Raw genomic sequence first — 55,552 nt, forward strand, 5'->3', positions numbered from 1 at the left:
GGTCCGCCAGGACGATCCCCAGGACCACCAGGGCGAGCCCGAGCACGAGCAGCGCCAGCCACGCCTCACGCACGCCCTTCGTCAGCTCCGCGTCCGGCACGAACACCCTGATCACGGCCGTGCCACCGGGCGACTGCGTGGAGGCGAGCACTTCCCTGCCGCCGGAGGCCACGGCGGTGACGCTGCGTCCTGTGGCGGCCAGTCGTACCGCGTCGGTGCGGGGCGCGGGGGCGCCCACCGTGCGCCCGTCCGGCAGGAACACCGTCACGGGCCGTGACACCTGCTCCACGGCCAGGGCCAGATCAGGCGTGCCCACCGCCAGCGCCACGGACTCGGCGGCAGCGGTCGCCCTGCTCATCGCGCCGTTCTCGGCCACGGCCCGGATGAGCAGCGCCATCGGCACCAGCAGGGCGATCAGGACCAGGGACGTCGTCGCCGCCACCAGCAGCGCCAGCCACCGCCTCATGACGGCGCGACCAGCTTGACGCCGACGCCCCGCACCGTGTGCAGATAGCGCGGCTCCGCGGCCGTCTCACCGAGCTTCCTGCGCAGCCATGACAGGTGCACGTCCACGGTCTTGTCCGCGCCCCCGTACGGCAGCTGCCACACCTCCGTGAGCAGCTCCCGCTTGGTCACCACTTCACCGGGCCGCGCAACGAGATAGTGCAGCACGTCGAACTCACGCGGCGTCAGATCCAGCTCGGCCCCGTCGAGCGTGGCGGTACGCGCCCTCGGGTCCACCCGCAGCGCCCCCACGGCCAGCGGCTCGGGGACCGATCCACCGGCCCGCCGCAGCACGGCCCGGATGCGCGCGTCGAGCTGCGCCGCGCTGTACGGCTTGACCACGTAGTCGTCCGCCCCCGCGTCCAGCACCGGCACCATCTCCGCGTCCCCGTCGCGGGCGGTCGCCACGATGACCGGCACCCGGCTGACGGCCCGCAACATCCGCAGCAGCTCCACCCCGTCGAGGTCCGGCAGCCCCAGATCCAGCACGATCAGGTCAGGACGGTCCTGCACGGCCAGCCGGAGCCCGTCCAGCGCCGCCGGTGACGAGGCCACGGCATGCCCGAGCTCCCGCAGCCCGCGGCTGAGCGCCGTACGGATCGCCACGTCGTCCTCGATGAGCAGGATGTCAGCCATATACAAGAACGTAGACGCTTGATGAGCATGCCTTGGGCACCCTTAGCGTCGCCTTAACCTGGCCTTAGCCGCACATGGGGGAAGGTGAAGGCGATGAAGAGACTCGTGCTGGCCTGGGCCGCCACCGCCGTCGCCGCCACCGGCGCGGCCGTGGGCGTGCTCGCCCTCCTCGGCACCGGCCTCACCGGCGACTCCGGCCGCGTCCTCAGCCAGGCGGAGGTCCGTGCGGCCCTGAACACCGCCACGCAGCGCACCATGTCTCCGCCGAGCAGCCCGGCCACCGCCGCACCGTCGACCACATCGCAGGGCAAGCTGATCCGCAGCCTCGGCGGCACGGTGATCGCCTCCTGCGAGGGCGGCCTGGCGACGCTGCGCTCGTGGAGCCCGGCCCAGAACTACTCGGTGGACACCGTCGAGCCGGGCCCGGCTCGCGAGGCCAAGGTGGAGTTCGAGCCGGACAAGGGCGAAGACATCGAGCTCAGGATCGTCTGCGTCGCCTCCCAGCCCACGGCACGCCAGGAGTCCTGACCCGCGCTAGGTGAGCAGCACCCCGCCGTCCACCGGCAGCGTCACCCCGGTGATGTACGAGGCCGCGTCGCTCGCCAGGAAGATCGCCGCGGCGACCAGCTCGGTGGCGTCACCCGGCCGCTTCATCACGGTCCTGGACTCCACGATCTGCTCCACGAAGCCGGCTTTGAACTGCTCGCTCATCTCCGAGGGGAAGAACCCCGGCTCCAGGCAGTTGACCCTGATGCCGCGCCGCCCGGTCCACTGCTGCGCGAGGTCCCGCGTGAGCCCGATGATCGCCGCCTTGGACGCGCTGTAGGCGGCCTGCGGCAGCCCGAGCGTGGTCTCGCCGAGCACGCTGCCGATGTTCACGATCGACGAGCCGGGGCGCATCACCCGCGCGCACGCCTGGGCCATCCAGTACGTGCCGAGCAGGTTGACGTCGATGACCTGCCGGAACTCCTCGGGCGTCTCGCGCAGCGCGGGCACGGCGGTGCCGATGCCGGCGTTGTTGATCAGCACGTCGACCGCGCCCATGGACTCGACCGCGGCGGCCACCAGCGCCTCGCAGTCTTCGGGCCGCGACACGTCGGTCTGCACGGCCAGGCACCGGCGGCCGGTCTCCTCGACCAGCCGCTGCGTCTCCTCGAGCCGGTCGGCGCGCCTGGCGCCGATCACGACGTCGGCGCCCGCCTCGGCCAGGCCGCGGGCGAAGGCGACCCCCAGCCCCGCGGACGCGCCGGTGACGATGGCCACCTTGCCGCCGAGACCGAACCGCTCCAGCACGTCACATCCCGCCTTCCACGTCACTCACGGCCGACGTTCCCACCGGACCGGGTCTGATGCATGCGCCGCGCACCACACCTGCGCCCGTCCCAGCCGCACCACACCCCGCCGCCGCTGAAGGACGCCGCGGCGCGGACACTGCATGCTGTGTGTCCACGCCGCACGTCCACGAACGCGTCCCGTGTCCGGGATGGTCGTCGCGCGCAGGCGACACCCCTCCGGCCACAGGACGCGGGGCGGTCACGTGGCGCGTCACGCGGCGCGGCGCACAGCCGGTCACGCGAGGCATCACGCGTCACGGGCACGCGGCGCGGCACGCGTCAGAGGCCGTATTCCTTGACGATCCGCTCGTGCCGCTCGACCTCGACGTCGATCTCGCGGGCCAGGTCGAGCCAGGCCAGCGGGTGCACCCACCGCTCGGTGGCGTCGTCGAGCAGCGCGTCCACCTCGGAGGCCGACACGTCCGGCGGCACCGCGACCCAGCCGAAGACGCCGGGCAGCGACTCGCCGCTGGTCGGGTGGGTGACGGTGTAGTTTTCGTCGCTGTAGACCCACATCGGCCAGCCGCGCTCGGCCATGACCTCGGTGAACTCCGCCCAGTCCTCCTCGCTCGGCGCGGCGCCGTCGAAGAAGTAGCTGGTGTAGCCGCCGGGGCGCAGGATGCGCACCGCGGCGAACGGCGGCACGAAGTTCTGCTGCTCCTGGGGGTCGTCCGGCACCGGCTCCAGCAGCTGCGGGTCGAAGACCACCAGGTCGCCGGCGTTGTAGTCCATGCCGCGCGGCTGCGGCAGGGCCAGCCTGGCGGAGGCGGGGCCGGTGCGGATCGACAGGACCTGGCGCTGGCCGCCGTCCGGCGCGGGGAGGATGAGCCTGATGAGGCCCATCTCCTCCTCGATCGGGCCCTCCTTGGACTTGATCGGCATGCCGATCTTGGCGGCGCCCTTGCGTACGGTGTCCCAGTCCTCCGCCGAGGTGGCCATGACGATCATGCGCCAGACGTCCTCGTCGCCGAGCTCGTCGAGGACCTCGAGCAGCACCTGGGCGGCCCTGGCGTTCTCGTCGACCTGCTGGGCGGCGCCGGACAGCAGGCGGCGGGCGTCGAGCCCGGCCCCGGCGGCGACGGCGTGCTCGGCCGCGTCGAGGGCCTCCGGCCAGCGCTCGCGCGCGCTGTGCAGCCGGGCCAGCGCGAGGTGCTGCGCGTCGTGCGGCAGCATGGCGGCCATCTGCTCCAGCCGCTCGTCCTGGCGGGCCTCGACGAGCAGCGTGGTGAGGTAGGCCACGTCGTCGGGGTCGGCGGTGGCGATGTCGCCGGTGTCGACCAGCAGCTTCCAGTAGATGTCGGCGCCGGTGGCGGGGAAGCCGAGGAAGCCGAGCGTCGTGGTGTGGCGGCGGGTGGCCTCGAGGTCCTCGCCGGACAGCGGCGCCAGCCAGCCCACCCACTTCTCCGGGTCGGCGTTGAAGCCGTCGGCCGCGTCGAAGAGGCCGACCATCTCGCTGAGCGGCCCGGGAGCCTCGGGCTCGGTGGCGGCTTCGGCGGCGGCCCGCAGCGCGGCGACCCGCTCGGCGACGCCCTCGCTCTCGCGGAGCTCCGCGGCGCCGGACTCGGCCAGGTCGGCGAGGAGCCTGGCCTGCCACACGCCCTGCCTGGCGACGGCCAGGTCGCCCGCCACCAGGGCGAGCTCGACGCGGGCGCGGTAGCCGCCCATCATGCCGAAGTAGTCCATCCACTGGCGCAGCACGCGGCCGAGCTGCCAGGTGTTGGCGATCTGGGCGGAGCTCGCCAGCTTGGCGACGGCCTGCGACCACTCGACGAACACGCGCGGGTGCTCGCCCACCACGTCGAGGTCGGGCAGCGCGTCCACGGCCTCGGTGGTGCGGCCGAGCGTGGCGAGGATCAGGGCCCGCCGCACGCCGTCGCGGTGGGGCTTGGCCACCGGGTCGTCGGCGTTGAACTCGGCCGCGGCCTGCAGCGCGTTGAGCGCGTCCTCGGCGCGGCCCGCGGCGAGCAGCGCGCGGGCGCTCTCGGCGCCGAGCTCCCAGCTGGCCTCGCGTCCCGCGACCCGCAGCCGCTCGACGGCGGACTCGGCGTAGCTCACGGCCTCGCCCGGCTGGCCCGCGTCGATGAGCGCGGCGACGTACTGCGTGACGAGCCCGGTGAAGGCGGGCTTCTCCGGGCTCAGGCCCTCGATCCACGTGCCCAGCGTCTCGAGGCGCTCGCTCGCGTAGCCGGGGCCGTCGGTGTTGGCCCACGCGATGGCCAGCGCCTCGACCGCCGCCGGGACGGCCGGGCACTCGCGGACGTCTTCGCGCTGGGCGAACGCCAGGAGCTGCTGCGCGTCGTCCACCGCGACCGCGCCCTGCGCCCGGTCACCGATGCGGCCGATCAGGTGCCAGTAGCGGGCGTAGAACTCGAGCCACGGCAGCTCGAGGGCCTCCGCCTGCTGCGCTATGGCCGGGGCCATGACGTCGAGCTGCGGGTATCGGCCCTCATAGGCCTGTGCGGGAAGGTCTCCCAGCGCCATGGCGAGGCCAACGTTGCCCGCCTCGGAAAGCTGCTGCTGGGTGTCGCCGACCCAGGCCCAGATGTCCACGTCCATGGGCAGTCAGTCTGCCAGGTCAACGAGCGTGCCCAAAACGCAGAAGCCCGATCAGCTCGTCCGTTTCGCTGTCGTCGAGCACGGAGAACGCCGGCGCCATCAGGTCGTCGGTCGTCTCCTCCACCGCCGCCCGCCGCGCGACGACGTCCGGACCGGGCGTGGCGTACGGCTCCGGCCATTGGAAGAACTTTGCCACCATCTCCCCCGTGGCCTCCCCGAACGGGGTCCCGTCATGGCCGGCCGCGAGCGTGGCCTCCAGCGGGTGCAGCCCTGCCGCGATCACCGCGTTGGCGTGCAGGCCGCCGCGCAGCTCGCGTACGACGTGCATGAGCTGCACGGCCCGCGCGGGCGGATCGTCGGGCAGCGGCACGGCCCGCCACCCGGCGAACAGCGGGGCGCCGACGGAGGAGGCCCGCTCGACGACCGGCTGGAGCAGCTCGGCGATCCTGGCGCAGCCGTCGTAGCCGCCGAGCTTGCGCCGGCCCCAGTCCCTGCAGATCTCGGCGTACAGCTCGACGGCCTGCTCGGTGGCGAGTTTGCGGCCGCCGTTCCAGCTCTCCTCGACGTGCCCCGTTGGGAAGAACACGGCGACGGAGGTGACGACGTCGGCGTCGCACTCGCCGAGCACGCCGCAGCGGCCTCTGAAGTAGAGCTCGCGGGCGCCGAGCCCGTACTCCTCGCAGACGGCCTTGGCCTCCCTGGAGATCATGAATCCGCCGCCGAGCCGGCCGATCGGCGCCTTGACCTGGGCCGCCGTGGTGCGCGGGTCCGCCATGGTCCACCCCTCAGTTCGCGAAGTGGACCCAGCATCCCTCAGGAGAACATCATTCTGCAAGCATCAGCTCGCCGCTGGCCACGATGACCGCGGGTCCGGAAAGGTAGCTCGTCTCCTCTTCGAGGATGACGGTCACCGTGCCGCCGGGCACCTCGATCGTCCAGGTGCCGGTGGTGTCGCCGGACAGGGCCGCGGCGGCGACGGCCGTGGCCACCGTGCCGGTGCCGCAGGAGCGCGTCTCGCCGCAGCCGCGCTCGTAGACGCGCATGACCGCGCGGCTGGTGCCGACAGGGTTGAACAGCTCGATGTTGACCCCGTTGGGGAAAACGCCGGGGTCGAAGCCGGGCTGGTGGGTGAGGTCGAGCTGGACGACGGGGTCGCCGATGGCGCAGGCGAGGTGGGGGTTGCCCATGCTGATGTGCAGCCCCGGGTATTCGTGGCCGCCGACCGTCGCCACGCTCTCGCCGAGCACGACGGGCTTGCCCATGTCGACGGTGATGTCGCCGTTCGGCTCCGCGCGGACCTTGCGCACGCCGCCCCTGGTGGCCACCGCGAACTCGCCGGACTGCTCCAGCCCCGAGTCGATCAGGTAGCGGGCGAACACGCGCATGCCGTTGCCGCACATCTCGGCCATGCTGCCGTCGGCGTTGCGGTAGTCCATGAACCACTCGGCCACGGCGGCGTGCTCGCTCACCTCATGGCTCTCCTTTGTGCGCGTCACCACGAGCACGCCGTCCGCCCCTATGCCCGCCCTTCTGTCGCAGATCTTGGCGACGAGCGCGGCTGTCACGCCCGCCTCTCCGCCAGGGTCGGGAAGGATGACGAAATCGTTCTCGGTGCCGTGCCCCTTGAAAAACCGCATCTTTCAAGTTTATCCGAAAGGGTGTGCGGAGATCAGGGCGAGGGATCGCTCGAGCAGGTCAGGGGCGTCGTACGGCAGCCAGCGCACCCTGGGATCGCGACGGAACCACGACTCCTGGCGGCGGGCGAAGCGCCTGGTGGCCCTGACGGTCTCCTCGATCGCCTGCTCCTCGCTCCACTCCCCCTCCAGGAAGCGGATGACCTGGGCGTACCCCAGGGCGCGGCTCGCCGTGCGGCCCTCGGCCAGGCCCTGCCCCAGCAGGTCGCGCACCTCGTCGACCAGCCCCGCCTGCCACATGCGCTCGACCCTGACCGCGATGCGCTCGTCCAGCTCCGGCCTGGGCACGTCGAGGCCGATCTGCACGCTCGGGTAGACGGCGTCGTAGCCGGGCATGGTGGCCGAGAACGGGCGGCCGGTGTGCTCGATCACCTCCAGCGCGCGGACGATGCGGCGGCCGTTGCTCGGCAGGATGGCCGCCGCGGCCGCCGGGTCCTGCTCGCGCAGGCGCTCGTAGAGCGGGGCGGGGCCGCGCTCGGCCAGCTCGCCCTCCAGCCTGGCCCTGATCTCGGGGTCGGTGCCGGGGAACTCCAGCTCGTCGATGGCCGCGCGCACGTACAGGCCGCTGCCGCCGACCAGCACGGCCACCTCGACGGAGTCGATGACCGCCCTGGCCAGCTTCTGGTACTCGGCCACGCTGGCCGTGACCGTGACGTCCCAGATGTCCAGCAGGTGGTGGGGGACGCCGCGCTGCTCGGCCGGGGTGAGCTTGGCCGTGCCGATGTCCATGCCCCGGTAGAGCTGCATGGAGTCGGCGTTGACGCACTCGCCGCCCAGCCGCAGCGCGATGTCCACGGCGAGGTCGGACTTCCCTGCCGCGGTGGGACCTACGACGGCGATGACTGGCTGCTGGCTCACACCGACAAGTTTGCTAGAGGTCGAGGAGTGTCGGTTGCAGATATCCCTCATGGGTGAGCAGCCAGCGCTTGGTCTCCACGCCCTCGCCGCCGCTGAACCCGCCGAGTCCGTTGCCCGCGATCACCCGGTGGCAGGGCACGATGATCGGGATGGGGTTGGATCCCATGATCGAGCCGATGCCTCGGGCGGGCACGCTGGAGCCGCTGCGCGCGGCCAGCTCGCCGTAGGTGACGGCGGTGCCGTACGGGACCTGGTGCAGGGCCTGCAGCACCCGCAGCCGCGAGCCGGACATCAGCCGCCAGTCCACCGGCGTCTCGAAGGTCTTCAGCTCGCCCGCGAAATAAGCGTTCAACTCGGCGACCGCGAAGGCCGTACGATCCGAATCATGGACTTCAGCCAGTCCGAGGCGGTCGGACAGCCGCGGAGGGGATCCCCAGCCCGACGCGACGAGACCGACCTCGGTGACGGCCAGCACGAACGGCCCGACCGGCGTCGGCACCTCGGCGAACGCGACTGTGGTCATCATGTCCTCACGTGAGTTGGTGGTGCTGGGCACCTCCAGCGCGGTCCCTACCCGACACCGTAACCACAACGGCTACCTTCTGCGCTGGGACGGACAAGGCTACCTTTTCGACCCCGGAGAGGGCACCCAGCGGCAGATGCTGCACGCCGGCGTGAGCGCGCACGACGTCCACTGGATCTGCCTGACGCACTTCCACGGCGACCACTGCCTGGGGGTGCCGGGGATCGTGCAGCGCATCGCCCGCGACAGGGTCAGGCATCCGGTGCGCGCGCTCTTCCCCGCCTCCGGCGAGACGTACTGGCGCAGGCTCCGCCACGCCGCCGCGTTCGCCGACACCTCGGTGATCTCCGAGCACCCGCTCTCCGGCGACCTGGCCTCCGTCGGCTCGCTGACCGCGCGGCGCCTGTCCCATCCCGTCGAGTCGTACGGTTACCGCGTCCAGGAGCCGCACGGCCGCCGCATGCTGCCCGACAGGCTGGCCGCCCACGGCATCCGCGGCCCCGAGGTCGGCGAGCTCCAGCGCACCGGCTCCGTACGCGGGATCACGCTCGACCAGTGCAGCGAGCCCAGGCCGGGGCAGAGCGTGGCGTTCGTCATGGACACGCGGCTCTGTGACACGGTGTTCGAGCTGGCCTCGGGGGTGGACCTGCTGGTGATCGAGTGCACGTTCCTGTCGTCGGAGAGCGCGCTGGCCAAGGAGTACGGGCATCTGACGGCCTTCGAGGCGGGTCTGGTGGCGGCCGACGCGGGAGCGCGCAGGCTGGTGCTGACCCACTTCTCCGAGCGGTACGGGTTCGCCGACGAGCCCGCCTTCGTGGCGGAGGTACGGCGGCACTACGACGGGGAGGTCGTGCTCGCCCGCGACCTGATGAAGATCCCCGTGCCTCGGCGTCAGGTCCACAGACCGGCGAAGTAGCCCACACCGTAGGGGGCCGTCTCCATCAGCAGGCGGCCCTCGTACTCACGGCCGCCCGCCGCGCCGGCCAGCACCTGGAGGGCGGCCCGCCCGCTCACCCACAGCCGGTCGGCCTCCGCGGGGTCGAGCGCGGCGAGGGCTCCGGTGTCGGCGTGGGCGATGGCGTGCGCGATCAGGTCGTTGTACGGTTTCGCGGCCTCGTCGTACTTGCCCGGCGCCCGCGGGCTGAGGCAGGCGGAGCCGTCGGCCATGACCAGCAGCGCCACCCTTTCCGCGATTTCTCCTATTTTTTCACCAAATTTCCGGCATTCCTCGCTTGTCGCGTCGAGCGCGACGGAACGGAAGTCGCCTGGGGCCTGATCGCCGAGCAGCCGGCGGCCGACGGTCAAGGAGAGCGGGAGCACGGGCTCGCCCTGGCCGACCGTGACGTCGATCCCCCACGGGCGCAGGGTGCCCGCCGCCTGGCCGCCGTACGTACTCGTGCTCTCCGCCCCGCCCACCACCATCAGCACGTCGGGACGGGCCTCACGGAGCGCGGCGATCGCGGCGTGGCAGGCCGCGCGGAGGTCGTCCAGCTGGAGCACGAGGAGCGGGGTGGGCGGGCAGACGGCCGCGGCGACAAGCACGAGGGCAAGCGTACGTGGCCTGCGGGTCAGTACGGGCTGCGGCCTTGCCTGACCTTCCCGAACAGGCTCTCGGCGTAGGTGTGAGCGGCCCGGTGCAGCCCGTCCCCGAAGCTGATCCTGGCCACCCCCAGCTCGGCCAGCCGCCCGAACGACGGGACCCCGGGCCTGGACAGGATGTTGACGGGCCCGCCCAGCTCGCTCACCAGCGCGCCGATCTCGTCCTCGTCCCCCAGCCCGATCGGGTAGACGCAGTCGGCACCGGCCTCCAGATACCGCCGCCCGCGCTCCACCGCCTCCTCGCGGAAGGGCCGGCCGCGGAGGTAGACGTCGACTCTCGCGTTGATCACCAGCCCTCGGCCCGCCGCGGCCCGCATCTCCGCCAGGAAGTCGGCCTGTTCGCCCGGGTCCACCAGCGCGCCGGCGGTGGAGTCCTCGATGTTGCAGCCCACGGCTCCGGTGGCGGCCAGGCGTTCGACCAGCTCCGCCGGCTTGAGACCGTAACCGCGCTCGATGTCGGCGGTGACGGGCACGTCCACGACCCTGACGATGCGGGCGATCGCCGCCATCATCTCGCCGACCGGCGTCCCCTCGCCGTCCTCGTAGCCCAGCACGTGCGCCACGGCGGCGCTCCCGGTGGCGACGGCCGGGAACCCGGCTTCCCGCACGGCGCGGGCGGAGGCGGCGTCCCAGACATTGGGCAGGATCACCGGGCTTCCTGGCACGTGCAGTGCGCGTAGGAGATCGGCTCTGTCAGTCGTCATGCTGCGACCCTACGGAGTGCGGCGGCTCCCGCCGTAGGTCCAGTAGCACCGATAAACGCCAAGCCACTTCCCCGGGAGGCGACCCGTGTCGTGGGCGGCTCGTCAGCGCTCAGCAGCCGCTCTTGGCGCACTGGCCGCCCACCTCGCCGGCTGGGCCGTCCGCGGGGTTGTCACCCTCGGACGACTGCGGCGCCTTGCTGGGGGACGCCGTCGAGGGCGTCTTGCCGTCGCCGGTCCTGGCCGTGCCGCCGGCCGGGTTCGTACCCGTGTCGCCGACAGGCTCGCCGCCCGTGCCCGCGTCCGGCGCGGCGTCACCGATGGAGCCGTCGTCGGGGGTGTCCGCGGCCGGATCGCCCTCGGGGGCGTCGGTGGTGGCGTCGCCGGTGGTGGTGTCGTCACCCCCGAGGTCCTCGTTCCCCTCGACGCTCTGCGAGGGCGCGGGACGGCCGGCGCCCGGCTGCGCGGCCTCTCCGGGGCCGCCGGCCAGCAGGTAACCGGCACCGCCCGCGGCGAGCAGGGCGACGAGCGCCGAGGCGGCGATGACGACGGTCTTCTTGTTCTTCTTCGGGGGTTCGCCGGTCGAGGACGTCTTCCTGGCCGCGAGGCGGGTGTCGCCAGGCCCGGACAGGATCTCAAGACGATCCGGCTCGATCGGATCTTGCATAGTGGTACGGCTCCCTGCGGTCGTATCGGGGAAAGCTCACCGCCTTCCGCGGGTGGATGGACCACACTAGCCGCAAACACCGAATGCTCGCACACCAATCACAAAGGAATCACGACTTGTCCCCCTCTAGATCCATTTACCCAGATAGCCGCGCCCGCCTCGCACCCGTCGCGGGCGTCGCCGGGGTGCTCGCCACCGCGATCACGGGCATATTCCTGGCATTCACCAACATCCAGGAAGCGCCACCGCAAAGGACGGCGGAATTCGATCAGGAAAGCACGCTTTCCCCAAGATCGGATTTCTCGTACGTCCCGGCAAGCCTTTCCGTCTCACCCTCGGATGGATCGTTCCAGAAGACACCGAAACCGAGGCTTCCCCCGCCGGCCTGGGTCGAGGCCGTCCCGCCGCCGGAGCCGGAGATCTCCGCCGGCCCGTCCTTCGCCGTGGAGCCGCCTCTCGCGCCTGTCACGGGTTCTCCGGGCTCCACGACGGGACCGCCCGCGTCCGGCACCGTGCCGCCGGCGCCCATGACGGCGCCGCCGGGACCTCGGCGGTCAGCGGCTCCGCAGCCGCCCCATCGGTCCAGCCCAGCCCCTCCGCAGCCACCCCAGCCGAAGGTCCTGCCCGCTCCCCAGGTCCCTGCCCAGGAACAGCCGGCACCGGCTCCGTCGATCTCCGGCAAGGTGGTCGCGGACCCCTGCGCCACTTTCCACGACTTCCGCCGCGAACCCTGCTACGCCTACCTGAACCGCCTCACCCGCTGACCACCGCGCGTACGCCCGCGCTCGCCACTCCGCGAGGCGAGCGCGGGCGTCCCCAAGGCCGTACATGAGCCCGGGGATGGGCGTCAGTGGGCCGAGCAGGCTCCCGAGGTGGTGGCGGGGGCGGCGGCAGGGCGGCCGATGGTGGGCATGCCCAGCAGGACACCCGAGGACGACGCGGGGGCGGACTGGCGGGACTCCCAGGCGTCGCCGGCCCGCGTGCGCCTGAGGCCCTTGACCGGCCCGTCGGCCACCAGGTGGTGCGGCGCCGCGTACGTCACCTCGACCGTCACCATGTCCCCGGGCCGGGGCGTCTCGGCGCCGGCGGTGAAGTGCACCAGGCGGTTGTCGGGCGCCCGGCCGGAAAGGCGCCGGGTGGCGTCGTCCTTGCGGCCCTCGCCCTCGGCCACCAGGACCTCGAGCGTGCGTCCGACCTGCTTCTTGTTCTCCTCCCAGGAGATCTCCTCCTGCAGCGCCACCAGCCGCTCGTAGCGCTCCTGCACGACCTCCTTGGGGATCTGGTCGGGCATGGTGGCCGCCGGCGTGCCGGGGCGGATGGAGTACTGGAAGGTGAAGGCGTTGGCGAAGCGGCTCTCGCGGACCACGTCGAGGGTGGCCTGGAAGTCCTCCTCCGTCTCCCCCGGGAAGCCGACGATGATGTCGGTCGAGATGGCCGCGTCCGGCATCGCGGCGCGCACCCGCTCGATGATGCCGAGGTAGCGCTCCGCGCGGTACGAGCGGCGCATCGCGCGCAGCACCCGCGACGAGCCCGACTGCAGGGGCATGTGGAGCTGGTGCATGACGTTGGGGGTCTCGGCCATGGCGGCGATCACGTCGTCGGTGAAGGCGGCGGGGTGGGGCGAGGTGAAGCGGACCCGCTCCAGGCCGTCGATCGTGCCGCACGAGCGCAGCAGCTTGCCGAAGGCCAGGCGGTCGCCGAACTCCACGCCGTAGGTGTTGACGTTCTGGCCCAGCAGCGTGACCTCGAGAACGCCCTGCCCGACCAGCGTCTGGACCTCGGCGAGGATGTCGCCGGGGCGGCGGTCCTTCTCCTTGCCGCGCAGCGACGGCACGATGCAGAACGTGCAGGTGTTGTTGCAGCCGACCGAGATGGCCACCCAGGCGGCGTAGGCCGACTCGCGCTTGGTGGGCAGCGTCGAGGGGAAGACCTCGAGCGACTCCTTCAGCTCGACCTGCGCCTCGCCCGCGACGCGGGCCCGCTCGAGCAGCACCGGCAGCGAGCCGATGTTGTGGGTGCCGAAGACCACGTCGACCCATGGCGCCTTGCGGACGATCTCGCCCTGGTCCTTCTGCGCCAGGCAGCCGCCCACCGCGATCTGCATGCGCGGGTTGCTCACCTTGGCGGGCCTGAGGTGGCCGAGGTTGCCGTAGAGGCGGTTGTCGGCGTTCTCCCGCACCGCGCACGTGTTGAACACCACCACGTCGGCGGTCTCGCCGTCGGGGGCGGGCACGTAACCGGCGTCCTCAAGGAGGCCGGACAGGCGCTCGGAGTCGTGCACGTTCATCTGGCACCCGTATGTGCGCACTTCGTACGTGCGGGCGCCCTCCTGGGTCACAGTCATGGCATGCTCAAGGGTAGTCGCTGCCGGGCTTGGCAAGGCCCGTACCGATCCAAAAGGCCTGCTTGGTGGCATGATGTGATCGGATCGGTACCGCTTGGTTAGTGACCAGTACTCTTGGGACCGTCTACGGTTTGACGCATGACGGAGAACGGTAACGGCGCTCCACTCGTACGGTTGGAGAACGTCAACAAACACTTTGGGGCGCTGCACGTCCTGAAGGACATAAACCTGACCGTCTCCCGCGGCGAGGTGCTGGTCGTTATCGGCCCTTCGGGCGGAGGCAAGTCCACGCTCTGCCGGGCCGTCAACCGGCTTGAGACGATCGACGGCGGGAGAATCATTTTCGACGGCCAGCCACTGCCTCAGGAAGGCAAAGGTCTGGCAAAACTTCGTGCCGATGTCGGCATGGTGTTCCAGTCGTTCAATCTCTTCGCTCACAAGACCATTCGGGACAATGTGACGCTCGGGCCGATCAAGGTGCGCGGCCAGGCGCGTGACGCCGCCGACAAGCGCGCCATGGAGCTGCTCGAGCGCGTCGGGATCGCGGCACAGGCGGACAAGTACCCGGCGCAGCTGTCAGGCGGTCAGCAGCAGCGGGTCGCGATCGCCAGGGCGCTGGCGATGGACCCGAAGATGATCCTCTTCGACGAGCCGACGTCGGCCCTTGACCCCGAGATGGTGCAGGAGGTCCTGGACGTCATGATCGGGCTGGCCCGTGACGGGATGACCATGATGGTCGTCACCCACGAGATGGGCTTCGCCCGACGCGCCGCCAACAGGGTCGTGTTCATGGCCGACGGCCAGATCGTGGAGGAGAACACCCCGGACGCCTTCTTCGGATCTCCGCAGACCGACAGGGCCAAGGATTTCCTTTCTAAGATTCTGACGCATTGAGAGAGCCGAGGTAGGACGATGCATATTCGTCGCATGGGCGCTGCCCTCGTCGCCGCCGGTGCCATGATCGCCGGTCTCGCCGCCTGCGGCGGCAGCGGGCCGACCACTGTGTTGCAGAAGGCCAAGGACGAGAAGAAACTCGTCGTCGGCGTGAAGTACGACCAGCCGGGTCTTGGCCTGAAGAAGCCCGACGGCACGGTCGAGGGCTTCGACGTGGACGTCGCCAAATACATCGCCGGCAAGCTTGGCGTGCCCGAGAGCGGGATCGAGTTCAAGGAGGCCCGCTCCGCCAACCGGGAGAGCTTCCTGAAGCAGGGCCAGGTCGACCTGGTGATCGCGACCTACTCGATCACCGACGCCCGCAAGCCGCAGGTGACCTTCGCCGGGCCTTACTACCTGGCACACCAGGACTCGCTCATCCGGGCCGACGACAGCTCGATCACGAGCCTCGACACCCTCAAGGGCAAGAAGGTCTGCCAGGTCAGCGGCTCCAACTCGTGGAAGAACATCACCGAGGGCACCAACAAGCAGAACCTCAAGGTCGAGGCGACCCTGGTGCCCGCCGGCGGCTACGACGAGTGCATCGCCAAGCTCAAGAGCAAGGCCGTCGACGTGGTGACCACCGACGACACGATCCTCGCCGGTTTCGCCAAGCGTGAGGGCACCGGCGTCAAGGTGGCGGGTGCGCCGTTCACCGACGAGAAGTACGGCATCGGCCTGAAGAAGGGCGACATCGAGAGCTGCAAGGAGATCAACAAGATCGTGGGCGAGATGTGGTCCGACGGCACCGCGGCCAAGCTGCTGGAGAAGCACTTCTCCGGCACGGGCCTGAAGGTCGAGACCTCGGCGCCGCCCGCCGAGGGCTGCGCCTGATCTTCGGTCCGAGCCCGATCGCCCGGTGGCGGCCCTGAGCCGCTCAGGCTCGCCGCCGGGCACCGTCGACGAGGAATGTCATGGACCCCTCTTCCCTGTTTGACTTCTCCCCACTGGCACAGGAGTTCGACAAGATCCTCCTGGGCTTCTGGTCGACGATCCGGCTGACGCTCATGAGCGGGGTCTTCGCGCTCATCCTCGGCATCGTCCTGGTCTCCATGCGCGTGGCTCCCACCCCGGTGCTGCGCTGGGCCGGCTCCGCCTACGTCAACGTCGTCCGCAACACCCCGCTGACCCTGGTGCTGATCCTGTGCGCGCTGGGGCTCAGCGACACGATGCAGCTCACCTTCTCCGACGAGCCCGCCACCAACTACTTCTGGTGGGCGGTGGCCGGTCTGTCGGCGTACACCGCGGCGTTCGTCTGCGAGGCGCTGCGTTCCGGCATCAACACCGTCTCCGTCGGCCAGGCGGAGGCCGCCAGGGCCATCGGGCTGACGTTCGTCCAGTCGCTACGGCTGATCGTGCTGCCGCAGGCGTTCCGGTCGGTCATCGCTCCGCTGGGCAGCATCCTGATCGCCCTCACCAAGAACACCACGATCGTCACCGTGGCGAGCTATCTCGACGCGGCGGCCCAGATGAAGCAGATGTTCGACGACTTCGGCGGAACGATCCCCATCTTCCTCGGCTTCGCATTCGGCTACATGGTGCTGACCCTCCCCACCGGCTTCTTCTTCGGCTGGCTGGCCAAGCGACTGGCGGTGGCCCGATGACCAGCGTTCTGTTCGACGCCCCCGGGCCGCGCGCGCGGCTGCGCAACAATGTGCTGACGCTGCTGTCCGTCGTGGTCCTGCTGCTCATCGCGTACCTGGTGATCTCCACGCTGAGCGACAAGGGTCAGCTCGACGCCGCCAAGTGGGAGCCGTTCCTGCGCGGCGACACGTGGACGGGGTTCATCATCCCCGGCCTGATCGGCACCCTGCAGGCGGCGGTGGTCGGCGCGGTGCTCGCGCTGCTCTTCGGCGTGGTGTTCGGCCTCGGCAGGCTCTCCGACCACCGGTTGATCCGCGTGGTCTGCGGCGGCGTCGTGGAGTTCTTCCGCGCCATCCCGCTGCTGATCCTCATCTACTTCGTGCAGGCCGGCCCGGCCACGCTGAGCGGCTACACGATCAGCGTGCCGGCGTTCTGGGCCGTCGTCATCGGCCTGACGCTGTACAACGGATCGGTGCTCGCGGAGATCTTCCGCGCGGGCGTCCTGGCCGTGCCGAGGGGCCAGTCCGAGGCCGCCTACGCCATCGGGCTGCGCAAGTCCGAGGTGATGCGCCTGGTGCTCGTCCCGCAGGCGACCACCGCGATGATGCCGGCGATCGTCAGCCAGATGGTCGTGCTGCTGAAGGACACCGCGCTCGGCTGGATCATCGCGTACGAGGACCTGATGAACGCCGGACTGAAGCAGTTCGCGGTCAACTACGGCAACCTCATCCCGAGCGCCATCGTCCTGGCGCTGTTCTACGTGGTGATCAACCTGGCTCTCGGTTACCTCGCGAACTGGCTCGAGAGCCGCAGCCGCCGCAGCCGCAAGTCGGCCGGAGGGCCGATCGCGCCGCCCTCGGCGGTTGGCACGGGCCCCACCGGCGGTGGAGGCCGGGAGGCCGTCGCGACGATGGAGTGACCTTCGAGAACTGGAGCGGCGGTGGCGCGCGACCTGCGCGCCACCGCCTTCTCACGTTCTGGGGGCCCCTGTGGGGAGCTTGGTCTCGTCGTCGGTCTTGGCCACCTTCAGGTCCACACCGGTCAGGTCCGCACCCGTCAGGTCCGCGCCCTTGAGGTTCGCCCCTTTCAGGTCCGTCCCGCGGAGGATCGCCCCGCGCAGATCCGCTTCGCGCAGGTCCGCACCGCTCAGGCTCGCCCCGCGCAGGTTCACGCCGCGCAAGTCCGCCCCGCGCAGATCCGCTTCGAACAGGTCCACCCCGCTGAGGTCCGCGAAGCCCAGGTACGCCCTCCTGAGGTCCGCCTTGAACAGGTCCACCCCGCTCAGGTCTGCGCGGTTCAGATCTGCCTCGCTGAGATCCGCCATGAACAGGACCGCGTGCGGCAGGTCTGCGCTGTTCAGATACGCCCCGTGCAGCCTGGCGCCGGACAGGTCAGCGGAAGCCAGGTTGGCCCCGCTCAGGTGGGCCCCGCGCAGGTCTGCCCGGCTCAGGATGGCGGTACCGAGGTTGAGGCCGCTCAGATCCGCGCCCGGCACCCGGATGTGCGACAGGTTGCAGGCGCAGACCCAGTCGTGCCCGACCTCGGCGTTCGGCGCCTCGTAGACGCTGCCGAGCACGGTCAGGGCCATCTGCACGTCGGTGGCCGGCTGCCCGAGCAGCCTGGCCTCTGACATCGAATCGTGCTCGCGCACGTACGCGGCCATGACGTCGACGGTCGTCACACGGTCTCGCTGAGAATCCTGCGCCAGGCGTCGCAGCGTGTGGATCGCGTCCAGGCGTACCTCGATCTGCCCGGAACCGAGTTGCTCCACGGCTCGGGTGTACCTGTCGATGCTCTGCGCTTCCCGCGGGGTCTCCATGGACGTGGCGTCGATGTAGACCAGGGTTCCCGCGGCCAGCACCGATCCGAGGACGATGCCCCAGGTGCTCACCCGCTGGAGCAGCGTCTCTCGTTCGGCCCACAGGTCCAGGCGGTGACGCACCACGCTGACCGACCAAGTCAGAGCGCGCCGCAGACGCGCTTGCCGTGTAGTCACAGCAACCATTCGACCTGAAAGTGAGGGCCGAAGGTAAGTGTCTCGACTGAACTGTCACTTAGGTGCTTCGTCGGAAAACCCAAGAAAAGCCCATTTCTACGTTTCGACAGTCCCAAGGACGATCCGCACCATTTGCCCAACCCCCACACTGTCTCCATGCGTGGGTTGGTGCTCGCAGGGGCGGGCGTGGCGGTGCTGGCCGCCGCGTGCGGCAGTGCGGGCTCGTACACCACCGTCGTCGGCAAGATCAGGAACACCGGCCACGTCGTCGTCGGCACCAAGTGGGACCAGCCGAGCTTGGGGCTGCTGGTCGGGCCGGGCGACCCGCAGGGGTTCGACGTGGACGTCGCCCGGTACGTCGTCGACCATCTCGCGCAGGGTCGCCACGTGGACATCACGTGGCGGGAGTCGCCCTCGTCCGCCCGGGAGGCGCTGCTGCAGAACGGCAGCGTGGACCTCATCTTCGCCTCCTACAGCATCACCGAGGCGCGCCTGCCCAAGGTGACGTTCGGCGGCCCGTACGTGCTCGTCCGGCAGGACACGATGGTCCGCGCCGGTGACACCGGCATCAAGAAGGTGGCCGACCTGCGGGGCAGGCGGCTCTGTCTGGCGGAGGGCTCGAACTCGTACCGCAGGATCGTCGATCCGCCGCCCGACGGCAAGCTGAGCCAGCCCGCGGTGCTGGTGGACGCGGCCAACTACTCCGACTGCGTACGCAAGCTCTCCGACGGCGAGCTCGACGCGGTGAGCACCGAGAACCTGCTCCTGGCCGGGTTCGCCCAGCAGGACCCCGGCCGCTTCAGGCTGCTGAACGACCCCGTCAGCGAGGAGAAGTGGGGCGTCGGCATCAAGAAGGGCGACACCGCCACCTGCGAGGCCGTCAACCAGGCGATCGCGGCGATGTGGCATGACGGGACGGCCACGCGGCTGCTGCACAAGTGGTTCGGCAAGACCGGGCTCCGACTGCCGTCGCGGCTGCCGAAGCCCGAGGGCTGTACGTGAACTGTGGGGACCGCCGCACGCCGTCGCCGATCTTCCGGCAGGATGCGGGTATGCCTTTCTGGCCCTCCCCCATTTCGACCAGAGACGTGGCCGGCTCCGGCGTGCGCCCTGGCTGGCCCACGGCCCACGGCGGCCGGGTCTGGTGGACCGAGGACCGTCCCGACGAGGGCGGGCGCACCACGATCATGTGCCGCGCGGCCGACGGCACCGAACGTGAGCTGCTGCGGGCGCCCTGGAACGCGCGCACCAGGGTCCACGAGTACGGCGGCAGGCCGTACGCCGTGACGCCGGGCGGCGAGGTGGTCTTCGCCAACCTCAAAGATCAGCGCCTGTACATTCTTCGCGATTACGGCGAACCGAAACCGCTCACGGAGGAGGGCTGCCGCTACGCGGACCTGCTGGTGCGCGACGGCCAGGTCTGGTGCGTACGCGAGCGCCACGACGACGACGGCAAGGTCACCCGGTCGGTGGTGTCGATCCCGCTGGACGGCGGCGAGACCCGCGAATGGGCCACCGGCTCCGACTTCTACGCCTCCCCCGCCCTCTCCCCCGACGGGCGGCATCTGGCCTATGTCTGCTGGAACCACCCGCGCATGCCCTGGGACGGCACCGAGCTACGCGTCACCCGGCTCTCGGGCGGCGGCTCCTGGACGGTGAAGGGCGGTCCCGCGGAGTCCGTGCTGGCCCCGGCCTGGAAGGACGACACCGGCCTCTACCTGCTCTCCGACTGCTCCGGCTGGTGGAACCTCTACGAGATCGGCCTCCACGGCGACGGCCTGCGGGCGATCCACGCCGCCGAGGAGGAGTTCACGCTGCCGCCGTGGCGGCTGGGCGGGATGCCGTACACCGTGCTCGGCGACGGGCGGATCGCGGTCCTGCACGGGCGCGGCGACCTGCGGCTGGGCGTGCTCGACCCGGTCTCGGGCACGCTCACCGACCTCGACGTGCCCTACGACGGGTGGGACGCGGCGCTGGCCGCCGAGGGCACGTCCGTGACCGGCATCGGGTACGCCCCGACGACCCCCCGGTCGGTCGTCAGCGTGGACGTGGCCTCCGGCGAGTCCCGCACGCTCAGGAGCGACAGGGCACGCCTGCCCGACCCGGCCTACCTGCCCGTGCCGAGGGCCGTCGAGTCGCCGGTGCCCGCCTTCCTCTACCCGCCGTACGGCCCCGCGACCGACGGCGTGCCCCCGTACGTGATCTTCGTGCACGGCGGGCCGACCGCGCACGCCGACACCGCGCTCGACCTGGAGAAGGCGTTCCTGACCTCGCGCGGCATCGGCGTGCTCGACGTCAACTACGGCGGCTCGACCGGCTACGGCAGGGCCTACCGCGACCGGCTGAAGGGCCAGTGGGGGCTGGTCGACGTGGCCGACACGGTCGCCGCCGCCGAGTGGCTGGCCGCGGAGGGGCTGGCCGACCCGCGCAGGATCGCGGTGCGCGGGGGCAGCGCGGGCGGATGGACCGTGATGGCGGCCTGCTGCCGGTCCGACGTGTTCGCCGGCGGGGTGTCGTACTTCGGCGTCAGCGCGCTCGCGCCGCTGGTCGCGCACACCCACGACTTCGAGTCGCGTTACGTGGAGTGGCTGGTGGGGCCGGAGGACCCGCAGGTGTACGCGAGCCGGGAGCCGCTCGCCCTCGTGGACGGCGTGACCTGCCCCATGCTGCTCCTGCAGGGCCTCGACGATCCCGTGGTGCCGCCGGAGCAGTCGGAGGCCTTCGCGGACGCGCTGTCGGAGCGGGGCGTGCCGTGCACCTATCTCGCCTTCGAGGGCGAGTCGCACGGCTTCCGCCGCACGGAGACGCGGGTGGCGGCGCTCGCCGCCGAGCTGGCCTTTTACCAGCAGCTTTTCGCCTGATGTTGTAATTCGCGGACGAATTCACTACGAAATCGGTATTACCGAGCGGTCGCTAATCCTCATCGGTTGCGTAACCGCCTTTTCGATCGCCGCCGCGCGCGTGACCATGCAATGTGGGACGTGCTCCGCGGCCACGGCGCACGCCCCACTACGGCCAGCCATGCACGCCCCGCATCTCGGCACGAGGGAGGCCAGATGGCCAGCATGCGCCATTTCAGCATTGCCGTGGCGATAACCGCAACTTTGTTCGCTGTGGCCTGTCAGACCGACACCGGAGCGCGAAATTCCGCGCCGCCGAGCTCCGCCGCCCCGGGCAAACCGATGTCCGGCGGGACGCTCAGGCTCGTCGGCGGCGGCGACGTCGATCACCTCGACCCCACCAGCTCCTACTACACGGTCACCAACGGCATCCTGCGCACCTACGCGCGCGGGCTCTTCGGACTGAACGGGGTGGCGAGCGAGTCCGAGACGACCAAGGGCTTCACCGTCGTCCCCGACGTCGCCGCCGAGCTGCCCACGACGGAGAACGGCGGCCTGAGCGCCGACGGGCTCACGTACACGGTCAAGCTGCGCGACGGCGTGCAGTGGGACACCCAGCCGCCGCGCGAGGTGACGGCGGGCGACTTCGTCCGCGGCTTCAAGCGGATCTGCAACCCGGTGGCGGGCTCGGGCGCGCCGGGCTACTACACGAGCACGATCAAGGGCATGAAGGCGTACTGCGACGCGTACGCCAAGGCGTTCACCAAGGCCAAGCCCACGGCCGCGGCCCTGGCCGACTTCCAGAACGGCCATGACATCGCGGGCGTCCAGGCCAAGGACGACAAGACGGTGGTCTTCACGCTGACCCAGCCCGCCAGCGACTTCCTCAACATCCTGTCGCTGAACTTCTCCGTGGCCGCGCCCAAGGAGTACGACCAGTACGTGCCGGACGATGCCACGTTCCGCCAGCACACGATCTCCGACGGCCCCTACAGGATCGCCCAGTACGTGGCCACCAAGTCGATCCGGCTGGAGCGGAACCCGGCCTGGAAGCAGGAGTCGGACCCGATCAGGCACCAGTACGTGAACGCCATCGAGGTCAAGATGGGCGTCAACGAGCCGGACGCCGTACAGCAGCAGCTCGAGGCCGGCAGCGCCGACCTGTCGTGGGACCTGCCGGTGCCGACCGCGCAGATCCCACAGCTGAAGGGCTCGGGCGACCCCGGCTTCAAAATCTTCCCGGGCGCGGTGACCAACCCGTACATCGTCTTCAACCTGCAGAGCAAGAACGCCGGCGGCGCCATGGGCAAGCTCAAGGTGCGCCAGGCCATCGAGTACGCGGTCAGCAAGGTCGCCATCGCCAAGGTCTACGGCGGCGCCGACGTGGCCACGCCGCTGCACACCGCGATCCCGCCGGGCAACATCGGCTACCAGGAGTACAACCCGTACCCGTCGCCGGGTGACGCCGGTGACCCGGCCAAGTGCAAGCAGCTGCTCGCCGAGGCCGGCTACCCGAACGGGCTGACCCTCATCGGCGCCTTCCGCAACGCGGGCAACCACCCGGCCAACTTCCAGTCGTACTCGGCGGACCTGCAGAAGTGCGGGATCACGGTGAAGGGCCTGCCGGTGCGGCAGGGCGACTACTACGGCGCCTTCCTGCAGAACCCGTCGATCGCCAAGGCCAGCAAGTGGGACATCTCGGCCCCTGGCTGGGTCCCCGACTGGTACGGCAACAACGGCCGCGCGGTCGTCCAGCCGCTGTTCCAGACCAACTGCACCCCCGGCACCAGCAACTACGGCTGCTACAGCAACCCCAAGGTGGACGACCTGATCAAGCAGGCGCTGGCCCAGCAGGACCAGGCCAAGTCGGCCGCGCTGTGGCACCAGGTCGATCAGACGGTGATGGCGGACGCGGTCATCGTGCCGCTCAACAACCAGAACACGCCGATCTACAAGAGCAAGCGGGTGCAGAACGCCTTGTACCTGCCGGCGTTCCAGCTCTACGACTTCACCAACCTCTGGCTCAACCCCACCACCCCATGAGCCTGCTGGAGGTGACGGACCTCCGCGTGGCCTTCCCCACGTCCGACGGCGTGGTGCAGGCCGTGCGGGGGCTCTCGTTCCGCATCGAACGCGGCCGCACGCTGGCGATCGTCGGCGAGTCCGGCAGCGGCAAGACGGTGAGCACCCAGGCCATCCTGGGGCTCTCCCCGGGCGCCGACATCTCCGGCACCGCCATGTTCGACGGCGTCAACCTGCTCGAGCTCGACAGCGAGCGGCTGCGCCACATCCGCGGCGCGGAGATCAGCGTCGTCTTCCAGGACCCGCTGACCAGCCTGCACCCGCTCTACAAGGTGGGCTGGCAGATCGAGGAGCTGATCAGGGTGCACCGGCCGGGCACCTCGCGGGCCGAGGCCAGGAGGCGGGCGGTCGAGCTGCTCGGCCTGGTCGGCATCCCGCGGCCGGAGCGCCGCGTGGACGACTACCCGCACCAGTTCTCCGGCGGCATGCGGCAGCGGGCGATGATCGCCATGGCGCTGGCGCTCAACCCGAAGCTGATCGTGGCCGACGAGCCGACCACCGCGCTGGACGCGACCGTGCAGGCGCAGATCCTGGAGCTCATCGCGCGGGTGCAGGCGGAGTTCGGGATCGCGCTCATCCTCATCACGCACGACCTCGGCGTGGTGGCGGGCATGGCCGACGAGGTGCTGGTCATGTACGCCGGGCTCGCGGTCGAGCGGGCCGACAGGCGCACGCTCTACTACCGGCCGCACCACCCGTACACCAAGGGGCTGCTGGAGTCGATCCCGGGCAGCAGCGGGGACCGGGGCGGGCGGCTGCGGCCCATCCCGGGCTCGCCGCCCAGCCTGATCGATCTGCCGTCCGGGTGCGCGTTCCACCCGCGCTGCGCGTACGCGATGCCGGTCTGCCCGGCCGAGCGGCCGCCGCTGGCCACGGTGACCGGGGAGGGCACCCACGCCTCGGCCTGCTGGCTGCCGCACGAGGCGGTCGGGCTGGGCGCGGAAGCGGAGGCGCTGCGGCTCAAGGCGAAGGAGTCGTGATGCTGCTCGAGGTCTCGAACCTGGTCAAGCACTACCCCATCACCACGGGCGCGCTGGTCAAGCACGTGGTCGGACAGGTCAAGGCGGTGGACGGGGTCAGCTTCGCGCTCTCGCCCGGCGAGACGCTGGGCCTGGTGGGTGAGACGGGCTGCGGCAAGTCCACGCTCGCCCGGTGCATCGCGGGGCTGCATCCGGTCACGTCGGGCACTGTGCGGTTCGACGGCGCGGACATCACGAACCTGCCGCGCAGGCGCATGCGCCCCTACCGGCGCGACATCCAGGTCATCTTCCAGGACCCGTACGGCTCGCTGAACCCGCGCAGGCGAGTCGGGTCGATCATCGCCGATCCGCTCGTGATCCACCGGGTGATGAGCGGCGACCGGCTCCGCCGGGCCGTGCAGGAGCTGATGGAACGGGTCGGGCTCAACCCGGAGCACTACAACCGCTTCCCCGCGGAGTTCTCCGGCGGGCAGCGGCAGCGGATCGGGGTGGCCAGGGCGCTCGCGCTGCGCCCGCGGTTGATCATCTGCGACGAGCCGGTGTCGGCGCTCGACGTGTCCATCCAGGCGCAGATCCTCAACCTGCTGAAGGACCTGCAGGCCGAGTTCGGGCTGACGTACCTGTTCATCGCCCACGACCTGTCGGTGGTGCGGCACATCAGCGACCGGATCGCGGTCATGTACCTGGGCAAGGTGGTCGAACTGGGGGACGCGGAGTCGGTGTACGAGCGGCCGCGGCACCCGTACACGAACGCGCTGCTGTCGGCGACCGCGGTGGCCGACCCGGACGAGGCGCAGCGGCGGCGGCGGATCGTGCTGACCGGGGACGTGCCCTCGCCGATCGACCCGCCGTCCGGCTGCCGCTTCCATCCCCGGTGCCCTCGAGCCCAGGAGATCTGCTCGTCGGTGGAACCGTTGCTCGAGGGGTCGGCGGCCTGCCACTTCCCGATCGAGGTGGTCGTATGACGCTGACCGAGATCAGGCCCGGCGCCGTCGCGTCCGGCGGGATAGCCGGGCGCGGGCCCTGGCAGCTCGCCTGGCGCCGGATCAGGACCGACAAGGTCGCCCTGGTGTCCGGCCTGGTCGTCATCCTGCTGTGCGCGCTGGCGCTGGCCGCGCCGCTCATCGCCGCCTGGAACGGCCACGGCCCCGACGACCAGTTCCGCGACACCGGCATCACCGCCCAGGGGCTGCCGGTCCCGCCGAACGGGGAGTTCTGGTTCGGCACCGACCGGCTCGGGCGCGATCTGTTCATCAGGGTCCTGTACGGGGCGCGCGTCTCGCTGCTCGTCGGCGTGGTCGCCACCGGGCTGGCGGCGCTGGTCGGGGTGGTGGTCGGGCTGCTGGCCGGCTACTACGGCGGCGTCGTGGACACCGTGCTGTCACGGCTGATGGACGTGGTGCTGTCGTTCCCGTACCTGATCTTCGCGATCGCGGTGGTCTCCATCGCCGGGCCCTCGCTGACGGCGACGATCGGGGTGATCGCGTTCTACTCGTGGGCGGCCATCGCCCGCGTGGTGCGCGGGCAGACGCTGTCGTTGAAGGAGCGCGAGTACGTCGAGGCCGCCCGGTCGATGGGGGCGGGCGACTTCCGGATCATGTTCGTGGACATCCTGCCGAACCTGCTCGCCCCCGTCATCGTGCTGACCACGCTGCTGGTCCCCGCGGCCATCGTGTTCGAGTCGACGCTCTCGTACCTGGGGCTGGGGATCGTCCCGCCCACCCCCTCGTGGGGGAACCTGCTGAGCGAGGCGCAGGGGTTCTACCGGGTGGCGTACTGGTACCTGGGGTTCCCCGCCGTCACGCTGCTGATCACCACGCTCGCGTTCAACCTGGTGGGCGATGGGATCAGGGACGCCATCGACCCGCGGACGGAGCGCCTGTTCAGCCGCCGTCGCCGTACACGTAAGGGGGCGTGATGCTGCGCGCGTTCCTGCTGCGCCGGGTCCTGCTCGGCCTGCTCGTCCTGTGGCTGGTGACGCTCGGGACGTTCCTGCTCTTCTTCGTCGCGCCCAGCGATCCCGCCAGGACGCTGGCCGGGCGGCAGGCCACGCCCGAGCAGGTGGAGCTGATCCGCCACAACCTCGGCCTCGACCGGCCCACTCTCGTCCAGTACCTGGACTACCTGGGCAGACTGCTCCACGGCGACCTGGGCCAGTCGTACTTCTCCGGCGAATCGGTCGGCAAGCTGCTCGCCGCCGACTTCCCACCGACGTTCTCGCTGGTGATCGGGGGCGCGGTGCTCTGGTTCACCTTCGGCGTCGGCGCGGGGGTGCTCAGCGCCACCCGGGCGCGGTCCCTGCTGGATCGCGGCCTGACCCTGCTGGCGCTGGCCGGGGTCTCGATGCCGACCTTCGTGGTGGGCCTGCTGCTGCTGTACTTCCTGTTCTTCCAGCTCTCCATGGTGGGGCTGCCCGTCCTGCCGCCCGACTCGTACGTGCCGTTCACGCAGGATCCCGCCGAATGGGCGCGCCACCTGATCCTGCCGTGGGTCACGCTGGCCACGGTCCAGGCGGCGTCGTACGCCCGGCTGACGCGCGGCTCCATGCTGGACGTCCTCGGCGAGGACTACATCCGCACGGCCCGGGCCAAAGGGGTGCCGGAGCGGCGCGTGATCTACCGGCACGGCCTGCGGGCCGCGCTGACGCCGGTGGTGACGCAGCTCGGGGTGGACGTCGGCACGCTGATCGGCGGAGTGGTGGTGACGGAGTCGGTCTTCGGGCTCGGCGGGGTGGGGCAGGCGGTGGTGCAGGCGTTCGTCAGCGGGGACCTGCCCGTGATCATGGGCGTGGTCACGCTGGCGACGACCGCGGTGGTGGTGGCGAACCTCCTGGTGGACGTGGCGTACGGGCTGCTCGACCCGCGCGTCCGCCTGGCCTGAACCCCGGGACGCCTTATCTGGCGAACTCGGTGGCCCTGGACTCCCGCACCACGGTGATGCGGATCTGGCCGGGGTAGGTCAGCTCCTCCTCCACCTGCTTGGCCACGTCGCGGGCGATCACCTGCGCCTGGATGTCGTCGATCGCGTCCGGCTTGACCATGACCCGGATCTCCCGGCCGGCCTGCATGGCGAAGACCTTTTCGACGCCCTCGTACGACTGCGCGATCTCCTCCAGCCGCTCCAGGCGCTTGACGTACGCCTCCAGGGACTCGCGCCGGGCGCCGGGGCGGCTGCCGCTGATCGCGTCGGCGGCCTGGGTGAGCACCGCCTCGACGGTGCGGACCTCGACCTCGTTGTGGTGCGCCTCGATGGCGTGCACCACGTCCTCCTCCTCGCCGTACCTGCGGGCGATCTCCGCCCCGATCAGCGCGTGGCTGCCCTCGACCTCGTGGGTGAGCGCCTTGCCGATGTCGTGGAGCAGGGCGCAGCGCTTCATCAGCGCCTGGTTCATCCGCAGCTCGGCGGCCATGATCCCGGCGATGTGCGCGGACTCGATCAGGTGCTTCAGCACGTTCTGCCCGTACGACGTCCGGTATCTGAGCTGGCCGAGCAGGAGCGTCAGCTCGGGATGCATGTCGGTGATCCCCAGCTCGACCAGGGCGTCCTCACCGGCACGTGCGCACAGGTCCTGCACCTCCTGGCGGCTGCGGTCGTGCGCCTCCTCGATGCGCTGCGGGTGGATGCGCCCGTCCAGTACGAGCTTCTCCAGCGTCAGCCGGGCCGTCTCCCTCCGCACCGGGTCGAAACAGGACAGCAGCACGGCCTCGGGCGTGTCATCGATGATCAGATTGACGCCGGTCGTGGACTCGAAGGCCCGGATGTTGCGCCCTTCACGACCGATGATCCTGCCCTTCATCTCGTCCCCGGGCAGGTGCAGCACGCTGACGACCGACTCCGCCGTCTGCTCGGCCGCCACCCGCTGCACGGCCAGCGTCACGATCTTGGTGGCTCGCTTCTCGCCCTCCTTGCGGGCCTCGCCCTCGATCTCCCTGACGATCAGCGCGGCCTCGCGCTTGGCCTGGTTCTCGATCTCCTTGACCAGCTCGGCCTTGGCCTGCTCGCCGGTCAGCCCGGCGACCCGTTCGAGGATGACTCTCCGCTCCTCCTCGACCTGGAGCAGCTCCTCGCGCCGGTCGGCCAGCTCCACCTCGGTCTCGGCCAGCTTCCTGTCCCGCTCGGTCTGCCGCCTGGCCTCCTCGTCGAGCCGCTGCTCCCGCTCGGCCAGCCGGGCCTCCCGCCGCTCGAGGTCGGCGCGTAGCTCCTTGAGCTCGGACTTGAGTATCCGGCTCTCCTCTTCGACCTCCCGCCGCATCTGCGCGGCGCTCTCGGCGGCGGCCTCGGACCTGCGCAGGATCTCCTCGGCGTCGGTCTCCGCCTTGTTGCGGATCTCCCGCGCCTCCTCACGCGCCTGCTCAAGCTCTTCGTGGACGGCCTGCACCTGCTCGGCGCTGGGCTTGGCCACCCGTGGCGCGTTGCTCGAGGTGCGCCGTATGACGACGAGGAGCGCGACGATCATCCCGAACGCGAGCACGAGCACCGCCACCATCAGCACCACGACCAGCGGCCCCATGTGCGCCCCGCCCTCCTCGCGTCGTCAACACCTCATAACGCGGCCACAAACGGGAGGGGTCACAAGCGCGTCACGAACAGCCCGGCGGGCGTCAGGATCGATATCCAGCCAAGACTGACCGGGCGTCGACCAGTAAAGCCGACACCTCGCCCGCCTTGACCAATCAGCCTCGTTCGTCCGTCGTTCACCGGTATGGCAATCCGCGCTGCGCGGAGTAACTCCTCACTGCCGTCGAGGTTATGCGTCGAACAGGTCACGAGCAAGCAAACGCGTCATCAAGCGTGTCTTACGGGCTTGCATCTCCACACTCCGCCCAATATCCCCCATTACTGCCCGAATTGCCCCTCTTGGGGGCTGCGAGCCTGGAGCGAGCAGGGCTGCTACGTCTGGCCGGTGACTCAGGGGATCGGCACAGGTGTGCCGATCCCCTGAGGTAGTTACCGCTGGGGCGGCGGTGTGGTGACGTACCGGGCCGTGTTCTGCTCGGCGTCGGTGTGCGTCCTCCGGAAGCCGGCCTTTTCCAGCACCCGGATCGAGGCGGGGTTCGACAGCTCCACGTTGGCGTGGACCGTGTGGACGCCTGGCGCGGTGAAGGCGAACTCGGCCAGGGCGCGCGTGGCCTCGGGAGCGTAGCCGCGCCCCCGGCGGGAGGGCACGATGCCGTACCCGATCTCCAGGGTGCCGTCGCTGGGCGGCCAGAACAGGCCGATCGAGCCGACCACCAGACCGCTGTCGCGTTCGATGACCTGGCGGTGGCCGTACTCGTCCAGCCACGCGGGGAACTTGTCGAACAGACCGACGATGACGTGATCCCCCTCGTCGGGGAAGTCCTCGGCCCAGTGCCCCAACCGGGCACCGTCCAGGACGGCGCGGGCTTCGGCCGGGGGCCACGACCGCAGGACGAGGCGGTCGGTGGTCAGATCGGCATCGGTCACCGGAAAGAGAGAACACATATGAGACTCCTGGTCGTTGGAACGACCCGGGCCGCGCGCTAGTCCCGCGCGGACCGGACAAGGGCATGCTGATAAGGGCTGCTGGCAGCCATATTCATCAACCTCCCTCGTCACGTAGCCATCAGGCGTCTCCTACGCCGTCGGCGATATTAGCAGCCGCCGCCAGGCCGGGCCCAGCCGCTTTTATCGCTTTTGCGCTGGACCCCGGCGGCGAGGTCACGGCGGTCTCAGGCAGAGGGCACCAGATCGCGGCGGCGCAGGAACGCCGGCCCCGCCGCAGCCAAGGTGGCGGCCACCGCGGCCGGCCCCAGCAACGGCGCCACCGGCGAGGCAGCAGCGCCGATCGCGATCCATATCCGCAGCAGCACGCGATCCCTGCGCAGCATGAGCCGGACCAGTGCCAGGGTGCCGGTCATCTGGCGGCTCCCTCATAGTGCCGCAGGAACAGCTCCTCGAGTGTCGGTGTGCGTCCTCGTCGGTATTTCGCTGCAAGAGACATAGGCCAAACGATAACGTGTTCGAGCAGTGACAAAGAGTGACGGGCGGGAGGGAGGGTCAAGGTGAAGCTGCGCTACAACTACCGTCTCTATCCCGACGCTGGCCAGCGTCAGATGCTGGCCAAGACGTTCGGCTGTGCGCGGGTGGTGTGGAATGACGCGCTCGCGGCGCGCAAGGCCGCCCGTAAGGCCGGTCGGCCGTTCATCGGGGATGCCGAGATCCAGCGCGTGGTGTTGACGCAGGCGAAGAAGACACCCGAGCGGGCCTGGCTGGCCGAGGTGTCCTCGGTGGTGTTGCAGCAGTCGGTCCGCGACGTCAACACCGCCTACAGGAATTTCTTCGACTCGGTCTCGGGCCGACGCAAGGGCCCGAAGATGGGGTTGCCGGTGTTGAAGTCACGGCATGATCGTCGCCAGTCGGCGCGGTTCAACGCCAACGCCTTCACGCTCACCGGGGAGGGACGGCTGTATCTGGCGAAGATCGGCCAGGTGGAGGTGCGCTGGTCGCGGGGGGGGTTGCCCGTGGCACCGTCCAGCGTGACGGTGATCAAGGATGCGGCGGGCCGTTACTTCGCCTCGTTCGTGATCGACGTCCTTGACGCCGATCAGCTTCTGCCTGAGGTCGGCACTGAGGTGGGCATCGATCTCGGGCTGACTCATTATGCCGTGCTGTCCACTGGCGAGAAGATCGCCAACCCGAAGTGGCTACGGCGGCGGGAGAAGAAGCTCGCCCGCCTGCAGCGGGAGTTGTCACGCAAGCAGAAGGGATCGAAGAACCGGGACATGGCTCGGCTGAAGGTGGCCCGCCAGCATGCCGAGGTCGCCGATGCCCGCCGTGACTTCCTGCACCAGACGAGCACGTCGATCCTCCGTGAGAACCAAACGGTATGTATCGAGACGCTGTCGGTGCGGGGCTTGGCGCGGAGCCGGCTGGCCAAAGCGGTGCACGAGGTGAGCTGGGGCGCCTTCATTCGGCTGCTGGAGGACAAGGCCGCCCGCCGCGGCCGGACACTCGTCAAGACCGGGCGGTACTTCCCGTCGTCGCAGCTGTGCCCCTGCTGTGGCCGGCAGACCGGGAAACTCCCGCTCGACGTGCGCGAGTGGGACTGCCCCGGCTGCGGGGAGCACCACGACCGCGACATCGCCGCGGCGATCAATATCCTGACCGAAGGCACACGCTGCATCGGTATATCTGGTTCCACCGTGGCCGCCGGGCTGGCTGGACACGGCATAAACGACTGTGGAGGGCAGGTAAGACCAGGCGCGGCAAATCCAACCCTGGCACCGCCCGCAACCCACGCCGTGCAGGCGGCGTAGAAGAAGCAGTAAGAACCCCACGGCGACGTGGGGGAGTCCCCGGTGCTCACGCCGTGGAGGAAGTCAAGAGAAGTCTTCCTCCACGTCGATGCCCTCCGCTTCGAGCGCCTCGCGGATGACGCGGAAGGCCAGGCCCGCGGAGTAGCCCTTGCGCGCCAGCATGCCCGCCAGCCGCCGCGTACGGGTCTGCGGGTCGAGCGATCGGGTGGAGGCGAGCTTCCGCTCCACCAGCCGCCGCGCCGTCTCCGCCTCCTGGTCGGGATCCAGCCGCTCCACGGCTTCCTTGACCGTGTCGGTGTCCACACCCCGATGTCGCAGCTCAGCGGCGAGGGCGCGCTTGGCCAGACCCCGGCCGTGGTGCCGCGAGTCAACCCAGGCCGCGGCGAACGCCTCGTCGTTGATCAGGCCGAGCTCGGAGAAGCGGCTGAGGACCGCCTCGGCGGCCTCGTCCGGCACGTCTCGCTTGCGAAGGGCTTCGGCGAGCTGGGCGCGCGTCTTGGGTGCCATGGTGAGAAGGCGGAGACAGATGGCCCGAGCCACGGACTCCGGGTCCGCGTCGCGCTCACCTCCTGAACCGCTCTCACTACCCCGCCCAGACCGAGCGCCACTCTCACCGCCCCACCCAGAGCCAGCGCCGCTCTCACCACCCAGCCCAGAGCGAGCGCCACTCTGACCGTCACCGGACCGCCGCTTGGATCGGCCCGATCGCCGCCCTCGGCCTGCCCGCTTCCGACCGGCCTCTCCGCCCTCCGGCTGCTCCTCCGCAAACCAGGTCCCGGCCTCAGGAGCGGCCGGCCCGGCCGCAGAGTCAGCCGCCGCGAACCATGGATGGGTCGCGCCGGAGTGGGAACGAGCCGTCGCGGACGGAAATTCGTCCCCACCAGGCGAAGCACCCGCCGTCTCGGGCCGAGCATCGACCGGGTCAGGCCAAGGCTCGGCGGCCTCCGGCGGAGAAGCGGCCGTCACAGGCCCCGCGTCGGCAACTCCCTGCTGAGAGTCGGCCGTCACCGGCCCCGGATCGGCGATCCACGGCCGAGAAGCGGCCGTCACAGGCCCCGCGTCGGCGATTCCCTGCTGAGAGTCGGCCGTCACAGGCCCAAGGTCGGCGATTCCCTCCCGAGCAACGTCGGCATCAGGTGGAGGATCGGCGGCCCCGGACTCAAGGTCGGCCACCCCCGCCTCGATGTTGGACGGGTCGGGCTCAGAGGCGGCCGCATCAGGTGGAGAGGTGGAGGGGTCGGGTTGGGAGGGGGTGGAGGTGCGTTGGCGGGCGCGTTGGTCGCGCCACTCGTCGACCGACGGCCAGCCGTCCGTGGACGAGCGGGCCAGATCGCGGCCCCACGACCGGGACTGCGAAGGGGGGCCGGACCGGGCGCCCCGGGATCGGGGCGCCTGTGGCCGGTCTGGGTCACCCATGGGGAGGACGGGGTCGCTCATGGGATGGGCGATCAGACGTCACCCGGCTTCGGCGTGGACTTCGAGCCACGGCCGGAAGGAGCGGGGGCCGGGGCCGCGGCTTCGGCCGGGGCGTCGAGGCGCGGACCCACGCCCAGCTTGTCCTTGATCTTCTTCTCGATCTCGTTGGCCATGTCGGGGTGGTTCTTCAGGAAGTTGCGGGCGTTCTCCTTGCCCTGGCCGAGCTGGTCGCCCTCGTACGTGTACCAGGCGCCGGACTTGCGGACGAAGCCGTGCTCCACGCCCATGTCGATGAGGCCGCCCTCGCGGGAGATGCCCACGCCGTAGAGGATGTCGAAGTCGGCGACGCGGAAGGGCGGGGCCATCTTGTTCTTCACGACCTTGACCCGGGTGCGGTTGCCGACCGCCTCCGTGCCGTCCTTGAGGGTCTCGATGCGGCGGATGTCCATCCGGACCGAGGCGTAGAACTTGAGCGCCTTACCACCGGTCGTCGTCTCGGGGCTGCCGAACATGACGCCGATCTTCTCGCGGAGCTGGTTGATGAAGATGGCGGTGGTGGCCGTGCTGTTGAGCGCGCCGGCGACCTTGCGCAGGGCCTGGGACATGAGGCGGGCCTGGAGGCCGACGTGGCTGTCGCCCATCTCGCCCTCGATCTCGGCCTTGGGCACGAGCGCGGCCACCGAGTCGATGACGATGATGTCGACGGCGCCGGACCTGATCAGCATGTCGGCGATCTCCAGCGCCTGCTCGCCGGTGTCGGGCTGGGAGACCAGCAGGGCGTCGGTGTCGACCCCCAGCTTCTTGGCGTATTCGGGGTCGAGGGCGTGCTCGGCGTCGATGAACGCCGCGATGCCGCCGGCCCGCTGGGCGTTGGCCACCGCGTGCAGGGCGATCGTGGTCTTGCCCGAGGACTCGGGGCCGTAGATCTCGACGATGCGGCCGCGCGGCAGGCCGCCGATGCCGAGGGCCACGTCAAGGGAGATCGACCCGGTGGGGATCACCTCGATGGGGGCTCGGGCGTCGTCGCCCAGGCGCATCACCGAGCCCTTGCCGAACTGCCGCTCGATCTGGGCGAGGGCGGTCTCGAGGGCCTTCTCGCGGTCGTTGATAGCCATGGGAACTCCCCCTGGAGGATTGTGGTCCGATCAGTCGAGTGAAAGCTACGGCCTGCCACCGACATTTTCTGCGACTGCCGGGGAAGAGGTGGCCCGGCGAAGTCAATCGTAGCCGAACGGCTGTTCGATCACAGCAGGAACACGCAGGTCCCCGTCAACCAGCCGTGGGAGCGGATTGACACGACCGGCCGGCGGCCGATGTTGGCCCCCCACGTTTGACGCGCTCCCCGGCGTGAACACCGGGGGTTCTGGGTCTGTGCCGCGCTGTTCATGCGACGGCACTTCCATGGCTTCCTGCTTCGTCGGTGGCGGCCGTCTCGTCGTTCTCCAGCGCCCGGTACAGCGCCGAGCGGCCGGCCCCGAGCTCGCGGGCGATTGGGGGACGGATTGCCCGCGGGTGCGGCGGCCTGGGCTTGCGAGGATAGCCCTGGCCGACGCGGTCTACCTGCCAGCGCAGGTACTCCGCGGCGACAGCCGGGTCGACTCACTCCTGCAGGGGATCTGCTTCCCCTTCGCAGGTGATCCACGATCATCGATGGTTGGAAAATAGTGGGGGCATGGCGATCAAGCTTCCTCATGCGATTTCAGCGAACGACGTGCGACAGAGCGTCTACACCCTGCCACTGCTGCGGGCCAGGGATGCAGACCCCCATCTGCTCGACGGCGATGCCGAGACGATCCTAGCCAGGGTCCGAGACAGCGGCGTCGTCGACGACACGTTGGCCTACTGCCGCGACCTGGCGGCGCAAGCGGTTAACGCTCTTCCCGCGGCCAAGGACGTCGACCTCCTCGCCGATCTGCCCGGCTCCTACATCGCGAAAGCGGCGGACATGATCTCGGCTCCCGTGAGGGCGGCGTGACCTTCCCCGCGGAGAAACTGGCGGGCGAAGCGGTCTCCTCCAGAGAAGTCATGGCAAAGCTTCCGGTGGTCGCGGGCGTCTGGTCGCTGGCTCTCGGACTGGTGGGCGCCTACTGGGCGGTCGAAGGCAGGTCGTTCCCCCTGGGGAGCAATGATCCTCGCGGCTCTGACATGGGCTCGTTCTTCGCCACCGCTGAGCCGGGCACCACCGGTGTGATCTTCGCGGTGGCCGGAGTGCTCGGTGTGGCCGCTGCGGTGGTGCTGGCCCGCGCGCCACGGACACAGTGGCCAAGGGTGGCCGGAGCGCTGCTTGCCGTCGCGTTGCTGGTGGCCGTTCCCGACGTCCGGGTGATCCAGAACTTCGCTTACCTGTTCATGGGATACACGAAGCTGTGGGACTGGCCACTGCTGTTCATGCTGTTCAGCATCGCAGGCGGAGGGTTGTGGGCACTGGTTGTCTGGAACACGCGCGGCGGCGACGTGAGCCCCGGCCGGTGGGGGAGGTGGGCCACCTACGCGGCGGCCATGCTGGCTCTGCCGTACGGAATCTCGCGCATCTCGTGGGGGCTGGGGATCCCGCTTGGAGTGCCGGCCGACTACCTGGTCGTGGACGCCGGGGCCTCGGAGTTCGTGCTGGGAGGACTGTGCGTGGCGGGGGCAGTGCTGACACTCGGGCTGGTTCAGGACTGGGGCGAGGTCTTCCCGCGCTGGATTCCCTTCCTGCGCGGCAGGCGAGTGCCCATCTGGTTCGCCGTCGTCCCGGCGACGGCGGCCTCCATCTTGCTGATCCAGGCTGGGGCCAGGTTGTGGCTGTGGTGGGCCGCCGGACAGGTCACGTTATCCGCGAGCCACTGGGGGACGTTCCTTCCAGGACTGTTCTGGCTGCCGTGGAGCCTGGCCCTCGCGGCCGCCACGTACGCCTACTACCTGCGGAGGCGGGCCGGCGGAAGTAGCCGAAGGTGAAGGGCTTGACCGCCTTGCCATCCAGTCGGCGGGCGATCGTGTCGGCGGTGTAGGTGGGGGTGCCGCTCTGGCAGGGGCCGTGAATCCGGTCCCAGGCCATCTGAACGCTCACCGCCACGCTGTGCACACCGACTACCTCTTTGCTTGTCCTTTAGGTCCATCCAGAGTCGGTCTCTCCGGGCCTTGGTCCGGTCGGGGGCACGGCCGCGCCGCCCCAGCGGGCGGTGAACCAGGCGGTCGGCGCCGGCCTCGCCTTCCAACTCGGTCAGCGGTGCCTGCTCGCCGGCCAGGGCACGCAGCGCGATCGCGTACGCCTTGGCGGTGTCGCGGTTGGCGATCGTGGCCAGGAACGCCTCAACCGCCGCACCGAGCCCGGGCGCGCCCGGGCGTGGGCTGATCCGGTGCACCGTCGCCATGGGAGACCTCCAGAGTCCTATCGCAGATAAGCAGGGTGAGTCACCGCCGCCGCGGCGGAGTGTCTCTGGAAGACGCGAACAAGCTGTGGCCAGGCTCCTACTTCGCCGGATCGGTGGGCGGCGCTCCGCTCAGCGCCCTGCGCCAGTACATCGAGCAGCACAACCGGCCCATCTGAGCAAGTGGACGCCGATACGCCTGGCGGCGAATCGGCTGTTCTCGCCCGCTACGCGGACTGGTCGGCTTCAACCCACGCCTGAAGGCCGGAAGCTCTGCCGACGAATCTGGTAGCGCGCGAGGTGAGCTGGGGAGACTCACTGCAGGGGCGAGGGTCGGAGGTGGCGGGTGGCGAGCGGCTACACCAGGGAACGACGCACCCGTCTTGAGGCACTCGCCGAGCTGCTCCCCCATCATGGCCTGGTCAGCCGCATGGTCGGCACCGAAGACCCGGTGTTGTGGGTCTGGCACCCCAGCACCGGCCGTCAGACGATCATCTTCGCCACCCCGTCGAACCGGGGCTGGCTGTTCCTCTGGTCACCCGGCGGGCAGGGCAGCGCGGAGGAGCCGGAGCTCGCGGCCGCCGCGCTGCGGCAGGCCCTCGAGACGGCACAGGGTTAGCGCAGCTTGGACGAGACGTCCTCCACCTGGCAGACCGCGCGCCATACGGTCTTGGCGCTCTCGCCGTCGGCCAGCGCCTGTATGACGGTCCGGCCGCCGAGCGGCGCGAGCACGTAGTCACGCGCCCACGACTCGGCGTACGTCTCGCCGAAATGAGCGTTCATCCGTCTCCAGAACTCCGTCAGGCGCATGCAACCAAGTATGGAATCGCCCGCGGTATGGGTAGGACACCCCCATGCCAAAGACCCCCAAGTCTTCACCCCCGAAGACAGCCAGGACCAAGGCCAACAGGGCCAGACGCCGCCGGTTACTGAGCGTGCTGCGCGGCGCCGTACAGAAGGAGAAGGCGGAGCGATCGGAGAGGCACGCCGGCATCAGGCAGGCGCCCCGTGCGGGCAAGCCCCGCACACGCCGGCCGTCACGACGCTAGAAGCACCATCAGAGCGTCACCGCGGTCACAGCACGCGTGAGCCATGCATCTCACCGAGGCGGTCACAGCACGCGTGAGCCGTACATCTCACCGAGATGGTCGGCGAGCAGCTCCAGCCGGGCGCCGTCGGGGTCCTTGAAGTAAATGGAGGCGCCGCTCTCTATCTGGTGCGGCACGCCGGCCATCTCCAGCTTCCCGCGCAGGCGTTCCCAGGTGGCGGGGTCGACGGAGATCGCGATGTGGTGCAGCCCGCCCAGCACCTCCTGGTACGGCCCCAGGTCGAGCCCGGGGAAGTCGAAGAACGCGAGCAGGTTGCCGTTGCCGATGTCGAAGAAGAAGTGGTTGGAGCCTTCGTAGTCGCGGTTCTCGATGATCTCGGTGAGCGGGAACTCCAGCAACTCCTGGTAGAACTTGATGGTCCGCTCCACGTCGGACGAGAGCAGGGCCATGTGGTGCAGGCCGCGCGCGCTGCTCGATGGCCGGTGCGGTAAGACGTAACGCCGCCTGATCTCGGCACGGCGGGCTTCGATGGCCGCATAGTCAATGGTCACGGTCGCTATATGTCCGCCAAGACCTCGCTCAATCGCTCGTCATGGCGCCAATGCGTTTTCTGTCGGTGGCGCGAGGCAATATGGGCTGGTGAGCTCGCTCGACCAGTTCAGCCAGGTGACCAGGCAATGGTTCGCCGGAGCCTTCCAGGCTCCCACGGCCGCCCAGGAGGGGGCATGGGAGTCGATCTCGCGCGGTGACAACACCCTGGTCGTCGCGCCCACCGGGTCCGGCAAGACGCTGGCGGCGTTCCTGTGGTCCCTCGACAGGCTGGCGTCGCAGCACGCCGAGCCCTCCCCCGGGCCTGACTCCCCGCGCGCCGAGCCCTCCCCCGTGCTTGACGCCCCGCGCAAGGGGACGCGCGTGCTCTACGTGTCGCCGCTCAAGGCGCTGGCCGTCGACGTCGAGCGCAACCTGCGGGCCCCGCTGGCCGGGCTCAGGCAGACGGCGCGCCGGTTCGGGCTGCCGGTGCCGGAGATCTCGGTGTCGATCCGCTCGGGCGACACCCCCTCGGAGGACCGCAGGCGATACGCGGCCAAGCCGTCCGACATCCTCATCACGACGCCGGAGTCGCTGTTCCTGCTGCTCACCAGCCAGGCGCGCGAGGCGTTGCGCGGCGTGGAGACGGTGATCGTGGACGAGGTCCACGCGGTCGCGGCCACCAAGCGCGGCGCCCACCTGGCGCTCAGCCTGGAGCGGCTAGACGCGCTGCTCGACAGGCCGGCCCAGCGGATCGGGCTGTCGGCGACCGTGCGGCCGGTGAGCGAGGTGGCGGCCTTCCTCGGCGGCACGCGCCCGGCCACGGTCGTGCAGCCGCCGTCGGAGAAGCGGATCGAGGTCGAGGTCGTCGTCCCCGTCGAGGACATGACCGAGATGGAGGGCCGCCCGCAGCAGGAGGGCGCGGAGGACTTCGCCCCGGAGCCGGGCAGCAGGTCGATCTGGCCCCATGTGGAGGACCGGCTGTTCGACCTGATCGGGGAGCACAGTTCAACGATCGTCTTCGCCAACTCGCGCCGGCTGGCCGAGCGCCTGTGCACGCGGCTCAACGAGCTGGCCTACGAGCGGGAGCGCGGCGACGCCGAGGCCGTCGACCTGTCCATCTGGGAGACGGGGCCGTCCGCCGGTCCGGCCTGGGAGACCCCGAGGCGGATGCCCGCCGACATGATGGCGCAGGCCGGGGCGAGCAAGGGTGTCGTGACGGAGATCGTCCGCGCTCATCACGGCTCGGTCTCCAAGGAGGAGCGGGCGCAGATCGAGGAGGCGCTCAAGTCCGGCCGCCTGCCTGCCGTGGTCGCCACCTCCAGCCTCGAGCTGGGCATCGACATGGGCGCGGTCGACCTGGTCGCGTGCGTGGAGGCGCCGCCGAGCGTGGCCAGCGGGCTCCAGCGCATCGGCCGGGCGGGCCACCAGGTCGGCGCGGTCTCCAAGGGCGTGATCTTCCCGAAATACCGGGGCGACCTGGTGCAGACGGCGGTGGTGGCCGAGCGGATGAAGAGCGGCCAGATCGAGGAGCTGCGCTACCCGCGCAATCCGCTCGACGTGCTGGCGCAGCAGATCGTGGCCATGACCGCGATGGACGAGTGGACGGTCGACGAGCTGGAGTCGGTGGTCAAGCGGGCCGCCCCCTACGCCACGCTGCCCCGGAGCGCGCTGGAGGCCACGCTCGACATGCTGAGCGGGCGCTATCCGAGCGAGGAGTTCGCCGAGCTGCGCCCCCGCATCGTGTGGGACCGCGTCACCGGCACCCTCCAGGGGCGTCCGGGCGCGCAGCGGCTGGCGGTCACCAACGGCGGCACGATCCCCGACCGCGGCCTGTTCGGTGTGTTCCTGGTGGGCGAGAAGGCCTCCAGGGTGGGCGAGCTGGACGAGGAGATGGTCTACGAGTCGCGCGTGGGCGACGTGTTCGTGCTGGGCGCGACGTCCTGGCGGATCGAGGACATCACGGCCGACCGGGTGCTCGTCTCGCCGGCGCCGGGCCAGCCGGGCAAGCTGCCGTTCTGGCACGGCGACGCGCCGGGGCGCCCGGCCGAGCTGGGCAGGGCGATCGGGCAGTTCCTGCGCGAGCAGGCCAAGGACGGCTCGACCGAGCGCATGCGGGCGGCCGGGCTCGACGAGTTCGCCGCGGGAAACCTGCGGGCCTACCTCCACGAGCAGCGCGAGGCCACCGGCTACGTCCCCGACGACCGCACGCTCCTGGTCGAGCGCTTCCACGACGAGCTCGGCGACTGGCGCGTGGTCATCCACTCCCCCTACGGCGCGCGGGTGCACGCCCCGTGGGCGCTGGCGATCAACCGGCGGCTGCGCGAGCGCTACGGCATCGACGTGCAGGCCGTCCACTCCGACGACGGCATCGTGCTGCGCATCCCCGACACGCTCGCCGAGCCGCCCACCGACGTGGCCGCGTTCGACGCGGAAGAGATCGAGCAGATCGTCACCGAGGAGCTGGGCGGGTCGGCCATGTTCGCCTCCCGGTTCAGGGAGTGCGCGGGGCGGGCGCTGCTGCTGCCGCGCCGCACGCCGGGCAGGCGCAGCCCCCTGTGGCAGCAGCGGCAGCGCGCCGCCCATCTGCTGGGCGTGGCCTCGCAGTACGCCTCGTTCCCGATCGTGCTGGAGACGATGCGCGAGTGCCTGCAGGACGTCTTCGACGTGCCGGGGCTCGTGCAGCTCATGCGCGACATCGCCGCGCGCCGCGTGCGGCTGGTCGAGGTGGAGACGTCGCAGGCCTCGCCGTTCGCCACCTCGCTGCTCTTCCACTACGTGGGCGCGTTCATGTACGAAGGCGACGCGCCCCTGGCCGAGCGGCGGGCACAGGCGCTGGCCCTGGACACCACGCTGCTGGCCGAGCTGCTCGGCCAGGCCGACCTGCGCGAGCTGCTCGACCCCGACGTGATCTCCGACGCCGAGCGCGAGCTGGCCAGGCTCGACCGCCCGCTGCGCGACGTGGAGGACCTCGCCGACCTGCTGCGCTCGCACGGGCCGCTGCTCGCGCCCGACGTGAGCGTGCGCGGCGGCGACCCGTCCTGGCTGGAGGCGCTCGAACGGTCGCGCCGCGCGATCAGGGTGCGCATCGCCGGCGAGGAGCAGTGGGCGGCGATCGAGGACGCGGCCCGCATGCGTGACGCGCTGGGCGCGCCACTGCCCGTCGGGGTGCCGCACGCGTTCCTGGAGCCCGTGGCCGACCCGCTGGCCGACCTGATGGCGCGGCACGCCCGCACGCGCGGGCCCTTCCACGCGGGCACGGCCGCCGCCCGGTTCGGGCTCGGCGTGGCCGTGGTGACCGACGCGCTGCGTCGGCTGGCCTCGTCCGGTCGCGTCGTGAGCGGGGAGTTCCGGCCCGGCGGGCGGGGTGAGGAGTGGTGCGACGCCGGGGTGCTGCGGATGCTGCGCCGCAGGTCGCTGGCGAGGCTGCGCAAGGAGGTCGAGCCGGTCGCGCCGGAGACCCTCGCCCGGTTCCTCCCGGCCTGGCACGGCATCACCGGCTCGGGCGCCGCCGGCCGGGCGGGCGGCGAGGCGGCGCGGGCCATGGACGCGCTGGTCCGCGCGATCGAGCAGCTCCAGGGGGCCGCCGTGCCCGCGTCCGCGCTGGAGACGCTGGTGCTGCCCTCGCGGGTCCCCGGCTACCATCCCGCGCTGCTCGACGAGCTGACCTCGTCGGGCGACGTGATGTGGGCAGGTCAGGGGTCGCTGCCCGGCGGCGACGGATGGGTGTCGCTCTACTACGCCGACACCGCGCCGCTGCTGCTGCCCGAGCCCGCCGAGATCACGATGACACCCCTGCACGAGCGCGTGCTCGAGCTGCTGGGCGGTGGCGGGGCGCTGTTCTTCCGCGGCATCTCCGACCAGCTCGGCGTGCTGGACGACGCGGCGCTGGCCGCGGCGCTGTGGGACCTGGTGTGGGCGGGGCGGATCTCCGGTGACACGCTGGCCCCGTTGCGGGCCACGCTCGGCACCGGCCGTCCGGCCCACCGGCCCGCCACCACGCGCAGGCGCCGGGCCGTGCTGCCGAGCAGGAGCGGTCCTCCCACGGTGGCCGGCCGGTGGTGGCTGCTGCCCGCGCCCGCCGACGACGCGACGCAGCGGGCCCACGCGCAGGCCGAGGTGCTGCTGGAGCGGCACGGCGTGGTGACCAGGGGCGCGGTGACGTCCGAACGGCTGCCCGGCGGCTTCACCCCTGTCTACCAGGTCCTGCGGGCTTACGAGGAGAGCGGGCGGTGCCGCCGGGGCTACTTCGTCGAGGGCCTGGGAGGCGCGCAGTTCGCGCAGCCCGGAGCGGTCGACCGGATGCGCGCCATGGCGCCCGGCATCGCCCCGACCGCCCATCAGGAGAGCGCGGGCTCCCGGGCCGTGGTGCTGGCCGCCGCCGACCCCGCCAGCCCGTACGGCGCCGCGCTGCCCTGGCCGCAGCACCCGGGCGACCTCGGGCACAAGCCTGGCCGGAAGGCCGGCTCGCTGGTCGTGCTCGTGGACGGCCACCTGGTGCTCTACGTCGAGCGAGGCGGCAAGACGCTGCTGTCGTTCGCCGACGACGAGCGGCTGCAGCCTGCCGTCGACGCGCTGGCGCTGGCCGTGCGGGACGGCGCGCTCGGAAAGCTGACCGTGGAGCGGGCCGACGGCGCCTCCATCATCGACTCCCCGCTGGCGGCGGCCCTGGAGGCGGCCGGGTTCCACCCCACTCCGCGCGGGCTTCGCCTGCGCGCCTGACGCCCACCAACCCGACGGAAGCGCTGAAAGGGCTTCCAAGAATTTGAATGGCCGTTTAAAGTTCTGAACGTGACGTCAGAAAGTCGTACGTTCATCGAAGAAGCGCGCAGGTCCCAGATCATCGCGTGCGCCATCGAGGTGCTCGCCGAGCAGGGGTACGCGCACACCACCCTGGCCAGGATCGCCAAGCAGGCGAAGATCAGCACCGGGGTGATCTCGTACCACTTCGGCGGCAAGATCCAGCTCATCGAGGCGGTCGTCACCGAGGTCGCCCGGCTGGCCACGGACATGATGGTCCCCCGGATCCTCGCGCAGCCCACCGCGACCGAGGCCCTGCGCGCCTACCTCGAAGGCAACCTCGACTTCATGCGCGAGCACCGCAAACCCCTCCTGGCCCTGGTGGAGATCATCACGCACATGCCGGGCGAGGAGGGCGGCCCGAGGCCGTACGCGGAGCAGGCCGAGATCGCCGTCGCGGACCTGGAGAAGGTCCTCGACTGGGGCCAGCGCTCCGGCGAGTTCCGCGACTTCGACAGGCGCAGCATGGCCATCACCATCCGGGGCGCCGTCGACGCCGTGCCCGGACGCCTCATCCACGAGCCCGACCTCGACCTCGATCTGCTCGCCCGCGAGCTCGTCACCACCTTCACGCTCGCCACCAGGAGACAGTCATGACAGCAGCGGCCTTGGAGATCAGCGGTTTAGCCAAGACGTTCGGCGAAAAGGTCGCCGTCGACCACGTGGACCTCGCCGTGCCCCAGGGCTCCTTCTACGGCCTGGTCGGCCAGAACGGCGCGGGCAAGACGACCACGCTCTCCATGGCGGTCGGCCTGCTCAGGCCCGACGACGGCACAGCGCGGATCTTCGGCGCGGACGTGTGGTCGGACCCGGCGCGAGCCAAGCAGCTGGTGGGCGTGCTGCCCGACGGGCTGGCCATGCCGGAGCGGCTCACCGGGCGCGAGGTGCTCACCTACCTCGGCCTGCTCAGGGGCCTGAGCAAGGCAGTGGTGGCCGAGCGGGCCGAGGAGCTGCTGTCGGTGCTGGAGCTGGCGGACGCCGAGAAGACCCTCGTGATCGACTACTCCACCGGCATGCGCAAGAAGATCGGCCTGGCCACGGCGCTGCTGCACGCGCCCAGGCTGCTGGTGCTGGACGAGCCCTTCGAGGCCGTGGACCCGGTGTCGGCGGCGACGATCAAGACGATCCTGCGCGGCTTCGTAGCGGGCGGAGGCTCGATCGTGCTGTCCAGCCACGTGATGGCGCTGGTCGAGCAGCTCTGCGACCACGTGGGCGTGATCGACAAGGGCCGGGTGGCGGCGGCGGGCCCGCTGAATGAGGTACGCGGCGCGGCCACGCTCGAGGACAGATTCGTGGAGCTCGTCGGCGCGGACTCCACCGGCGCCAAGGGGCTGTCATGGCTGTAGCGGTGACCCTGGTCAGGATGAAGATCGCGATTCTGCGCCACTCCACCAAGGGCCAGCGCGGCGGCATGATGGCCTCGGGCGGCGTTCTCGGGCTCCTGCTCGCGGCCGGCACGATCTACCTCGCCTTCCAGGACGGCGACTGGCTCGCCGCCGCCTATGCCGTGTGGATGCTCGGCTGGATCATCGGCCCCGTCTTTTCCGGCGGCGGCGACGAGACGCTGCGGCCGGAGTTCTTCGCGCCGATGGGGCTGCCCGCGCGGCGGCTGGCGGCGGGGCTGCTGGTGTCGGCGTTCGTGGGCGTGGCGCCGTTGATCAGCCTGGTCGCCCTGACGGGCCTGGTCTTCGCGGCCTCGCCGGGGAACGTGCTGGTGGCTGTGCCCGCGATGGTGCTGCAGCTGGCGATCTTCGTTCTGCTGTCGAAGGTGGCCGTGGGCCTGCTGGGCATCGCGCTGCGCTCCCGGGTCGGGGCGATCGGCGCCGGCCTGATCAACGGCGCGGTGCTGGCGTTCCTGGGCCAGGCGTGGGTGTTCGCGGTGGCCTTCGGCCAGGGCGGTCAGGTCCCGGCGTTCGTGCGTTACCTGCCGTCGGGGTGGGGGCTGCTCGCCGTACAGGGCGAGTACCTGGCGCTGCCGGCGATGGCGGTGCTGATCGCGCTGCTGCTCGCGGCGTGGGCGGCGCTGCTGGCCGGGCGGACGGGCGCGAGCCGGCCGTCGACGCGGGGCCGCCGTCCGATGCGGGCCGCCACCGCGCGGGAGGCGGTGGTGGCCAAGGAGCTGCGTACGTGGTCGCGCGATCTGGTACGCAACCACCAGCTCACGTTCGCGCTGGCCTACGGGGTGTTCTTCGCGGGCGCGCCGCTCGCGCTCGGCTGGACGGGCATGCTGCCGTGGGCGGCGCCGATCTTCATCGTGATGGCGGCGGCCATGACCGCCAACCTCTACGGCACCGACGGCACAGCGCTCTGGCTCACTCTCATGACGCCCGGCGCGTCCGACGTGCGCGGCCGGCAGCGGGCCTGGCTGGTGACCGTGGGCCCGGTCGCGGTGCTGCTGGCGGTGGCGTTGACGCCGGTCACGGGCGGCCCGTGGCCGCTGATCCTGGCGAGCGTGGCGGCGCTGCTGGGCGGCGCGGCGGGGCTGGTGCCGCTCGTCTCGGTGTACGCGCTGGTGCCCGGCACCGATCCCCAGCGGCGCGGCGGCAATCCGCTGCGCACGAGCGAGGACGACGGGGCCCTGACGGGCCTGGCCTACCTGATGATGCTGCTCGTAGGCCTGACGGGCGCGCCTGCCGTCGTGACGGCCCTGCTGTACGGCTGGTGGGGCGTCGCGGCCGGACTGGCGACGGGCGCGCTGTGCTACTGGGGCCTCGGCGTGCTGGCGGAACGGCGGCTGGCGGCACACGGCCCCGAACTGCTGCACATGATGTGCACCGGGCGGCGCCCTGAACGCGGGGGCACGGCGTTCAGACTGCCCGCCCTGCCGAAGCGGCAGCGGACGATCGTGGTGACGTGCCTGTCGCTCGGCGCTATCCCGCTGGTCCCCCAGGGCATCGTGGCCGCCGCGTTCCTGGCGAACGACCGGCTGCGGATGTCGTGGTTCCTGGCCACGTACCTGCCGCCCGGGCTGCGCTGGCCGACGGCCGTCCTCATGATCCTCATCGGCCTGACCATGTACGGGGCGGGCCTGTGGATCCCCTACCGGGCCAGGAAGCGGGTCACATCGTCGGGCAGGCACCCCGAACGCAACCCCTGATCCCGCTGTATACGATAAGTCGCCATATGACTGATTTGACGCTGGGCGCGGCTCACCGGACCTTGCGCGACGAGGTCACCGGGGAGCTGCGGCGCCGCATACTCACCGGCGAGCTGGCCCAGGGCGAGCGCCTGGTCGAGGACCGGCTGGCCGCCTCGCTCGGCGTGTCCCGCAACCCCGTGCGCGAGTCCATCCGGGTGCTGGCCGCCGAGGGGTTCGTCGAGGTGGTGCCCAGGCTCGGCGCCACCGTCGCACGGCTGTCCGCCGAGGAGGGCGAGGAGCTCTTCGACGTGCGCATGGCGGTCGAAGGGCTGGCGGCGCGGCTGGCCGCGCGCAAGCGGACGCCCCAGTCCGCCGAGCGGCTGCGCCGGGTGCTCGACCAGGCCAAGGAGGCGGTGGACAGCGGGCGGCTGGAGGAGGTGGCCGACCTCAACACGGCCTTCCACCTGGCCGTGGGCGAGGCGGCGGGCAACTCGTACCTCAGCCTCATGATGAAGCCCATGCTCCTGCGCGCGCAGTGGGTCTTCAGCCAGACCGCCGCCGTACGCGGGCCGCACTCCTGGGCGGAGCACCAGAGCCTGTGCGAGGCCATCGCGGCGGGCGACGAGGACGAGGCGCAGGCCAGGGCTGTCGCGCACGTCGCCGCCGCCAGGCGGTCCTTCCTCGCGGCCGTACGCACGACAAAACCCCCGAACGATTAGAAAACGGTCAGATAACAACGTCGGGTCACGAAACACCAGTGAAATGTCAGGTCTTGTATACAGTCTCCTAAACCTTTCAACGGAGGCCCCCATGAGACCGTCCCCCAGGCTGGTCGCGGCGCTCGCCGTTCTCCCCCTTGCCCTGGCGGCTTGCGGTGGAGGCGGGTCCGCCGGCGCACCCGCGGCCCCGCCCTCCATATCCGACGCCTCAGCCGACAACCGGCCCGTCAAGGGCGGCGGCACGCTCAACGTGGCGCTCAGCGCCGACCCCGACGCGCTCGACCCGAGCATCTCGACCACGCTGGTGGGCCGCGAGGTGTTCGCGAACATGTGCGAGAAGCTCTACGACATCGACGCGCAGGCCAACCTGGTCCCGCAGCTCGCCACCGCCCTGCCCGAAATCTCCGATGACGGCAAGGAGGTGACGATCAAGCTGCGCGAGGGCGTGAAGTTCAACGACGGCACGGCGTTCGACGCCGAGGCGGTCAAGAAGTCGCTGGACCGGCACCGCACCTGGGAGAAGTCCGCGCGCCAGGCCGACCTGGCCGCGGTCTCCAAGGTCACGGTGGCCGACCCCACGACGGTCAAGCTCACCCTGGCGCGCGCGTTCACGCCGCTGACCGCACAGCTCGCCGACCGCGCCGGCATGATCATGTCGCCCAAGGCGCTGGACGCGGGGAACGACAACTTCGGCGCGAGCCCGGTCTGCGTCGGGCCGTTCAAGTTCGCGAGCCGCACCTCCGGCAGCCAGATCGTGCTGGAGAAGGCGCCCGACTACTACGACGCGGCCAAGGTCAAGCTCGACCAGCTCGTATACAAAATCATCGTGGACCCGAACGTACGGGCCGCGAACCTGAAGTCCGGCGACGTGCAGGTGGGCGACAACCTCGCCACCACCACGGTCAAGGGCGTCCAGAGCGACCCCAACCTCAAGGTGGTCTCCGGCGGCGGCCTCGGCTACTACGGCATCACGATCAACACCGGCAACGCCACCGGCTCCACCGAGAAGCCCGGGACGGTCAACACCGCGCTGGCCAAGAGCCCGCAGCTGCGCGAGGCGTTCGAGCTGGCGCTCGACCGCGACCTGATCAACAAGACCGTCTACAACGGCCTGCACGAGGTGGACTGCTTCCCCGTGCCGCTGAACAGCAAGTACCGGGCCGCGGACCTGCGGTGCCCGAAGCGTGACCTGGCCAAGGCCAAGCAGCTCGTGCAGGCGTCCGGCGTGCCGACGCCGGTCCCGGTCACGCTGACCAGCCCCAACGACGCCACCAACGTCCGCCTGGCGCAGGTCATCCAGCAGATGACCAAGGAGGCGGGCTTCAACGTGAGCGTGCAGAGCGCGGAGTTCGTCAGCACGCTCGAGCAGGGCAAGTCCGGCAAGTTCGACGTCCTGCTGAACGGCTGGTCGGGCCGCGTGGACCCGGACGGCAACCTCACGAACCTCATCACCAGCCGCGGCAGCAACAACTACAGCGGCATGTCCGACCCCGGCATCGATGACCCGATCAAGCAGGCCGCCGCGGAGTCGGACCCGGCCAAGCGGGCCGAGCTCTACGCCGCCGCCATGAAGAAGGCCGCCGAGGTGCGCGGGGTCCTGTACCTCTACCACAACAAGTACTACCTGGGCATGAGCAAGAACGTCGCGGGGGTCCAGTACTTCCAGGACGGTCTGCCGCGCTTCGTCACCGCCGGATTCGCCGCGTAATGCTCTGGTTCATCCTCCGACGCTGCGGGTCAGCGGTGATCGTGCTGTTCGTGGCCAGCGTCCTGATCTTCCTGGGGATCAGGGCGCTGCCCGGCGACCCTGCCACGGTCATGGCGGGCGAGGAGGCCTCGCCCGCCGTGGTCGAGGCCATCCGGCACGAGTTCGGCCTGGACAAGCCGCTGCCCGCCCAGTACATCGACTACGTCGGCCAGACCCTGACCGGCAACCTCGGCCGCTCGACGCAGGACCAGCTCCCGGTGATCGACATCATCGCCGAGCGGCTGCCGGTGACGCTGGAGCTGTCGCTGCTGGCCATGCTCGTCGCCATCGTCGTCGGTGTCGGGGCGGGCATCGCGGCCGCCGTCCGGCGCGGCCGGCTCGCCGACTACGTGGCCACCGGGTTCGGCCTGGCCGGCCTGTCGGTGCCGCACTTCTGGCTGGGCCTGCTCGGCATCCTGCTGTTCGCCGTCACCTGGCGCATCCTGCCCGCCTCCGGATACGTCCCCTTCACGCAGGACCCCGCGCAGAACCTCCAGCGCATGATCCTGCCCGCCCTCGTGCTCGGCACCGGCTTCGCCGCCATCCTCATGCGGCAGACCCGATCGGCCATGCTGGGCGCGCTCTCCGCCGACTACGTCAGGACGGCCAGGTCGAAGGGCCTGTCCGAGGCCAAGGTCGTGGGCGCGCACGCGCTGCGCAACAGCCTGACGACCGTCGTCACCGTGCTGGGCCTCCAGCTCGGCGCACTGATCAGCGGCGCAGTGGTGACCGAGCAGATCTTCGTGATCCCCGGGTTCGGCAAGCTGACCGTGGACGCCGTGCTGACCAGGAACTACCCGGTCATCCAGGCCGTCGTGCTGATCACGGTCATCGGGTACGTGCTGGTCAACCTGCTGGTCGACATCGCCTACGCCTTCCTCAACCCCCGGATCAGGCTGTCAGGGGGCACCCGTGACTAAGCTCTGGCGCCGCTTCAGAAGGCGGCCGATGCCGATGGCCGGGCTGGTGCTCGTGGTCGCGTTCGTGCTACTGGCCCTGATCGGCCCGCTGGTGACCGGCGACCCGGCCGCGCAGGACTATCTGGCCACGCTCGCGCCCCCGTCGGGCGCGCACCCGCTGGGCACCGACGACCTGGGCCGCGACGCGTTCGCCAGGATCGCCCACGGCGCGCAGGTGTCCCTGCAGGCCGGGGTGCTCTCCACCCTGCTGGCGATGGTCGTGGGCATCCCGATCGGCCTGGTGGCCGGGTTCTACCGGCGCTGGCTCGACCCCGTGGTGATGCGGCTGGTGGACGTCACGCTGGCCTTCCCGTTCCTGGTCTTCGCGGTGGGCCTGGCGGCGATCATCGGACCCTCGCTGAAGGGCGTGGTGTTCGCCCTGGGCTTCTCACAGCTCCCCGCCGTCATCAGGATCACCCGCGGCGAGGTGCTGGCGGTCAGGGAGATGGACTACGTGGCCGCGGCCATCGCCGACGGCGCGGGCGACGGGCACCTCATCTTCCGTTACGTGCTGCCGAACTGCCTCAACCCGCTCATCGTGCAGGCCACCGTGGCGATCCCAGGAGCGATCATCGGCGAGGCGACCCTGTCGTTCCTGGGGCTCGGCGTGCAGCCGCCCACGCCCTCGTGGGGTGTGATGCTGACGACCGCGCAGCAGTACCTGAGCGACGCGCCCTGGCTGGCCGTCTGGCCCGGGCTGATGATCGCGCTGGCCACGCTCGGCTTCAACCTGCTCGGCGACGGGCTGCGTGACGTGCTGGACCCGAGGAGCGCCCGATGAGCCTGCTGGAGATCACGAACCTCACCGTCGGCTTCGACACCGAGGACGGCCTGGTCCAGGCGGTCAGGGACTTCTCGCTCACGCTGGACGAGGGCGAGATCCTGGCGCTGTGCGGAGAGTCGGGCTGCGGCAAGTCGGTCACCGCGATGTCGGTGCCCAGGCTGCTGCCGCCCGACACGACCAGGCTGTCCGGCTCGGTCAAACTGGACGGGCGCGAGCTCACCACGCTCCCCGAACGGGACATGCGGCAGGTACGCGGCAAGGACGTCTCGGTCGTCTTCCAGGAGCCGATGACCTCGCTGAACCCGTCGTTCACCGTCGGATACCAGATCACCGAGGTCCTGCGCAGGCACGAGCGCCTCTCGCGCCAGGCGGCGGCCGGCCGGGCCGTCGAGCTGCTGGAGCTGGTCGGCATCCCGGCGCCCCTGCGCCGCATGAAGGAGTACCCGCACCAGCTCTCCGGCGGCATGCGCCAGCGCGTGATGATCGCCATCGCGGTGGCCTGCTCGCCGCGGGTGCTGATCGCCGACGAGCCCACCACGGCGCTCGACGTGACGATCCAGGCGGGCGTGCTGGACGTGTTCCGCGACCTGCGCGACCGGCTCGGCACGGCGATCATCCTCATCACGCACGACCTGGGAGTGGTGGCCGACATCGCCGACCGGGCCGTGGTCATGTACGCGGGCCGCGCCGTCGAGCAGGCCCCGGTGACCGAGTTGTTCGCGGAGCCGCGGCACCCGTACACGCTGGGTCTGATGAACGCGCTCCCGTCCGCGGCCGTCAACGGGCGGCTGGCCGAGATCCCCGGCATGGTGCCCTCGCCGCTGACGGACCCCGACGAGTGCGCGTTCCAGGCCCGCTGCCCGCGGGCCCAGGACGACTGCCGGGCGGCCAGACCCCCGCTCGAGCAGCACGCGGACGGCCATCTGGCGGCCTGTTTCCACCCGGGAGGCAAGCGATGATCCTGCGCATCGACAACCTGGTCAAGCATTACGGCCAGGTGCGCGCCGTGGACGGCCTGTCGCTGGAGATCGGCCAGGGCGAGGTGCTCGGCCTGGTCGGCGAGTCGGGCAGCGGCAAGTCCACGGTCGGCAAGTGCGTGCTGCGGCTCACCGAACCCACCTCGGGCGCGATCGAGCTGGACGGCCGCGACATCACCCACCTGTCGCGACGGGCCATGCGCCCGCTGCGCAGGGACGTGCACATGGTCTTCCAGGACCCCTTCTCCTCGCTCAACCCGCGCTTCACGATCGGCCAGATCGTCGCCGAGCCGCTGCTCAGGCACAAGGTGGCCGGCCGGCGCGAGGTGCCGGAGCGCGTGTCGGCCATGCTGGAGAAGGTGGGGCTGCGGCAGGAGATGCGCTCCCGGTACCCGCACGAGCTGTCCGGCGGGCAGCGGCAGCGGGTCGGGCTGGCCAGGGCGCTGATCCTGGAGCCCAAGCTGGTCGTGGCCGACGAGCCGGTGTCGGCGCTGGACGTGTCGGTGCAGGCGTCGGTGCTCAACCTGATCAGCGATCTCCAGCGGGACATGGGGTTCTCCTGCCTGTTCATCACCCATGACCTGTCGGTGGTGGAGTTCCTGGCCGACCGGGTCGCCGTCATGTACCTGGGCCGGATCGTGGAGTCGGGCCCGACGGCCGAGATCTTCGCTGGGCCGCGGCACCCGTACACACAGGCCCTGCTGTCGGCGGCCCCGGTGGCCGACCCGGTCAGGCAGCGGGAGCGGCGCAGGATCGTGCTCGGCGGCGACGTGCCGAGCCCGGTCGACCCGCCTGCCGGGTGCCGGTTCCACACGCGGTGCCCGCTGGCGTACGACGCCTGCCGTACCGAGGAGCCCCTGCTTCAGGACCCTCGCGGGAACGGTCATCCCGCCGCGTGCCATCTTGTAACGGCGGACCGCGTCCCCGACGCGGCCGCGAATCTGTAGAAGGAGAGATCTTGTTCACCACCAGGCCCGAGCTGTCGGGTGACTTCGGCATGGTCGCCAGCACGCACTGGCTGGCCTCGGCCACCGGCATGGGCGTCCTGGAACGCGGCGGGAACGCCTTCGACGCGGCGGTGGCCGCCGGGTTCGTGCTCCAGATCGTCGAGCCGCACCTGAACGGCCCCGGCGGCGAGGTGCCGATCCTGCTGTGGAGCGAGGCCGAGCAGCGGGTGTCCACGGTGTGCGGGCAGGGCGTGGCGCCCGCCGCGGCCACCATCGAGCGCTTCCGCGAGCTGGGCCTGGACATCGTGCCCGGCACGGGGCTCCTCGCGGCCACCGTGCCGGGGGCCTTCGGCGGCTGGATGCTCATGCTGGAGCGCTGGGGCACCTGGTCGCTCGCCGACGTGCTGGCGCCGGCGATCCACTACGCCGAGCACGGGGTGCCGGTGCTGGAGCGCATCTCGGCCACGATCGAGTCGGTCCAAGGCCTGTTCACCCATGACTGGCCGACGTCGGCGGCGACCTGGCTGCCCGGCGGGAACGTCCCCCCGCCCGGGTCGAAGCTGGCCAACCCGGTGCTGGCCGCCACCTACCGGCGGCTGGTCGCCGAGGCCGAGTCCGCGTCGAGCACCCGTGAGGGCCAGCTCGCCGCCGCCAGGAGAGCCTGGTACGAGGGGTTCGTCGCCGAGGCGATCGCCGAGTTCAGCGCCAGGACCGCCTGGCTGGACAGCTCCGGCGACGTGCACGGCGGGCTGCTCACCGGCGACGACCTGGCGGGCTGGTCCGCCACCGTCGAGGAGCCCCTCGCCTTCGACTACCACGGGCACACGGTCTACAAGACGGGGCCGTGGGGGCAGGGGCCGGTGTTCCTGCAGCAGCTCGCCCTGCTGCGGGGCTTCGACCTCGACGCGATGGGCCACCTCAGCGCCGACTACGTGCACACGGTGACCGAGGCCGCCAAGCTGGCCTTCGCCGACCGCGAGGCCTGGTACGGCGACAACCTCGACGTGCCGGTGTCCGACCTGCTCAGCGAGGCGTACAGCGCCGAGCGCCGCACGCTGGTCGGGGCCGAGGCCAGCTTCGAGCTGCGGCCCGGCGCGCCCGGCGGCCGCGCGCCCAGGCTGCCCGACTTCCCCGCGCCCGGCACGGCGAGCGCCGCGCCCGGCATCTCGGGTGCGCGCTCCCCGCAGGGTGTCGGCGAGCCGACCGTGGCCCGTGACGGCACGGTGAAGGGCGACACCTGCCACCTCGACGTCGTGGACCGGCACGGCAACATGGTCTCCGCCACCCCCAGCGGCGGCTGGCTGCAGAGCTCCCCCACCATCCCCGAGCTGGGCTTCTGCCTGGGCACCAGGGCGCAGATGTTCTGGCTGCAGGACGGCCTGCCGGCCTCGCTGCGTCCGGGGACGCGCCCGCGCACCACGCTCTCGCCGTCGTTCGCGCTCAAGGACGGCAGGCCGTGGCTGGCGTTCGGCACCCCCGGCGGCGACCAGCAGGACCAGTGGAGCCTGAACTTCTTCCTCGCCGTCGTCCACGGCCGCCTGAACCTGCAGGAGGCCGTCGACGCGCCCATGTTCCACTCCGAGCACTTCCCCAGCTCGTTCTTCCCGCGCGGCTCCCGTCCCGGCGTGCTGCACGTCGAGGACCGCCTGGACGAGGGCGTGCTCGCGGAGCTGCGGCGGCGCGGGCACGAGGTCGAGGTGCAAGGCCCGTGGACGCTGGGCAGGCTCAGCGCGGTCGCCCGTGACGGCGCGTTCCTCAAGGCCGCCGCCAACCCGCGCGGCGCCCAGGGCTACGCAGTCGGCCGATGACCGATCTGCTCTTCCTGCTGGGCGCCGGCCTGCTGGCCGGTGTGGTGAACGCGCTGGCCGGCGGCGGGACGCTCATCTCGTTCCCCGCGCTGCTGGCGCTCGGCTACCCGAGCCTGACCGCGTCCGTGACCAACGCGGTGGCGCTGTGGCCCGGCTACCTGGGCGGCGTGCTCGGCTACCGGGCCGAGCTGCGCGGCCAGCGGCGCCGGGCGACGGCGCTGTCGATCACGACCGTGCTGGGCGCCGTCGCGGGCAGCGCCCTGCTCCTGCTCACGCCGGGCCGGCTGTTCGAGTCGCTGGTGCCGTGGCTGGTGGCCTTCGCCAGCCTGGCGCTGCTGGCCCAGCCGTGGCTGCGCAAGCGCTTCGGCGGCGAGGCCGGCGGGCCGCCCAGCAAGATGGTGTACGCGGGAGTCTTCCTGGGCGGCTGCTATGGCGCCTACTTCAACGGCGGCATGGGCGTGCTGCTGCTGACCGTGCTCGGCATGTTCCTGCACGACAACCTGCATCGCGTCAACGCCGTGCGCGCCACGCTGTCGCTGGTGACCAGCACGGTGTCGGTCGTGGCGTTCGCCCTGTTCGGGCCCGTGCAGTGGCAGGCCGTGGCGGTGGTCGCGCCGGCCAGCCTGGCGGGCGGGTTCCTGGGCACCCGCGTGGCCAGGCTCATGTCGGCCAAGGTCCTGCGCGGCGTCGTCGTCGCGTTCGGCCTGGGCGTGGCCGTGGCGCTGGCCCTGCATTAGGCGCGCATCTCAGGCGACGGTGGCCTCGATGAGGTCGTCCACGACGTCGGCCAGGTCGTTGCCCCTGGCGTGCACCCGGCGCTGGCGCATGGCTCCCGAGCCCTTCGCCAGCAGCCGGTCCAGCCCGTCCTGGACGAACGCCAGGTCGCCCGCCTCCGCCAGCGCCGGCCGTACGTGCGCAAGGAGGCGGCGCGCCATCACTGGCGCGGGCACGAGCGTGCCCTGCCGCACGTCCATGCTGTCACCCGTCAGCCCGTCGCGGGCGGCGCGCCAGTAGGCGGCGCGCAGCACCTCCGACGGGACGGGTAACCCGCGGTCACCCCGCCGCACCGCGGCCAGCGCGGTCACGACCAGCGCGCGGACGAGCCCGATCAGCGTGAGGCTGTCGCTCACGTCGAGCGGCACGTCGGCCACCCTGATCTCGACCGTGGGCAGCCGGGGCGACGGCCGGGCGTCCCAGTAGACCGTCTTGGGGTCGAGCAGTGCGCCCGACTCGGTGAGCGCGCGCAGGGCCAGCTCGTAGTCGCCGAACGACGGGAAGTACGGCGGCGCGCCGGACACCGGCCAGCGGCCCCAGCTGATCACCCGCCAGGACGCGTAGCCCGTGTCGCGGCCCGCGAAGAACGGCGAGTTGGCGGCCAGCGCGATCAGCGTGGGCAGCCAGGGACGCAGGTGGTTGCCGACGAAGACGGCCTGCTCCTGGTCGGGCACGTCCACGTGCACGTGCAGGGCACAGATGCAGATCTCGTCCTGGAGCGCCCGGTAGAGCACCCTGCCCCGCAGGTAGCGGACGTCGTCGGTGAGCGGAGGCGACATGACGTTCCCCAGCACGGGGATGCCGCTGGCGACCACGGCGAGCCCGCACGAGCGGGCCGCCGCGGCCACTCCCTTGCGCACGGTACGCAGTTGCGAGCCCAGCTCGCAGAGGTCGGCGGAGGGCGGCGTGCGAGCCTCCACCTGGAACCTGGTGATTTCGTACACCACGTCGAGCACATCCGTCGCCGCGGCCAGGACCTCGGCCGCTCGGGGAGCCACGTGGCGGGTGCGGGGATCGACGACGAGGTATTCCTCTTCGATCCCGATCAACGGAACCATGCCCACACCTCGCTGGGGAGTCCAGAACTCTCCGGAATGAGGTTGTGCCCGTCCCCCAGCCTCTGGAAAACCCGTTCGGCAAACGGTTGTCAGACGGGGCCGTAAAGGGCGTGGGGAAATCCCGTGGACATGGCCCAGTAACGGTCGCCGTACGACCAGTGCCACCACTCCGTGGGGTAGTTGACCAGGCCGGTCGGCTCCAGGGCGGCGGCGAGGACCTTGCGGTGATTACGGGCCTCGGCGGAGATGTTGGGGGCCTGCGTGTAGCAGGCGCCGTCGCTCTGCTCCGGATTGTCGTTGACCTGGGTGCCCATGTCGTACTCGACGCCGTCGGGATCGCACAACGTCAGGTCCACGGCGGCGCCGGCGGTGTGGGGGGCGACCTCGACCGGGGACACATACCGACTCGCCGCGATATATGCCTCTTCGGGGGAAATTTCAGGGAAGGT

At 70.8% G+C, this 55,552-nt stretch carries 52 protein-coding genes (2 of these 52 only partly in view); 30 read left to right on the forward strand and 22 right to left on the reverse strand.

The window, feature by feature from the left end:
* Nucleotides 1–466 carry the beginning of a HAMP domain-containing sensor histidine kinase gene (locus AB0H84_RS23220; RefSeq protein ID WP_357607598.1) on the reverse strand. It extends 776 nt beyond the left edge of the window, so the window shows 466 of its 1,242 coding nt (coding positions 1–466); the start codon lies at nucleotides 464–466; its stop codon lies off the left edge, out of view.
* Entirely contained in the window at nucleotides 463–1,140 is a 678-nt protein-coding gene (locus AB0H84_RS23225) for a response regulator transcription factor (RefSeq protein WP_357607601.1), read from the reverse strand. Before AB0H84_RS23225 ends, AB0H84_RS23220 begins: the two co-directional genes overlap by 4 nt.
* Nucleotides 1,141–1,233: 93 nt before the next feature.
* Between AB0H84_RS23225 and AB0H84_RS23230 the strand changes: the two genes are divergently transcribed.
* Nucleotides 1,234–1,668, forward strand: coding sequence for a hypothetical protein (locus AB0H84_RS23230; RefSeq protein ID WP_357607604.1), 435 nt, complete (start codon nucleotides 1,234–1,236; stop codon nucleotides 1,666–1,668).
* 6 nt (nucleotides 1,669–1,674) lie between these two features.
* Here AB0H84_RS23230 and AB0H84_RS23235 read toward each other — a convergent pair whose 3' ends face one another.
* The 6 genes from AB0H84_RS23235 to AB0H84_RS23260 form a co-directional block, all read right to left on the reverse strand.
* On the reverse strand, nucleotides 1,675–2,433 hold the full coding sequence (locus AB0H84_RS23235; RefSeq protein ID WP_357607607.1) for an SDR family oxidoreductase: 759 nt from the start codon (nucleotides 2,431–2,433) through the stop codon (nucleotides 1,675–1,677).
* 320 nt (nucleotides 2,434–2,753) lie between these two features.
* Nucleotides 2,754–5,030: a tetratricopeptide repeat protein gene (locus tag AB0H84_RS23240; protein WP_357607610.1), complete on the reverse strand. Its 2,277-nt coding sequence runs from the start codon at nucleotides 5,028–5,030 to the stop codon at nucleotides 2,754–2,756.
* A gap of 19 nt (nucleotides 5,031–5,049) precedes the next feature.
* On the reverse strand, nucleotides 5,050–5,805 hold the full coding sequence (locus AB0H84_RS23245) for a hypothetical protein (RefSeq protein WP_357607612.1): 756 nt from the start codon (nucleotides 5,803–5,805) through the stop codon (nucleotides 5,050–5,052).
* Between the two features lie 49 nt (nucleotides 5,806–5,854).
* Complete coding sequence (gene dapF / locus AB0H84_RS23250) at nucleotides 5,855–6,667, reverse strand: diaminopimelate epimerase (protein WP_357607615.1); 813 nt, start codon at nucleotides 6,665–6,667, stop codon at nucleotides 5,855–5,857.
* 9 nt (nucleotides 6,668–6,676) lie between these two features.
* The gene (gene miaA / locus AB0H84_RS23255) at nucleotides 6,677–7,582 is read right to left on the reverse strand and encodes a tRNA (adenosine(37)-N6)-dimethylallyltransferase MiaA (protein ID WP_357607618.1); all 906 of its coding nucleotides are present in this window, start codon (nucleotides 7,580–7,582) and stop codon (nucleotides 6,677–6,679) included.
* A gap of 13 nt (nucleotides 7,583–7,595) precedes the next feature.
* On the reverse strand, nucleotides 7,596–8,108 hold the full coding sequence (locus AB0H84_RS23260; protein WP_357607621.1) for a methylated-DNA--[protein]-cysteine S-methyltransferase: 513 nt from the start codon (nucleotides 8,106–8,108) through the stop codon (nucleotides 7,596–7,598).
* Between AB0H84_RS23260 and AB0H84_RS23265 the strand changes: the two genes are divergently transcribed.
* Nucleotides 8,107–9,021 (forward strand): ribonuclease Z, encoded by a 915-nt coding sequence (locus AB0H84_RS23265; RefSeq protein ID WP_357607624.1) that lies wholly within the window; start codon nucleotides 8,107–8,109, stop codon nucleotides 9,019–9,021. The two genes, AB0H84_RS23260 and AB0H84_RS23265, sit on opposite strands and share 2 nt — an antisense overlap.
* Here the strand turns inward: AB0H84_RS23265 and AB0H84_RS23270 are convergent.
* The 4 genes from AB0H84_RS23270 to miaB all read right to left on the reverse strand — a co-directional run bounded on the left by AB0H84_RS23270 (nucleotide 8,997) and on the right by miaB (nucleotide 13,416).
* Nucleotides 8,997–9,647, reverse strand: coding sequence for a hypothetical protein (locus AB0H84_RS23270; RefSeq protein ID WP_357607627.1), 651 nt, complete (start codon nucleotides 9,645–9,647; stop codon nucleotides 8,997–8,999). The genes AB0H84_RS23265 and AB0H84_RS23270 overlap by 25 nt on opposite strands.
* 26 nt (nucleotides 9,648–9,673) lie before the next feature.
* Complete coding sequence (locus AB0H84_RS23275) at nucleotides 9,674–10,408, reverse strand: isocitrate lyase/phosphoenolpyruvate mutase family protein (protein ID WP_357607630.1); 735 nt, start codon at nucleotides 10,406–10,408, stop codon at nucleotides 9,674–9,676.
* A gap of 109 nt (nucleotides 10,409–10,517) precedes the next feature.
* A complete protein-coding gene (locus AB0H84_RS23280; protein ID WP_357607632.1) occupies nucleotides 10,518–11,072 on the reverse strand; it encodes a hypothetical protein in 555 nt (184 codons plus the stop codon).
* An 847-nt stretch (nucleotides 11,073–11,919) separates the two neighbouring features.
* Nucleotides 11,920–13,416, reverse strand: coding sequence for a tRNA (N6-isopentenyl adenosine(37)-C2)-methylthiotransferase MiaB (gene miaB / locus AB0H84_RS23285; RefSeq protein WP_357607635.1), 1,497 nt, complete (start codon nucleotides 13,414–13,416; stop codon nucleotides 11,920–11,922).
* A gap of 138 nt (nucleotides 13,417–13,554) precedes the next feature.
* Between miaB and AB0H84_RS23290 the strand changes: the two genes are divergently transcribed.
* The 4 genes from AB0H84_RS23290 to AB0H84_RS23305 all read left to right on the forward strand — a co-directional run bounded on the left by AB0H84_RS23290 (nucleotide 13,555) and on the right by AB0H84_RS23305 (nucleotide 16,852).
* Nucleotides 13,555–14,310, forward strand: coding sequence for an amino acid ABC transporter ATP-binding protein (locus AB0H84_RS23290; RefSeq protein ID WP_357607638.1), 756 nt, complete (start codon nucleotides 13,555–13,557; stop codon nucleotides 14,308–14,310).
* A gap of 33 nt (nucleotides 14,311–14,343) precedes the next feature.
* Complete coding sequence (locus AB0H84_RS23295; protein WP_357607641.1) at nucleotides 14,344–15,183, forward strand: glutamate ABC transporter substrate-binding protein; 840 nt, start codon at nucleotides 14,344–14,346, stop codon at nucleotides 15,181–15,183.
* 80 nt (nucleotides 15,184–15,263) lie between these two features.
* Nucleotides 15,264–15,953 (forward strand): amino acid ABC transporter permease, encoded by a 690-nt coding sequence (locus tag AB0H84_RS23300; RefSeq protein ID WP_357607644.1) that lies wholly within the window; start codon nucleotides 15,264–15,266, stop codon nucleotides 15,951–15,953.
* On the forward strand, nucleotides 15,950–16,852 hold the full coding sequence (locus AB0H84_RS23305) for an amino acid ABC transporter permease (RefSeq protein WP_357607647.1): 903 nt from the start codon (nucleotides 15,950–15,952) through the stop codon (nucleotides 16,850–16,852). Before AB0H84_RS23300 ends, AB0H84_RS23305 begins: the two co-directional genes overlap by 4 nt.
* A gap of 51 nt (nucleotides 16,853–16,903) precedes the next feature.
* On the opposite strand, the gene AB0H84_RS23310 is transcribed toward AB0H84_RS23305, so the two are convergent.
* Nucleotides 16,904–17,878: a pentapeptide repeat-containing protein gene (locus AB0H84_RS23310; RefSeq protein WP_357607650.1), complete on the reverse strand. Its 975-nt coding sequence runs from the start codon at nucleotides 17,876–17,878 to the stop codon at nucleotides 16,904–16,906.
* A 207-nt stretch (nucleotides 17,879–18,085) separates the two neighbouring features.
* On the opposite strand from AB0H84_RS23310, the gene AB0H84_RS23315 reads away from it, so the two are divergent.
* The 7 genes from AB0H84_RS23315 (at nucleotide 18,086) to AB0H84_RS23345 (ending at nucleotide 26,711) form a co-directional block, all read left to right on the forward strand.
* Nucleotides 18,086–18,931, forward strand: coding sequence for a glutamate ABC transporter substrate-binding protein (locus tag AB0H84_RS23315; RefSeq protein ID WP_357607653.1), 846 nt, complete (start codon nucleotides 18,086–18,088; stop codon nucleotides 18,929–18,931).
* A gap of 50 nt (nucleotides 18,932–18,981) precedes the next feature.
* The gene (locus AB0H84_RS23320; RefSeq protein ID WP_357607656.1) at nucleotides 18,982–20,790 is read left to right on the forward strand and encodes a prolyl oligopeptidase family serine peptidase; all 1,809 of its coding nucleotides are present in this window, start codon (nucleotides 18,982–18,984) and stop codon (nucleotides 20,788–20,790) included.
* Between the two features lie 321 nt (nucleotides 20,791–21,111).
* Nucleotides 21,112–22,812: an ABC transporter substrate-binding protein gene (locus tag AB0H84_RS23325; protein ID WP_357607659.1), complete on the forward strand. Its 1,701-nt coding sequence runs from the start codon at nucleotides 21,112–21,114 to the stop codon at nucleotides 22,810–22,812.
* On the forward strand, nucleotides 22,809–23,831 hold the full coding sequence (locus AB0H84_RS23330; protein WP_357607662.1) for an ABC transporter ATP-binding protein: 1,023 nt from the start codon (nucleotides 22,809–22,811) through the stop codon (nucleotides 23,829–23,831). The genes AB0H84_RS23325 and AB0H84_RS23330 overlap by 4 nt, the downstream gene beginning before the upstream one ends.
* Nucleotides 23,831–24,796 carry a dipeptide ABC transporter ATP-binding protein gene (locus AB0H84_RS23335; RefSeq protein ID WP_357607665.1) on the forward strand — a complete coding sequence of 322 codons (966 nt, stop codon included), beginning with the start codon at nucleotides 23,831–23,833 and terminating at the stop codon, nucleotides 24,794–24,796. The genes AB0H84_RS23330 and AB0H84_RS23335 overlap by 1 nt, the downstream gene beginning before the upstream one ends.
* Nucleotides 24,793–25,749, forward strand: a complete 957-nt coding sequence (locus AB0H84_RS23340; protein ID WP_357607668.1) for an ABC transporter permease — start codon at nucleotides 24,793–24,795, stop codon at nucleotides 25,747–25,749. Before AB0H84_RS23335 ends, AB0H84_RS23340 begins: the two co-directional genes overlap by 4 nt.
* Nucleotides 25,749–26,711: an ABC transporter permease gene (locus tag AB0H84_RS23345; RefSeq protein ID WP_357607671.1), complete on the forward strand. Its 963-nt coding sequence runs from the start codon at nucleotides 25,749–25,751 to the stop codon at nucleotides 26,709–26,711. The genes AB0H84_RS23340 and AB0H84_RS23345 overlap by 1 nt, the downstream gene beginning before the upstream one ends.
* Before the next feature lie 13 nt (nucleotides 26,712–26,724).
* Here AB0H84_RS23345 and rny read toward each other — a convergent pair whose 3' ends face one another.
* The 3 genes from rny to AB0H84_RS23360 form a co-directional block, all read right to left on the reverse strand.
* Nucleotides 26,725–28,341, reverse strand: a complete 1,617-nt coding sequence (gene rny, locus AB0H84_RS23350) for a ribonuclease Y (RefSeq protein ID WP_357607674.1) — start codon at nucleotides 28,339–28,341, stop codon at nucleotides 26,725–26,727.
* Nucleotides 28,342–28,778: 437 nt separating this feature from the next.
* A complete protein-coding gene (locus AB0H84_RS23355) occupies nucleotides 28,779–29,276 on the reverse strand; it encodes a GNAT family N-acetyltransferase (RefSeq protein WP_357607677.1) in 498 nt (165 codons plus the stop codon).
* Nucleotides 29,277–29,521: 245 nt separating this feature from the next.
* A complete protein-coding gene (locus tag AB0H84_RS23360) occupies nucleotides 29,522–29,710 on the reverse strand; it encodes a hypothetical protein (RefSeq protein WP_357607680.1) in 189 nt (62 codons plus the stop codon).
* Nucleotides 29,711–29,854: 144 nt separating this feature from the next.
* Here AB0H84_RS23360 and AB0H84_RS23365 point away from each other — a divergent pair, with 144 nt between their 5' ends.
* A complete protein-coding gene (locus AB0H84_RS23365; protein ID WP_357607683.1) occupies nucleotides 29,855–31,108 on the forward strand; it encodes an RNA-guided endonuclease TnpB family protein in 1,254 nt (417 codons plus the stop codon).
* 63 nt (nucleotides 31,109–31,171) lie between these two features.
* On the opposite strand, the gene recX is transcribed toward AB0H84_RS23365, so the two are convergent.
* Both recX and recA read right to left on the reverse strand, forming a co-directional pair.
* Nucleotides 31,172–32,545: a recombination regulator RecX gene (gene recX / locus AB0H84_RS23370; protein ID WP_357607686.1), complete on the reverse strand. Its 1,374-nt coding sequence runs from the start codon at nucleotides 32,543–32,545 to the stop codon at nucleotides 31,172–31,174.
* Nucleotides 32,546–32,556: 11 nt separating this feature from the next.
* A complete protein-coding gene (gene recA / locus AB0H84_RS23375) occupies nucleotides 32,557–33,639 on the reverse strand; it encodes a recombinase RecA (protein WP_357607689.1) in 1,083 nt (360 codons plus the stop codon).
* 557 nt (nucleotides 33,640–34,196) lie between these two features.
* Between recA and AB0H84_RS23380 the strand changes: the two genes are divergently transcribed.
* The 4 genes from AB0H84_RS23380 to AB0H84_RS23395 all read left to right on the forward strand — a co-directional run bounded on the left by AB0H84_RS23380 (nucleotide 34,197) and on the right by AB0H84_RS23395 (nucleotide 36,493).
* On the forward strand, nucleotides 34,197–34,499 hold the full coding sequence (locus tag AB0H84_RS23380; protein WP_357607692.1) for a hypothetical protein: 303 nt from the start codon (nucleotides 34,197–34,199) through the stop codon (nucleotides 34,497–34,499).
* Nucleotides 34,500–34,549: 50 nt separating this feature from the next.
* On the forward strand, nucleotides 34,550–35,461 hold the full coding sequence (locus tag AB0H84_RS23385) for a hypothetical protein (protein ID WP_357607695.1): 912 nt from the start codon (nucleotides 34,550–34,552) through the stop codon (nucleotides 35,459–35,461).
* A gap of 475 nt (nucleotides 35,462–35,936) precedes the next feature.
* Nucleotides 35,937–36,053 carry a transposase gene (locus AB0H84_RS23390; protein ID WP_357607698.1) on the forward strand — a complete coding sequence of 39 codons (117 nt, stop codon included), beginning with the start codon at nucleotides 35,937–35,939 and terminating at the stop codon, nucleotides 36,051–36,053.
* Nucleotides 36,054–36,220: 167 nt separating this feature from the next.
* Complete coding sequence (locus AB0H84_RS23395; RefSeq protein WP_357607701.1) at nucleotides 36,221–36,493, forward strand: hypothetical protein; 273 nt, start codon at nucleotides 36,221–36,223, stop codon at nucleotides 36,491–36,493.
* On the opposite strand, the gene AB0H84_RS23400 is transcribed toward AB0H84_RS23395, so the two are convergent.
* Nucleotides 36,490–36,684: a DUF3046 domain-containing protein gene (locus AB0H84_RS23400; RefSeq protein WP_357607704.1), complete on the reverse strand. Its 195-nt coding sequence runs from the start codon at nucleotides 36,682–36,684 to the stop codon at nucleotides 36,490–36,492. The two genes, AB0H84_RS23395 and AB0H84_RS23400, sit on opposite strands and share 4 nt — an antisense overlap.
* 301 nt (nucleotides 36,685–36,985) lie before the next feature.
* Nucleotides 36,986–37,474 carry a VOC family protein gene (locus AB0H84_RS23405; protein WP_357607707.1) on the reverse strand — a complete coding sequence of 163 codons (489 nt, stop codon included), beginning with the start codon at nucleotides 37,472–37,474 and terminating at the stop codon, nucleotides 36,986–36,988.
* 88 nt (nucleotides 37,475–37,562) lie between these two features.
* Here AB0H84_RS23405 and AB0H84_RS23410 point away from each other — a divergent pair, with 88 nt between their 5' ends.
* The 12 genes from AB0H84_RS23410 (at nucleotide 37,563) to AB0H84_RS23465 (ending at nucleotide 54,008) form a co-directional block, all read left to right on the forward strand.
* The gene (locus AB0H84_RS23410; RefSeq protein ID WP_357607710.1) at nucleotides 37,563–42,173 is read left to right on the forward strand and encodes an ATP-dependent helicase; all 4,611 of its coding nucleotides are present in this window, start codon (nucleotides 37,563–37,565) and stop codon (nucleotides 42,171–42,173) included.
* A gap of 69 nt (nucleotides 42,174–42,242) precedes the next feature.
* Nucleotides 42,243–42,848: a TetR/AcrR family transcriptional regulator gene (locus tag AB0H84_RS23415; protein ID WP_357607713.1), complete on the forward strand. Its 606-nt coding sequence runs from the start codon at nucleotides 42,243–42,245 to the stop codon at nucleotides 42,846–42,848.
* Entirely contained in the window at nucleotides 42,845–43,597 is a 753-nt protein-coding gene (locus AB0H84_RS23420; protein ID WP_357607716.1) for an ABC transporter ATP-binding protein, read from the forward strand. Before AB0H84_RS23415 ends, AB0H84_RS23420 begins: the two co-directional genes overlap by 4 nt.
* Complete coding sequence (locus AB0H84_RS23425) at nucleotides 43,588–45,348, forward strand: hypothetical protein (protein ID WP_357607719.1); 1,761 nt, start codon at nucleotides 43,588–43,590, stop codon at nucleotides 45,346–45,348. The genes AB0H84_RS23420 and AB0H84_RS23425 overlap by 10 nt, the downstream gene beginning before the upstream one ends.
* 26 nt (nucleotides 45,349–45,374) lie before the next feature.
* Nucleotides 45,375–46,049: a GntR family transcriptional regulator gene (locus AB0H84_RS23430; RefSeq protein WP_357607721.1), complete on the forward strand. Its 675-nt coding sequence runs from the start codon at nucleotides 45,375–45,377 to the stop codon at nucleotides 46,047–46,049.
* Between the two features lie 91 nt (nucleotides 46,050–46,140).
* On the forward strand, nucleotides 46,141–47,757 hold the full coding sequence (locus AB0H84_RS23435; protein ID WP_357607724.1) for an ABC transporter substrate-binding protein: 1,617 nt from the start codon (nucleotides 46,141–46,143) through the stop codon (nucleotides 47,755–47,757).
* Nucleotides 47,757–48,716, forward strand: coding sequence for an ABC transporter permease (locus AB0H84_RS23440; RefSeq protein WP_357607727.1), 960 nt, complete (start codon nucleotides 47,757–47,759; stop codon nucleotides 48,714–48,716). Before AB0H84_RS23435 ends, AB0H84_RS23440 begins: the two co-directional genes overlap by 1 nt.
* A complete protein-coding gene (locus AB0H84_RS23445; protein ID WP_357607730.1) occupies nucleotides 48,709–49,536 on the forward strand; it encodes an ABC transporter permease in 828 nt (275 codons plus the stop codon). Before AB0H84_RS23440 ends, AB0H84_RS23445 begins: the two co-directional genes overlap by 8 nt.
* Nucleotides 49,533–50,498, forward strand: coding sequence for an ABC transporter ATP-binding protein (locus tag AB0H84_RS23450; protein ID WP_357607734.1), 966 nt, complete (start codon nucleotides 49,533–49,535; stop codon nucleotides 50,496–50,498). The genes AB0H84_RS23445 and AB0H84_RS23450 overlap by 4 nt, the downstream gene beginning before the upstream one ends.
* Entirely contained in the window at nucleotides 50,495–51,463 is a 969-nt protein-coding gene (locus AB0H84_RS23455) for an oligopeptide/dipeptide ABC transporter ATP-binding protein (RefSeq protein WP_357607737.1), read from the forward strand. Before AB0H84_RS23450 ends, AB0H84_RS23455 begins: the two co-directional genes overlap by 4 nt.
* 50 nt (nucleotides 51,464–51,513) lie before the next feature.
* The gene (locus tag AB0H84_RS23460; protein ID WP_357607843.1) at nucleotides 51,514–53,271 is read left to right on the forward strand and encodes a gamma-glutamyltransferase family protein; all 1,758 of its coding nucleotides are present in this window, start codon (nucleotides 51,514–51,516) and stop codon (nucleotides 53,269–53,271) included.
* On the forward strand, nucleotides 53,268–54,008 hold the full coding sequence (locus AB0H84_RS23465; protein WP_357607740.1) for a sulfite exporter TauE/SafE family protein: 741 nt from the start codon (nucleotides 53,268–53,270) through the stop codon (nucleotides 54,006–54,008). The genes AB0H84_RS23460 and AB0H84_RS23465 overlap by 4 nt, the downstream gene beginning before the upstream one ends.
* Nucleotides 54,009–54,017: 9 nt before the next feature.
* Here the strand turns inward: AB0H84_RS23465 and AB0H84_RS23470 are convergent, their stop codons facing one another.
* Entirely contained in the window at nucleotides 54,018–55,103 is a 1,086-nt protein-coding gene (locus AB0H84_RS23470; protein ID WP_357607743.1) for a glutamate--cysteine ligase, read from the reverse strand.
* An 89-nt stretch (nucleotides 55,104–55,192) separates the two neighbouring features.
* Nucleotides 55,193–55,552 carry the 3' portion of a M15 family metallopeptidase gene (locus AB0H84_RS23475; protein ID WP_357607746.1) on the reverse strand. It continues 291 nt past the right edge of the window, so the window shows 360 of its 651 coding nt (coding positions 292–651); the start codon falls outside the window, past its right edge; it ends in the stop codon at nucleotides 55,193–55,195.

The organism is Nonomuraea sp. NPDC050786 (assembly GCF_040654115.1).
Taxonomy (GTDB): domain Bacteria; phylum Actinomycetota; class Actinomycetes; order Streptosporangiales; family Streptosporangiaceae; genus Nonomuraea.

What these genes read in the sequence shown, in the direction of transcription:
- AB0H84_RS23225 (WP_357607601.1), bottom strand. Translation starts at nt 1,140, where the DNA reads ATGGCTGACATCCTGCTCATCGAGGACGACGTGGCGATCCGTACGGCG.
- AB0H84_RS23230 (WP_357607604.1), top strand. Translation starts at nt 1,234, where the DNA reads ATGAAGAGACTCGTGCTGGCCTGGGCCGCCACCGCCGTCGCCGCCACC.
- AB0H84_RS23240 (WP_357607610.1), bottom strand. Translation starts at nt 5,030, where the DNA reads ATGGACGTGGACATCTGGGCCTGGGTCGGCGACACCCAGCAGCAGCTT.
- AB0H84_RS23245 (WP_357607612.1), bottom strand. Translation starts at nt 5,805, where the DNA reads ATGGCGGACCCGCGCACCACGGCGGCCCAGGTCAAGGCGCCGATCGGC.
- dapF (WP_357607615.1), bottom strand. Translation starts at nt 6,667, where the DNA reads ATGCGGTTTTTCAAGGGGCACGGCACCGAGAACGATTTCGTCATCCTT.
- AB0H84_RS23265 (WP_357607624.1), top strand. Translation starts at nt 8,107, where the DNA reads ATGTCCTCACGTGAGTTGGTGGTGCTGGGCACCTCCAGCGCGGTCCCT.
- AB0H84_RS23260 (WP_357607621.1), bottom strand. Translation starts at nt 8,108, where the DNA reads ATGATGACCACAGTCGCGTTCGCCGAGGTGCCGACGCCGGTCGGGCCG.
- AB0H84_RS23275 (WP_357607630.1), bottom strand. Translation starts at nt 10,408, where the DNA reads ATGACGACTGACAGAGCCGATCTCCTACGCGCACTGCACGTGCCAGGA.
- AB0H84_RS23280 (WP_357607632.1), bottom strand. Translation starts at nt 11,072, where the DNA reads ATGCAAGATCCGATCGAGCCGGATCGTCTTGAGATCCTGTCCGGGCCT.
- miaB (WP_357607635.1), bottom strand. Translation starts at nt 13,416, where the DNA reads ATGACTGTGACCCAGGAGGGCGCCCGCACGTACGAAGTGCGCACATAC.
- AB0H84_RS23290 (WP_357607638.1), top strand. Translation starts at nt 13,555, where the DNA reads ATGACGGAGAACGGTAACGGCGCTCCACTCGTACGGTTGGAGAACGTC.
- AB0H84_RS23295 (WP_357607641.1), top strand. Translation starts at nt 14,344, where the DNA reads ATGGGCGCTGCCCTCGTCGCCGCCGGTGCCATGATCGCCGGTCTCGCC.
- AB0H84_RS23300 (WP_357607644.1), top strand. Translation starts at nt 15,264, where the DNA reads ATGGACCCCTCTTCCCTGTTTGACTTCTCCCCACTGGCACAGGAGTTC.
- AB0H84_RS23305 (WP_357607647.1), top strand. Translation starts at nt 15,950, where the DNA reads ATGACCAGCGTTCTGTTCGACGCCCCCGGGCCGCGCGCGCGGCTGCGC.
- AB0H84_RS23315 (WP_357607653.1), top strand. Translation starts at nt 18,086, where the DNA reads ATGCGTGGGTTGGTGCTCGCAGGGGCGGGCGTGGCGGTGCTGGCCGCC.
- AB0H84_RS23320 (WP_357607656.1), top strand. Translation starts at nt 18,982, where the DNA reads ATGCCTTTCTGGCCCTCCCCCATTTCGACCAGAGACGTGGCCGGCTCC.
- AB0H84_RS23325 (WP_357607659.1), top strand. Translation starts at nt 21,112, where the DNA reads ATGTCCGGCGGGACGCTCAGGCTCGTCGGCGGCGGCGACGTCGATCAC.
- AB0H84_RS23330 (WP_357607662.1), top strand. Translation starts at nt 22,809, where the DNA reads ATGAGCCTGCTGGAGGTGACGGACCTCCGCGTGGCCTTCCCCACGTCC.
- AB0H84_RS23335 (WP_357607665.1), top strand. Translation starts at nt 23,831, where the DNA reads ATGCTGCTCGAGGTCTCGAACCTGGTCAAGCACTACCCCATCACCACG.
- AB0H84_RS23340 (WP_357607668.1), top strand. Translation starts at nt 24,793, where the DNA reads ATGACGCTGACCGAGATCAGGCCCGGCGCCGTCGCGTCCGGCGGGATA.
- AB0H84_RS23345 (WP_357607671.1), top strand. Translation starts at nt 25,749, where the DNA reads ATGCTGCGCGCGTTCCTGCTGCGCCGGGTCCTGCTCGGCCTGCTCGTC.
- rny (WP_357607674.1), bottom strand. Translation starts at nt 28,341, where the DNA reads ATGGGGCCGCTGGTCGTGGTGCTGATGGTGGCGGTGCTCGTGCTCGCG.
- AB0H84_RS23360 (WP_357607680.1), bottom strand. Translation starts at nt 29,710, where the DNA reads ATGACCGGCACCCTGGCACTGGTCCGGCTCATGCTGCGCAGGGATCGC.
- recX (WP_357607686.1), bottom strand. Translation starts at nt 32,545, where the DNA reads ATGAGCGACCCCGTCCTCCCCATGGGTGACCCAGACCGGCCACAGGCG.
- recA (WP_357607689.1), bottom strand. Translation starts at nt 33,639, where the DNA reads ATGGCTATCAACGACCGCGAGAAGGCCCTCGAGACCGCCCTCGCCCAG.
- AB0H84_RS23380 (WP_357607692.1), top strand. Translation starts at nt 34,197, where the DNA reads ATGGCGATCAAGCTTCCTCATGCGATTTCAGCGAACGACGTGCGACAG.
- AB0H84_RS23385 (WP_357607695.1), top strand. Translation starts at nt 34,550, where the DNA reads ATGGCAAAGCTTCCGGTGGTCGCGGGCGTCTGGTCGCTGGCTCTCGGA.
- AB0H84_RS23400 (WP_357607704.1), bottom strand. Translation starts at nt 36,684, where the DNA reads ATGCGCCTGACGGAGTTCTGGAGACGGATGAACGCTCATTTCGGCGAG.
- AB0H84_RS23420 (WP_357607716.1), top strand. Translation starts at nt 42,845, where the DNA reads ATGACAGCAGCGGCCTTGGAGATCAGCGGTTTAGCCAAGACGTTCGGC.
- AB0H84_RS23425 (WP_357607719.1), top strand. Translation starts at nt 43,588, where the DNA reads ATGGCTGTAGCGGTGACCCTGGTCAGGATGAAGATCGCGATTCTGCGC.
- AB0H84_RS23430 (WP_357607721.1), top strand. Translation starts at nt 45,375, where the DNA reads ATGACTGATTTGACGCTGGGCGCGGCTCACCGGACCTTGCGCGACGAG.
- AB0H84_RS23435 (WP_357607724.1), top strand. Translation starts at nt 46,141, where the DNA reads ATGAGACCGTCCCCCAGGCTGGTCGCGGCGCTCGCCGTTCTCCCCCTT.
- AB0H84_RS23440 (WP_357607727.1), top strand. Translation starts at nt 47,757, where the DNA reads ATGCTCTGGTTCATCCTCCGACGCTGCGGGTCAGCGGTGATCGTGCTG.
- AB0H84_RS23450 (WP_357607734.1), top strand. Translation starts at nt 49,533, where the DNA reads ATGAGCCTGCTGGAGATCACGAACCTCACCGTCGGCTTCGACACCGAG.
- AB0H84_RS23455 (WP_357607737.1), top strand. Translation starts at nt 50,495, where the DNA reads ATGATCCTGCGCATCGACAACCTGGTCAAGCATTACGGCCAGGTGCGC.
- AB0H84_RS23460 (WP_357607843.1), top strand. Translation starts at nt 51,514, where the DNA reads ATGGTCGCCAGCACGCACTGGCTGGCCTCGGCCACCGGCATGGGCGTC.
- AB0H84_RS23465 (WP_357607740.1), top strand. Translation starts at nt 53,268, where the DNA reads ATGACCGATCTGCTCTTCCTGCTGGGCGCCGGCCTGCTGGCCGGTGTG.
- AB0H84_RS23470 (WP_357607743.1), bottom strand. Translation starts at nt 55,103, where the DNA reads ATGGTTCCGTTGATCGGGATCGAAGAGGAATACCTCGTCGTCGATCCC.